Genomic DNA, 56,622 nt, shown 5'->3' on the forward strand with positions numbered 1-56,622 from the left:
TGCCCAGGACTCGCTGGTTGCGGACCTGGCCAAACTCGGCAACGAACTGCGCTTTGTACTGATCACGTCGACTGCCAGCGTCGCTCCGGTGCTTGATGCACCTGCCGATGCGGTGGTCACCGAGGTTACCGGCCTGAAGCTGAAAGTGGTCAAGTCCGGTCATCCGAAGTGTGCCCGTTGCTGGCATCACCGTGCTGACGTCGGCGTAGATCCGGAGCATCCTGAAATCTGCGGTCGTTGCGTCGACAATATCAGCGGTTCGGGTGAGGTTCGTCACTATGCCTAAGGCAGGTTTCGGCCGTCTGGCCTGGCTCTGGCTGAGTGTGCTGGTCCTGGTCATCGACCAGGCCAGCAAGTATTACTTCGAAAACACGCTGAGCCTGTATCAACAGATCATCGTGATTCCGGATTACTTCAGCTGGACCCTGGCCTACAACACGGGCGCGGCATTCAGCTTCCTCGCCGACAGTTCGGGCTGGCAGCGCTGGCTGTTCGCCTTGATCGCTGTTGTGGTCAGCGCGGTGCTGGTGGTCTGGCTCAAACGTCTGGGCCGGGATGAAACCTGGCTCGCCGTAGCACTGGCGCTGGTTTTGGGGGGCGCCTTGGGCAACCTCTATGACCGCATCGCGCTGGGTCATGTGATCGATTTCATCTTTGTGCACTGGCGCAACGAATACCGCTTCCCGGCGTTCAACGTTGCCGACAGTGCGATCACCGTCGGTGCAATCATGCTGGCGCTGGATATGTTCAAGAGCAAGAAAACCGGAGAGCCCGTTAATGACTGAACAGTTATTGGCCGATAATGCCGCGAAAGCGCAACGCATCGGTCAGAACACGGAAGTCACGCTGCATTTTGCTTTGCGCCTGGAGAACGGCGATACCGTGGACAGCACCTTCGAAAAGGCTCCGGCCACGTTCAAGGTCGGTGATGGCAACCTGTTGCCTGGCTTTGAAGCCGCGTTGTTCGGCTTCAAGGCCGGTGACAAGCGCACCGTGCAGGTCCTGCCGGAAAACGCCTTTGGTCAGCCAAACCCGCAAAACGTGCAGATCATCCCGCGTTCGCAGTTCAAGGACATGGAATTGTCCGAAGGCCTGCTGGTGATCTTCAACGATGCGGCCAATACTGAACTGCCAGGCGTGGTGAAGGTTTTCGATGATGAGCAGGTGACCATCGACTTCAATCACCCGTTGGCGGGCAAGACCCTGAACTTTGAAGTCGAGATTTTCGAGGTCAAGGCTCTCTGAGGCCTGACGCCAGGTTAGAAAGCCAGCCCGACTCCGGTCGGGCTGTTCCGCACGTAGACACGAGGCACGCTATGCAAATCAAACTCGCCAACCCCCGCGGCTTCTGCGCTGGAGTGGACCGTGCGATCGAAATCGTCAATCGTGCCCTGGAAGTGTTTGGTCCGCCGATCTATGTGCGCCATGAAGTGGTTCATAACAAATTTGTCGTCGAAGACCTGCGCGCACGTGGCGCGATCTTCGTCGAAGAGCTGGATCAGGTGCCGGATGACGTCATCGTGATTTTCAGCGCGCACGGTGTTTCTCAGGCAGTTCGCACTGAAGCCGCCGGGCGTGGCTTGAAAGTGTTCGACGCAACGTGCCCGCTGGTGACCAAGGTGCACATCGAAGTGGCGCGTTACAGTCGTGACGGTCGTGAGTGCATCCTCATCGGCCACCAGGGCCATCCCGAAGTCGAAGGCACCATGGGCCAGTACGACGCCAGCAACGGCGGCGCGATCTATCTGGTGGAAGACGAGCAGGACGTCGCCAACCTGCAAGTGCGCAACCCTGAATCCCTGGCGTTCGTGACCCAGACGACCTTGTCCATGGACGACACCAGCCGGGTCATCGACGCACTGCGCAGCCGTTTCCCGGCCATCGGCGGGCCGCGCAAGGACGACATCTGCTACGCCACGCAAAACCGCCAGGATGCGGTCAAGTTGCTGGCGGACGAATGCGATGTGGTGTTGGTGGTCGGTAGCCCGAACAGCTCCAACTCCAACCGTTTGCGGGAACTTGCCGAGCGCATGGCGACCCCGGCCTACCTGATCGACGGCGCTGAAGACATGCAGCGCAGCTGGTTCGACGGTGTCGAGCGCATCGGCATCACCGCCGGCGCCTCGGCTCCGGAAGTTCTGGTGCGCGGCGTGATCCAGCAACTCCATGCCTGGGGCGCCACCGGCGCAGACGAACTGGCCGGCCGCGCCGAGAACGTCATCTTCTCGATGCCCAAGGAATTGCGGGTCAAGTCGTTGTTGTGATGCCAGAGTGTTGGAGCGAGGCTTGGTGTAGGACCGGCTTTAGCCGGGAGGGCAATTGGCGCTCTCGCGACTAAAGTCGCTCCTACGTTCGCTCCTATGGCCGATTCTCGGGCAAGCCTCGCTCCAGGATCCCGGCCTCTGTATCACCCGCATAATTCCTCGGGTTTTTCCTGATTTTCAATCCTGACCCGTCCCGTTAACGCCAATACAACTTGATAACGGCTGACCGGCTGGTCTTTCAGGCAAACAAACAACCTTCCATTGCCTGCGCCCATGAGCACGCCCATACCGTTGAAACTGATGTGGCTTTCGACTTTCTGGTTTCCAACAACCCTGGCTTTCCCACTGGCCGCTCGCTCCACAAGCACCGGATCATCTTCGTCAGGCCCCTTGCCATCCTTATCTGCAATGATTCGCCAGCCATTGCTCCAGTCAGCGTCGATGCTGTGGATGGTCACGACTTGATTACGCAGGATCGCTTCGGTCCGCGCCGTGCGTATGCCGCTGGCTAACCGCTGCGCCGCATCCTGCCGCCGCTGTGCATCGACCATTTCCCCAAGCGCCGGCAGCGCCACTAGCGAAATCACTGACAGCAGCACCAGCGTCACCATCAATTCGACAAGCGTGAAACCTGCCTGCTTCATGAGCATTCCTCCCTGAAAATACTTCACCTGAACGCCATCCGGGCATTCGTCCTGACTAAACAACCGTATATCCTTCAGTCAACTTCAGGACGCAGCCGCTGCCCTATAGTTGTAACGTCTAGGAGACACTCAATGAGCCACCGCGCCAAGGGCTTCAGCCTGATCGAATTGTTAGTCACTGTGTCCTTGGTGGGTATTCTGGCGGCGATTGCGATTCCCAGCTTTACCAGTGTCATCCAGAACTCGAAAGCTGATACCGAAGTCAGCGATTTGCAGCGAGCGCTCAACTATGCGCGGCTGGAAGCGATAAACAGGGGGGTGAGCGTGCAGTTGTTGCCGGCAAGCGTTGGCGCAGCATGGAACACCGAGTTGAAAGTGGTCTTGTCCTCCAGCACGGGCGTAACGTTGCGGACCGTCCCGGCAATGAGCAGTGGTGCAACGGTGAGCGCGCCGAATGTCACGTATGTCGAGTTCAATAATCTGGGAGGTCTTCAGGCACCTGGCACTGCGGTGGCCATGGCCTATGCGCTGGGCACGATTAGTAAAACGATAAATGTTTGTCTGAATGGAAGAATAGTTTTAGGCGGAAGCTGCACATGATCAAAGGCAGTAGCAGTAAACAGTCAGGAATGACGCTTATCGAAGTACTGGTGTCAGTGCTGATCCTGGCCATTGGCTTGTTGGGCGCGGCGGCGATCCAGCTCAATGCGCTGAAATACACTGACAGCGCGGCCATGACCAGTCAGGCCAGTTTCATTGCCTATGACATGATGGATCGCATACGGGCGAACGTGGATGGCAATGCATCAAGCAATGGCGTGAACGATGTGCTGGGCAGCTATGCGCTGGCTTCCTTGAGTGCTGCGCCCGCTGCAAATCTGAACAACGCTCGCGATCAGGATCTGTACGATTTCAAGGCGAATATCACAGCCTTTGCAGGTGACAACGGTGCCAACAGCAAAATTGTCATCGCCAAACCGGTAGTGACCATCACTATCGAGTGGGATGATGCCCGGGCTGTTGGCTCCAGCGCTCAGGCAACCGGCGATACCAGCAATCCAGCCACAAAACGCACCTTCACCCTTAGCTCACGCATCGGCGCTGATGTGGTGACGCCATGAAGAAGCTCAGCAAAGGCTTCGGCCTGGTTGAAATCATGGTGGCGCTGGTTCTGGGTCTTGTCATCACGCTGGGCATTACTCAAATCTTCGTTTCGTCGCGTACCACTTTCATGTCGCAGAACTCCTCGGCGCGAATGCAGGAAGATGCGCGGTTTGTGTTGAGCAAGTTGATGCAGGAAATTCGCATGGCGGGCATGTTCGGCTGCATGAGCCTGGACAGTGCCACGCTTGTCACCGGCTCCATTGCCAAGCCCACTGCGTTCAACACTCCGATTCTCTGGGATAACACTACCAAGGCATTAACGCTGATTTCTGCTGACGTAGGCACTTCCGGCTCTACGTCCACCTGGACAGTGGCTTCCGATTGCCAGACCACCAATCAGATCTATTTAGGGAAAGTCACGCCTGCCGGACTTACGGCCTTTCCATTGCGGCAGCTGGCCTACACCCTGAGCGGAACCGACTTGAAATTTAAAGCCGGAATCGGCACCGATGCGCCGCAGACAATACTGAGCAACGTCGCGAGCCTGGAAGTTTCCTTTGGTATGGGGGCGGGGTATCCGATGTCCTACACCAGCGTTGTTACTACGGGTACATCAGCAAACATCCGCAGCGTTCGCATCAGGTTGACGTTGCAAGACCCTGATAACCGCGTGCGGACTCAGACTTACAGCGTAGTCGCTGCTCTGCGTAATCGATTTTGAACGGGCTGAATGCGATGACGATAACGACACGCCGCATGTCGATGAAAGCGCTTGGTCCGCAGCGGGGCATGGTGCTGTTGGTCAGCCTGGTCTTCCTGTTGTTACTGACACTGATCGGTATTTCTTCGATGCAGAGCGCTACGCTGCAGGAGAAAATGGCTGGCAGCGTGACGTTCCGTAATCAGTCGTTCCAGACTGCCGAGGCTGCGTTGCGGGTGGGAGAATCGTCGATTCAGGTGAGCGGGTATGTTCTGGATAAATGTACACCCGCTACCAGATGTGTTCCTCCTGCAGAATCCACCAGCGAAACGCTTGCTGCTGGCGTCAATAGCACTTCCGGTGTTCGTTGGTATGCAGTCGGGGCGAACGCGTTCTACGGTATTCAGAATCTTGGTACCACAGCAACACCAATCAGTCGCCCTCCAACCTGTACAGGCTCCGTCACGCTCTATCGCGTCACCGCTGTCGGCATCCAGGGTGTTGTAACGAGAACCGTGCTGGAGAGTCTTTATGCTTTTTGCTAAAACACTACACCGTGGCTTGAAGTATTTCTACGGCGCGCTGTTGGTGTTGTATGTGACGGCTCCGGTCTATGGGGCATTTACTCCTTCTTCGGTGCCGCTGTTGAGTGCGACGGCTATTCCACCTAACCTGATGTTATTGGTGGATAACTCAGGGAGTATGAATAATATTATCTGGGCGTCTGCGTTTGATCCAACAGTTGTTCGCTCGACGATCACTTATATTTACAGAGGGGTCTGCACTGATCGTAGAGGTAATGAGTATGCGTGTGATGGTTCTTCGGTTGATATAGTCGGTGATGCCACGCTGACGTTAAGTACAACCTCCTTCACCGGCTGTGATTCGACTTATAAATATATCAAGCGTGGAAAGCTGGAATACTGTCTTAAATTGCCAGATCCCGTCAGTGTCGCGAATGAAGGCTCTACGCGTTATACGGCAGATTATATTTCTTATCTCGTTGATTTGGCTGTTGCTAGTAAGGTGGCAACTAAAGATTTTACTAATATCATCCCAAACGATTTCCGTATGAATGTGGCGCGCACGGTATCCACAAACTTCGTGACGAACAGTGTGGCACTGGTGGCGAATAACGCGTCAGCCGGAACGAATTACACCCCAATACGCATAGGTCTTGCTAATTTCAATCCTCCTACCAATGATGATTCTGGACCGGGTGGCAAGATTACCAAAGACGTCAAGGACCTTTCTGAAGTCAAGAAAACGACGTATCAGGCCGCGGTCAGTGCAAATGATGCCGCTACGAATGTCACTGATTTGAAGGCGAAGATCGCTGCATTGAGGGCGGATTCAAATACGCCTCTTGCAGAAACCTATTATGAAATCACCCGTTATTTTCGAGGGATGAAGCCCTATTCCACTTACTCCGGTGCGCCCACTACCTATACCAGCCCGATACAGTACCGGTGTCAAAAAAATTTTGGCGTCGTCGTTACCGATGGGTTGCCGACTTATGACCTTACTTTTCCGGCAGATGACCCGGACGCTTTGCTAGGTAAGCCAAGGACCCTTCCAAACTGGGATTTGAATGCCGCTAACGATGGTACGAATCCGAAGGGGAACGGCGAGGGCGATGCTCTGTATCTGGATGACATGGCGAAGTTTGCCTACGACATCGATATGCGAAAAACCGTTAAAGGTGTGGGTACGGATCTGACGTCGAAAAGCTGGGACGATGCAGGCTTTCTTCAACAGAACATGAGCACCTATACCATCGGGTTCACCGCTGCCAACCAGATGCTGATAGATGCGGCGGATACCGATCATGGGCACGGCAAGTACTTTCAAACCAACGATAGTGCCGGGCTGACAACTGCGTTAAGCAGCGCATTGAGTGATATCTATGCCAAGGCCGGTTCCGGCGGTGGTGGTGCAGCAAACTCGGCCACGCTCACCTCTGGCACGCGTTTTTATCAAACCCTGTACGATCCCATCGATTGGCACGGCACAATCAACGCCTATGACCTGAACACCTCCACCGGCTCGCTTTCCAGCGCGGTGTGGACCACCGACGATAAGGTTGTTAACGGTGCGACACCTCTATTCGAGTCCTGGAACACGGGCACAACACCGGCGAAAATCGCGCTGGATTTCACCAAGTTTACCGCCGCGCAGCAAACAACCCTCAGCACTGGTCTGCCAACCGGTGTCACGGGTATCAACTTGATCGACTGGACCAAAGGCACCGCCAACACCAAGTTGCGCACTCGCACGAAGTTGCTTGGCGATATCATCAATTCGCCTCTCGTCGCTGCATTGCCTGCCGACAAGACCTCGGCAGATCTCATCGGAAACACGACCTACAGCACCTACCTGACGAAAAAAGCTGCCACCTCCGGAGGCATGAGCTACAGCCTGCTGGTCAATGCCAACGACGGTTTTTTCAATGTGCTCAACGCCGATGGCACCCGTCGTTATGCTTACATGCCTTCCACGGCGCTGGCTTCGCTGGCGACCATCGCGACGATAGGGTATGGCGCCAGCGCCCATAAATTCACTGTGGACGGCCAGATCTCGGTTTTTGATGCCCAGCTTGGTACGTCCTGGCGAACCATTGCGTTCGGCGGCACCGGTGCGGGTGGCAAGGCTTACTACGGGATCAAGTTGTATGAAAGCGATAATGTTCCAGTCGCGTTGTGGGAGGTCAGCCCCCCCGCTACCTCCGACACTAATAACAAATTCAATAACCTGGGTTATGCGTACTCCAAGCCTGATGTCGCGCGGATGGGCGACGCCGCTGGCACCAGCATCGTCGTGGTAGGTAATGGCTATGGCAGCTTCACCGGCCGGGCTTCGCTGTTTGTACTGGATGCCAATACCGGGGCGCTGATCCGGGAGATCCAGACGCCTATCATCAAAACCGGTGAAACAGACAATGGCCTTTCATCGGTCAAACTCAAGGTCAACTCACAGAACGTTGTTCAAGCTGCTTATGCAGGCGATCTGAAAGGCCGTCTGTGGAAGTTCGACATGAGTGGCGCAACCGCCGCGTCCTGGAAGGTCGCGTTCAACGGCTTGCCGCTATTCACGGCATCCGACGATGGAACCAAGCCCATTACCGTACAGCCCACACTTATCGACCACCCAACCAACGGCAAGATGGTTTACTTCGGTACCGGAAAATTCAACGAGATTGCTGACAAGACTACGACTGACCAGCAGGCGTTCTACGCCATTTGGGACGCGGACGCTGGAGCAGGGAGCATTACCCAGAGCAATCTACAGGTGCAAACTATCTCTGTGACCCCCATCGTCCTCAACAACAATACTTATTACACCTCCTCCAACAACGACGTGGACTGGACCGTCAAGAAAGGCTGGTACATGAACCTGGCAACCAGTAGCCCCTATCCGGGCGAGCGAATTATCTACCCAGCGCAAACCAGCCGCAGTCGAATCATTTTCACCACGGCATCGGTAAGCTCCACCGACCCCTGTGAAAGTACGGGTACAGGGCGTTTGTTCGAGCTGGATGCGGCGAAGGGCGGCATGCTGAACTATCAGGTGCTCGATACCAATGGCGATAACGACATCACCACGTCCGATACCATCGTCAGCGGGCTGGCAGTGTTCACGGGTATTCCTAACCTAGCGTCGATCGTAGCGGGCACCGGTGGGGCGAATGACAACAAGTACCTGATTGATTCCAGCGGTAATCTGGCCACGAAACTTCTTGAAAAAGGCGGCACCTCAAACGTCTACCAACGAATCATGTGGCGACAAATCCAGTAGGGAAGGCGATCCATGCGCAACATATCCAAAGGCTTTACCTTGATCGAGCTCATGATCGTCGTGGCGATTGTCGGTATTCTGGCTGCGATTGCGTACCCCAGTTACACAGAGTATGTGCGGCGTACCCATCGTGCTGAGATAGCCAGCCTGTTGTCGGAGCAGACTCAGTCGCTCGAGCGCTTCTATTCAAAAAACGGCAGCTATACCGATGCGACAGGGGTGAACACAGGCAACGATTACTACACCATCGCCAAGACCCTCAATGCTCAAGACTTCACGCTTGCAGCTACCGGCAAAGGTATGATGGCCAACGACAAGTGCGGTGTCTTCACGATTACGAATACCGGCGCGCGCACCAACCCAGGCGCAACCAACGGTACAACCAGCAAAGACTGCTGGAGCCGCTGACTTCTACTTTTGACATAGAGAGCAAGATGTCCAAGCAACACGTTGTGATTGTCGGCGGCGGGGTCATTGGGTTGTTGACTGCGCTCAACCTCGCTGCCGAGGTGGAAAGTGTCGTTCTGCTGGATCGTTCCAATGTCGGCCAGGAGTCCTCCTGGGCTGGCGGCGGGATTGTTTCGCCGCTTTATCCGTGGCGCTACAGTCCGGCGGTGACGGCGCTGGCGCATTGGTCGCAGGATTTCTATCCGCAGCTGGCCGAGCGGCTGTTTGTGCGGACCGGGATTGATCCTGAGGTGCATACCACGGGGTTGTACTGGCTGGATCTGGACGACGAGCAGCAGGCGCTGGATTGGGCTGCGCAAAACAATCGCCCGTTGAGCGCCGTTGAAGTCTCTGCTGTGCATGACGCTGTGCCGGTGCTCGGCGAAGGTTATTCGAGCGCGATTTACATGGCCAACGTCGCCAACGTGCGTAATCCGCGACTGGTGAAGTCGCTGACGGCGGCCTTGCTGGCGTTGCCGAATGTCACGATTCATGAGCAGTGTGAGGTCAGTGGTTTTGTTCGGGATGGCGATCGAATTCTGGGTGTGAGTACTGCGTCTGGCGATATTCTTGCCGATCAGGTCGTCCTGGCTGCCGGGGCCTGGAGCGGTGAGTTGCTCAAGACCCTTGGACTGGATTTGCCGGTGGAGCCGGTCAAAGGCCAGATGATCCTCTACAAGTGCGCATCGGATTTCCTGTCGAGCATGGTGCTGGCCAAAGGGCGTTACGCGATCCCGCGCCGCGACGGGCATATTCTGGTGGGCAGCACTCTGGAGCACGAAGGCTTCGACAAAACGCCCACCGATGCGGCGCTGGAAAGCCTCAAGGCGTCGGCCATCGAATTGATCCCGGCGCTGGCCGATGCGCAGCTTGTCGGCCATTGGGCCGGTTTGCGTCCCGGCTCGCCTGAGGGTATTCCCTATATCGGCCCGATGACCGGGTTTGAAGGGCTGTGGCTGAACTGCGGTCATTACCGCAATGGCCTGGTTCTGGCACCGGCGTCGTGTCAGCTATTGGCCGATTTGGTACTGGGACACGAGCCGGTGATCGATGCCGCGCCGTATGCGCCGCAGGGCAGGGTTGTCAGCAATTGAAACCTGTAGGAGCGAGGCTTGCCCGCGAATCGGTATTTCAGTCGGCATATCCATCGTCTGAAACGATGCCTTCGCGGGCAAGCCTCGCTCCTACAGTTTTAGGCTCTATTCCAGACCGAGTTTCTTGAGTCGATATCGCATCGACCGAAACGTCAGTTTCAGGCGCTGCGCCGCAGCCGTGCGGTTCCAGCGGGTTTCTTCCAGCGCCTGGAGGATGATCTTGCGTTCGATGTTTTCCAGGTAGTCCTCCAGGTTGTCGATATCGGCGAGGTTGTGTTCGTCCTGTTCAAGCGGGCCGGCGGTTTGCGCAAGGCGCAAGTCCCCAATGTCGATGCGATGGTTTTCGCAGAGGGTGTAGGCGCGCTCCAGAATATTCTCCAGTTCGCGCACGTTCCCCGGAAACCGATAGCTTTTCAGGGCCGACAACGCCTGGGGTTCAAGGCGTGCAGCCGCTTGCCCCGAACCGTTCGCCAGGCGCTGTAGAACATGTGCCGTCAGTTGATCAAGGTCTTCGCGACGTTCCCGCAACGGTGGCACAGCCAGTTCGATGACGTTGAGGCGGTAATACAAATCCTGCCGGAAACGTCCAGCCGCCACTTCCGCGCTCAAATCCTTGTGGGTTGCACACAGGATTCGCACATCCACCACCTGTTCCTGCTGATCGCCGATGCTGCGCACGGATTTTTCCTGAATCGAGCGCAGCAGTTTTACCTGCATCGCCAGCGGCAAATCAGCGACTTCATCGAGAAATAACGTACCGCCGTTGGCTGCCTGAAACAGTCCTGGCTTGTCCTCGTGGGCACCGCTGAAACTGCCTTTGCGATGGCCGAAGAACTCGCTCTCCATCAGCTCGGTAGGAATGGCCCCGCAGTTGACTGGAATAAATGGTCGTTCAATGCGCGGTCCCTGCTCATGAATCAGCCGCGCCACCAGCTCCTTGCCGCTGCCGGACTCGCCGCTGATATAGATCGGCGCCTGGCTGCGGGCCAGTTTGTCGATTTGCTGGCGCAGGGCGCGAATGGGCGGCGAATCGCCCAGCAGGCGGCGGTCTATGCTGCGTTCGCTCTGGCTGGGCGCTTGCAGGCGCAGGGCGCTGCTCACCAGTTCCCGGAGGCGGCCCAGATCCACGGGTTTGGTCAGAAAGTCGAACGCTCCGGCCTTGAGCGCGTGAATCGCGGTGTCGAGGTTGCCGTGAGCGGTGATCATCGCCACCGGTACTTGCGAGTGACGCTGCTGGATGTGCTGGACCAGCTCCAGGCCGTTGCCGTCCGGCAGGCGCATGTCGGTCAGGCACAAATCGAAGGCTTCGCGTGCCAGCCAGTCGTGGGCTTCCTTGACGTTGCGGGCGCTGCGGGTATCGAGCTTCATCCGGCCAAGGGTGATTTCCAGGAGTTCGCGAATGTCTGGTTCATCATCGACGATCAGAATTTTTTGTCGCTGGATCATGGTCAACTCAACTTCAACGGGTGAGCGAAGGTGATGCGCAGGCAACTGCCGCCACCTTCCCGAAATGTGTAGTCCAGCTGTGCCTGATTGCTCTCGCAAAGTTCTCTCGAAAGATAAAGGCCCAGGCCGGTGCCCTTGCTTTCGGTGGTGTAGAACGGTTCGAAAAGCTTGCTCAAATGTTCGTCAGCTACGCCGGGGCCGTCGTCGAGCACTTCCAGTACTGGCAATTCACTGCGTGGGTCCTGAAACAGCCGAAGCCAGACCTGCGCGCGTGCATGCTGCTTACCACTGTAGCGCAAACCGTTTTGCAGCAGATTGCTCAATACCTGAGTGAGCTGCTCCGGGTCCATGCGGGTGGTCAGCGGCGCGGCTTCAATCGCCAGATGAACGGTCTGGTTGGGTGCTGCGCGGCTGCGCGCCTCGGCGACGAACTGTTCGAGCCAGGCCTTGAGATCAAGCATCTGCGGTTCAGCTTGTCGGCGTCGCGACAGTTGCAGCACGTTTTCAATGACCCGGTTCATGCGTTGCGACTGGTCCTGAATGATCTGATTCAGGCGGCGGTCACCACCTTCCAGCGCTTCGGACTCATGCAGCAGTTGCGCCGCGTGGCTGATGGCGCCCAGCGGATTACGGATTTCATGGGCAATGCCAGCGGTCAGGCGACCCAGCGCGGCCAGCTTCAGTTGTTGTGCCTGTTGGGAAATCTGCGAAAGGTCTTCGAGAAAAATCAGTGTCTGGCGCTGCTCGCCCCGATTGAGCGCGACGAATGTCGGCAGCAGGATTGGCCCGATGGCCGAAGTGGAAATGCTCTGCGGCACCAGAACCGGATTGATCAACCATTGGCGAAAGCGCGTGACCAGTTGCGGTGAATAACTGTCGATGGTCTCGCCCAGCAAGTTTTCATGGCCCAGGAGGATCAGTGCGCTCTGGTTGGCCAGCACTACCTGGCGACGGGCGTCCAGAACCAGAATCCCGGTGCGCATGCGCTGCAGAATCAGCGCATTGAGTTCTTCCAGGTTGTGGACGTCAGTTGCGCGCTGTTCGGCCAGCACCTCGCTGATGTGCAGTCGGCGGGTCAGTGCTTGCACCATAAGGGCTGCCGCGAAGCACAAGGCACCCAGCGAACCGGCCTGCACGTAATGGCTGGCGGCGGAAGGGCTGCTGAAGCTGATGTAGAACGTCAGGTAAATAATGCCAATGGCCGAGACGGCCGCGATCACCACACCGGTGCGTCCGCGCAACAGAACGTTGCTGATTGCCACCGATGCAATCAACAGGTTGCCGATGCCGCTGGGTGGGCCGCCTGCGGCATAAAACAATCCGGAAAGCATGATGGCGTCGGCCATGGCCAGGGCGAAAAGCTGCGCCTTGTGGCCCGGCCGATCCAGCAGCACCACGACCAGGATGTTGAACACCAGATAAAGCCAGCAACCGGTCCGAAACAGATTCGGATTGACGAACTCCAGCAGCTCGGTGTCCATGCCGCTGGAGATCAACAGGACCAGCATGATGCCAATGGTCAGTCGATACAGGTGGTACAGCCGCAGAATCCGCTGGGCTTGGGGACTGCCGAGGGAAAGAGCCTCAGCGATCACGTGCGGCGGGGCCTTCTAGCCGATGCGCCTCGCTGCAATACCATTGCTGATCCTGACTCAAGGCGCGGTCGCGAGGCAGGTGAACACCGCATTGCGCGCAACGAACCATGGGTGCGGCGGCAATTTCGGGCGCTTGCGCCCTGGTTTTTTTGGCGGGAGGATTAAGCAGACGCTTGATGAACCATACGATTGCCGCGATCAGCGCAACCCACATAATTAAGCGAATCATGACTACCAGCTTGGTGATTGAGATTTCGCAGTGTAGCGAAGGAATGTCTGTTGCGCTCCTTGTATGTCAGCGGCGATCAGACGCCGCACCATTGTGCAGTAAACACCGGCCCGGTTGGAGCGAGGCTTGCCCGCGAATCAGGCGCCTCGGTGAACCAGACCCACCGAATTATCGTTCTTCGCGGGCAAGCCTCGCTCCAACAAGTCGAAAAAAAAGAGACCCGAAGGTCTCTTCTTTAATCCGCAAATGAATCAGTCAAAGACGCCCAGCGTCATGTAGCTGAACCATGAACGGTTGTTGTTATTGCCTTCCGCTTCGTGTTCCTGCTCGTCGATTTCGTCCTGGTTCTCAGGCAGAAGCTCGCGAGGGATCGCTTCCTTGGCATCTTGATACTGCTTGATCACGTCCTGGTTGGCACGAGTCTGACCCGGTGGCAACGGCGGGCTGCTTTCGATCAGGCCCAGTGTTGCCTTGGACAGCCACGAACGGTTGTCGGCTTCGGCTTCACGCGGCACAAACTGACCGTCCACCAGTTGCGGGTGGTTCGGGTAGTTGGTCTTGAGCACTTCAAGGCTGGTAGCCGCCAGGTCGTCCAGGTGCAGACGCTGATAGGATTCGACCATGACTGCAAGGCCGTCGCCCACCGATGGGGTTTCCTGGAAGTTTTCGATCACGTAACGGCCGCGGTTCGCCGAAGCGACATAGGCCTGACGCGTCAGGTAGTAGTCGGCTACGTGGATTTCGTAGGAGGCCAGCAGGTTGCGCAGATAAATCATGCGCTGCTTGGCGTCCGGCGAATAACGGCTGTTCGGGAAACGACTGGTCAGCTGGGCGAACTCGTTGAACGAGTCGCGTGCCGCGCCCGGGTCACGTTTGGTCTGGTCCAGCGGCAGGAAGCGCGCCAGCAGGCCGACATCCTGGTCGAAAGAGGTCAGGCCTTTCATGTAATAGGCGTAGTCCACGTTCGGATGCTGCGGATGCAGGCGAATGAAGCGCTCGGCAGCCGATTTCGCAGCCTCCGGTTCACCACTCTTGTAGTTCGAGTAGATGAGTTCGAGCTGAGCCTGATCGGCGTAGCGACCGAACGGATAGCGCGATTCCAGTGCCTTGAGCTTGTCAGTGGCAGTGCTATAGCTGTTATTACCCAGATCGGCCTGCGCCTGCTGGTACAGCTCGACTTCACTCAGGTTTTCGTCGATCACTTCCTTCGACGAACAGGCAGCGGTGAGTGCGAGGATGGCTATCAGCAGCAGGTGTTTCACTTGCATGGCGGCTTGCGTCCCTATAACGGTCGCTGTCTTGGGCGTGACCGTCCTGTTATGATGGGCGCCCCGCGGAACCCCCGGGGCAAAAGACGCCGTATTTAACCACAAGCGCGCTGCCGAAACCAAAGGCTAGCCGCCACCTAGTCTGGCCATGTCCGAAAATATAGAACTTCGCGCAGAGGTGCCGTCCGATTTGGGCGGTCAACGCCTCGATCAAGTCGCCGCACAATTATTCGCTGAGCACTCGCGCTCGCGCCTCTCCGCCTGGATCAAAGACGGTCGCCTGACAGTGGACGGGGACGTATTGCGTCCACGTGACATCGTGCATGGCGGCGCTGTTTTGCAGCTCATTGCCGAACAGGAAGCCCAAGGTGAATGGGTTGCGCAGGATATTGCGCTCGATATCGTCTACGAGGACGATCAAATCCTGGTGATCAACAAGCCTTCCGGGCTGGTTGTGCATCCTGCCGCCGGTCATGCCGATGGCACACTGCTTAACGCTTTGCTGCACCACGTTCCAGACATCATCAACGTCCCGCGTGCGGGTATCGTGCATCGTCTGGACAAAGACACCACTGGTCTGATGGTGGTCGCCAAGACCATTCAGGCCCAGACCCAGCTCGTGACCCAGTTGCAAAACCGCACGGTCAGCCGGGTTTATGAGTGCATCGTGATCGGTGTGGTCACGGCCGGCGGCAAGATCGACGCGCCGATTGGCCGTCACGGTCAGCAGCGTCAGCGCATGGCAGTCATGGAAGGCGGCAAACAAGCCGTCAGTCATTACCGCGTACTCGAACGTTTCCGCTCCCACACGCACGTGCGGGTCAAGCTGGAAACCGGTCGTACTCACCAGATCCGCGTACACATGGCGCACGTCAACTACCCGTTGGTCGGTGACCCTGCCTACGGTGGTCGTTTCCGTATTCCGCCAGCGGCGAGCGTGACCATGGTCGAGTCGCTGAAAAGCTTCCCGCGCCAGGCCTTGCACGCACGTTTCCTGGAGCTGGATCATCCGACCACCGGTAAGCGCATGAGCTGGGAATCGCCATTGCCTGACGATTTCGTCTGGCTGCTGTCGCTGCTCAAGCAAGATCGCGAGGCGTTCATCGGGTGAATGACTGGTTGATTCCCGACTGGCCCGCGCCTGCGGGAATCAAATCCTGTGTCACGACCCGAAAGGGCGGCGTCAGTCTGGCGCCGTTCGACAGCTTTAACCTGGGCGATCATGTCGATGACAGCCCGCAAGCTGTCGCCAGCAATCGCCTGCACCTCACGTCAACGTTGAATATTCATCCCGCGTGGTTGAAGCAGGTCCACGGCGTTGTAGTGGCTGAAGCGGATCCATCACGTGTCATGGAAGCCGACGCCAGCTGGACGGCGACTCCCGGCATCGCTTGCACCATCATGACCGCCGATTGCCTGCCGGCCCTGTTTTGTACACTGGATGGCAAGCGCGTCGCTGCGGCCCATGCCGGATGGCGTGGGTTGGCGGCTGGAGTTCTGGAAGCAACCGCTGACAGTCTGGATGTGCCGCCCGCGCAAATCATGGTCTGGCTCGGACCGGCTATCGGCCAGCCGTCATTCGAAGTCGGCGCGGAAGTCCGTGAAGCCTTTATAAGCAGTCATCGGCAAACAGACGAAGCTTTTATACCCAGCGAAAATCCTGGACGCTTCATGGCCGACATTTATGCCCTGGCGCGTTTGCGCCTTGCAGCCCACGGAATTACTGCCGTTTATGGCGGCGGTTTCGATACCTTTACCGATTCACGCTTCTATTCCTACCGTCGAAATTCCCGAATCGGTCGTTTCGCTTCTCTGATCTGGATTGATCACGCCTGATCGTCCTGCAGTCCGCCCGCGAGCCAGCTAGGCTTGTTTGGCAGAAACTCTGACCTGCATCAATCAAACGCTGCTTGAATCTCGCACAATCGCCCGCATCTATTTGGCATCCAGCAGGTTTTCGTCATAGGTGTGTGTTCATTGCTCCGGCCTGCTTATATAGGAAGGTGACAAATGCGTATCGATAGATTGACCAGCAAATTACAGTTAGCGTTATCTGATTCACAATCACTGGCGGTCGGCCTCGACCATCCGGCCATTGAGCCTGCACATTTGATGCAGGCGTTGCTTGAGCAACAAGGCGGCACCATCAAGCCGTTGCTGATGCAGGTCGGCTTTGACGTCAACAGCCTGCGCAAGGAATTGAGCAAAGAGCTCGACCAGCTGCCAAAAATCCAGAATCCCACCGGCGACGTCAACATGTCCCAGGATCTGGCGCGTCTGCTGAATCAGGCTGATCGCCTGGCGCAACAGAAAAGCGACCAGTTCATCTCCAGCGAGCTGGTGCTGCTCGCCGCCATGGACGAGAACAGCAAGCTGGGCAAATTGCTGCTCGGCCAAGGCGTCAGCAAGAAAGCCCTGGAAAATGCCATCACTAACTTGCGCGGCGGCGCGGCAGTCAACGACGCCAACGTCGAAGAGTCGCGTCAGGCGCTGGATAAATACACCGTCGACCTGACCAAGCGCGCCGAAGAGGGCAAGCTTGATCCGGTGATCGGTCGCGATGATGAAATTCGTCGCACGATCCAGGTGCTGCAACGCCGGACCAAGAACAACCCGGTGTTGATCGGCGAACCTGGCGTGGGTAAAACCGCCATCGCCGAAGGTCTGGCGCAACGCATCATTAATGGTGAAGTGCCGGACGGCCTCAAGGGCAAGCGCCTGTTGTCGCTGGACATGGGTTCGCTGATCGCGGGCGCCAAGTTCCGGGGGGAGTTCGAAGAGCGTCTGAAGTCGCTGCTGAACGAGCTGTCCAAGCAGGAAGGGCAGATCATTCTGTTCATTGACGAACTGCACACCATGGTCGGCGCCGGTAAAGGCGAAGGCTCAATGGATGCGGGCAATATGCTCAAGCCAGCCTTGGCCCGTGGCGAACTGCATTGCGTCGGTGCGACCACGCTCAACGAATACCGTCAATATATAGAGAAGGATGCGGCCCTCGAACGGCGCTTCCAGAAAGTGCTGGTGGAAGAGCCTAGCGAAGAAGACACCATCGCGATTCTGCGTGGCCTGAAAGAACGCTACGAAGTTCACCATAAAGTCGCCATTACTGACGGCGCGATCATCGCGGCGGCCAAGCTGAGCCATCGCTATATCACCGACCGCCAGTTGCCGGACAAGGCCATCGACCTGATCGACGAAGCGGCCAGCCGTATTCGTATGGAAATCGATTCCAAGCCTGAAGTGCTCGATCGCCTTGAGCGTCGCCTGATTCAGCTCAAGGTCGAATCCCAGGCGCTGAAGAAAGAAGACGATGAAGCAGCGATCAAGCGCCTGGAAAAACTTCAGGAAGAGATTGTCCGCCTGGAACGCGAGTACGCCGATCTCGAAGAGATCTGGACCTCGGAAAAAGCCGAAGTCACCGGTTCCGCGCAGATCCAGCAAAAAATCGAGCAATCGCGTCAGGAGCTGGAAGCCGCACGTCGGCGCGGCGATCTGAACCGCATGGCTGAATTGCAGTACGGCATCATTCCGGACCTGGAACGCAGCCTGCAAATGGTCGATCAGCACGGCAAGCCGGAGAATCAGTTGCTGCGCAGCAAAGTGACTGAAGAAGAAATCGCTGAAGTTGTGTCGAAGTGGACCGGCATTCCAGTGGCGAAGATGCTCGAAGGCGAGCGCGACAAGCTATTGAAGATGGAAAGCCTGTTGCACCAGCGCGTGATTGGCCAGGACGAAGCGGTAGTAGCCGTCTCCAACGCCGTGCGCCGTTCCCGTGCCGGGTTGTCTGATCCGAATCGCCCGAGCGGCTCGTTCATGTTCCTCGGCCCGACCGGCGTGGGTAAAACCGAGCTGTGCAAGGCATTGGCGGAATTCCTCTTCGACACCGAAGAGGCCATGGTGCGAATCGACATGTCCGAGTTCATGGAGAAACATTCCGTGGCGCGGCTGATCGGCGCGCCGCCTGGCTATGTCGGCTATGAAGAGGGCGGTTATCTGACCGAGGCGGTACGTCGCAAGCCTTATTCGGTGATCCTGCTGGATGAAGTCGAGAAGGCGCATCCGGATGTGTTCAACATCCTGCTGCAAGTGCTCGAAGACGGACGCCTGACCGACAGCCATGGCCGTACGGTGGATTTCCGTAATACGGTGATCGTCATGACCTCGAACTTGGGCTCCGCACAAATCCAGGAGCTGGTGGGCGATCGTGAGGCGCAACGCGCGGCGGTCATGGATGCGGTGAGCACCCACTTCCGGCCGGAGTTCGTCAACCGTATCGATGAAGTGGTGATCTTCGAGCCACTGGCTCGCGACCAGATCGCCGGCATCACCGATATTCAGCTGAGCCGTTTGCGTGCTCGTCTGACCGAACGCGAGCTGACGCTTGAACTGAGCCCTGAGGCGATGGACAAGCTGATCGCGGTTGGCTACGACCCTGTGTATGGCGCACGGCCACTGAAGCGTGCGATCCAGCGCTGGATCGAGAATCCGTTGGCGCAGTTGATCCTGTCGGGCGGCTTGCTGCCCGGTTCGAGCGTCACCGGTACCGTGGTAAACGACGAGATCGTGTTTGGTTGATAAATAGCCAGGCCGCTTGCCTGCAAAGATTTATCGCTGGCAAGCGGCTGCTGTTGATTGCTGCAAGGGTTGATTGGGCAGAATCCCCCGATTTGTCTTGTTCCAAAGGCGATCTGAAAAAAAATCGCAAATCATTGTCTTCAAAGCAATTTAGGGGGTTGACACCTGTTTTTAAAATTGTAGAATAGCGCGCCTCAGAGACGTGAACGCAGCGATGCAAACACAGCGAAGAGGACGAATTAACAAGTTAACAGCGCGTTAGTTCAAGGTTGTAAAGTTGTAGAAGTTACATCTGAAATCGATAAGTTCCGCGATAGCTCAGTTGGTAGAGCAAGTGACTGTTAATCACTGGGTCCCTGGTTCGAGTCCAGGTCGTGGAGCCAGATTTCAATATGTAGCTGTATCGGGGTATAGCGCAGTCCGGTAGCGCGCCTGCTTTGGGAGCAGGATGTCAGGAGTTCGAATCCCCTTACCCCGACCATTTTTGGGTCGTTAGCTCAGTTGGTAGAGCAGTTGGCTTTTAACCAATTGGTCGTAGGTTCGAATCCCACACGACCCACCATTTTTGGCCTCAACAGTAATGTTGGGGCCGGATCTTATAGATCTGATGCCATTAGCATCAAATCGCAGACGGCTGGTTGAGGCGTCTTTAAAAAGTTTAAAACGGGGTATAGCGCAGTCCGGTAGCGCGCCTGCTTTGGGAGCAGGATGTCAGGAGTTCGAATCCCCTTACCCCGACCATCTTCACAAAAAAGCCCGATTGAAGCCTTGCGCTTGAATTGGGCTTTTTTGCGTCTGTTCGTTGGAGCGAGGCTTGCCCGCGAATCAGGCGCCTCGGTGGCCCAGATCCAACGCGTTATCGTTCTTTCGCGGGCAAGCCTCGCTCCAACAATCACTCGTTTAGCCAGCCCTTTGCACAGCCCATTCCACCCGGTTACGTCCCTGCTGCTTGGCGCGGTACAGCGCGGTGTCGGCGGCTTTCAGGAAGTCGGTGATGCTCGATTGCCCATCGGGAGCGACTACCGCAACGCCCACGCTTACCGTCAGGCTCTTGAACGGCGACATATCGTGTGGCAGCTGCAGTTGCTCTATCTCCCGGCAAATCGTGTCGGCGAATGCCCGCGCGTGTTCTTCGCTGGTTGACTGCAAGATGATGGCGAATTCCTCTCCGCCGTAGCGCGCCACAAAGTCGCCGTTGCGACGTACATGCGCGGTCAGCTCTGCTGCCACCCTGCGCAGCACCTCATCCCCGGCCTGGTGGCCGTAGCGGTCGTTGTATTGCTTGAACAAGTCTACGTCGAGCATCGCCAGCATCAATTTCTGGCCGTTGCGGCTCGCGCGGTTCCACTCGGTGGTCAGGGTTTCGTCGAATTGACGACGATTGGGAATGCCGGTCAGACCATCCGTGGCGCTGATTGCGGCGAGTTGTCGGTTCGACACTTCCAGTTCATGAGTACGGCTGCGCACCCGCGTCTCCAGCTCAAGTTCCCGCATCTGCATTTCCTTGAGCAGAATGGAAAAGCCGATGCCGATCAGGCTCAGGGTGAAAATAAACTCCTGGGCGCGCAGCACTTCCAGCTGCATGGACAGACCGCCGAACGGCTTGAGCCCCATGGTCATCATCATCGTGATCGACAGCGACACCAGTGCGACGAATATGGTGGTCAGGCGGATGCCAAAACGAAAGGCGATGACGGCCGCACCCGGTAGCAGCAGTGTCGGCGTGACGGTTATTTCGTCCACGTTGCCGCCGTAGTGTTCGACGATGACTGAGGTCACCACGATGAGGGTCATGACCAACAAGGCCTGGTCGAACCGCGTCAGGCGAATTTTCTGCAGCGCAGGCTGAGTCAAGGCCAACAGCAGCGGGGTGTAGATCAGCAGGCCGAGTGCATCGCCGAACCACCATAAACGGACCAGCGTCAGATAGTGGCTGGTAACGCCGCCGACTTGCTGGAGCACGAAAGCTGCCATCAGGCTGGCGAGCAGCGCTCCGGTCAGCGGTCCGGCGAGGACGAACTTGACCAGGTCTTCCAGGCGCTGCAAGCGCGGGGAGGCACCGCTGCGTTTCATCAGCAGGTAAGTGACGACGACCTCGGTGAGATTGACGGCGCTGAGCAAGACGGCTTCGTACCAGCTGAACACGCCAAGATTACCCAGTACGTCGGAACTGAAGGTGATGGCAGCCAGCAGCGGCGCGCGCCGCCCTCGAACCCGCAACAACGCCGCGAGCAATACCGCGTTGGGGAGCCATACGACGACTACGTTGTCCGGTGTGACCGCGCAAAAAAAGGTCAGTTTGACGCTGGCGAAGTGAATCAACATGAGCAGCGCGCAGAACAGCAAACCGGGGCGCTGCCAAAATTTTTCAGGTGGAGCGATCATCACCGACATCCAAAAGCAGGTGACGCGAATGATTGTCTGCGCCACTTACCTTGTCAATTGGATGGCTCGCGCCTCACGAAGAACCAATAACCACCTACGTTGAAATGCAGCTCGCTCCAACGGAGCCTATGTACTCAAGCTGGCCGCCTCGCGAGCAAATTCGCTCCTGAGTACTTAACGACCGGTAGGAGGGGACTTGTCCCCGAATGCGATGGTCCTGACAACAAAAGTCCGCAAGGTTAACGCTGCCTGAGCTACCGTCTTTCGGGGACAAGTCCCCTCCTACCTAATGTTCTATAAGACGGTATTTACAGAGCAGAGTTATCGCATCAATGCAGCTTCATCCGCGGTTCGGTGCCTTTGCCGATGCGGCTGCCGAGCATCAGCATCAGTGTGCGGAAGGTGCCGTACAACGCCATTTGATGCATGCGGTACAGCGAGATGTAGAACATCCGCGCCAACCAGCCTTCGAGCATCACGCTGCCCATCAGGTTGCCCATCAAATTACCCACGGCGGAGAATTTCGACAGCGAGATCAGCGAGCCGTAATCGGTGTATTTATAGTCCGGCAACGGTTTGCCTTCGATCCGCAGGCGCAGGGATTTAACCAGCAGCGAGGCTTGTTGATGCGCCGCCTGGGCCCGAGGCGGGACGTTGCGGTCCGAGCCTTTTTGCGGGCAGGCGGCGCAGTCACCGAAGGCGAACACATTGTCGTCGCGGGTCGTTTGCAGGGTAGTGCGCACTTGCAGTTGGTTGATGCGATTGCTTTCCAGGCCGTCCAGCTCATGCAGGAAAACCGGCGCACGGATGCCAGCCGCCCAGACCTTCAGCGTGGCCGGGATAACCTGGCCGCTGGCGGTGATCAGGCTGTCGGCGGTGACTTCGCTGACCGCCGCATTGGTCAGGACCGTGACGCCGAGTTTCTCCAGCGTGGTGTGGACCGGGCCACCGATTCGCTCAGGCAGCGCCGGGAGTACCCGAGGGCCTGCCTCGATCAGCGTGATGCGCAGATTTTCCGGCTTGATGCGGCCCAGGCCGTAAGCCGCCAGTTCGTGTGCCGCGTTGTGCAATTCGGCCGCCAGCTCCACCCCGGTCGCACCGGCACCGACGATGGCCACAGTGATTTCTTCGGTGATGTCGGTTTGGCCAGCATGAGCGCGCAGGTATTGATTGAGCAGTTGCTGGTGAAACTTTTCCGCTTGCAGGCGGGTGTCGAGGAACAGGCAATGTTCCGCCGCGCCCTGGGTGTTGAAATCGTTGGTGGTGCTGCCGACCGAAATCACCAGCGAGTCGTAGTCCAGGCTGCGCGCGGGCACCAGTTCCTGGCCGTTTTCGTCCAGCGTCGCGGCCAGATGCAACTGGCGTTGCTCGCGGTCCAGCCCCGTCATGCGCCCGAGCTGAAACTGAAAGTGATTCCACTTGGCTTGCGCCACGTAGTTCAGCTCGTCTTCATAGGAATTGAGCGAGCCCGCTGCCACTTCGTGCAGCAATGGTTTCCAGATGTGGGTCAGATTGGCGTCCACCAACGTGACGATGGCCGTGCCTTTCTTGCCCAGGGTCTTACCCAGACGGGTAGCCAGCTCCAGACCGCCGGCGCCTCCGCCAACGATGACAATACGATGCGTCATAGAGATATCTCATAAGGTTTAAGGAATTCGGGGGGCGAGGGCGGATCTGCGGGAGCGCGACAAGCGGCTCATAGCGTCAGATAGCTCAACAAACGGCTCAACAGGCCCAGGCCAACCACAACAGCCACCACCACGATCAGGAGCAGCCATGGCCGAAAAGGCCGGCGCTCGACTTGATGTTGGGGAGCTTGCAGGTACTCTTCGACACGTTGTTGGTCTTCAGGGTTCAGACGGCTGGACATATATGCCTCTCTGGTAAAAAGCTGCCTCTTGGGTAAATAAGCAACCTCTTTGGATAGAACGGCTAGTCGGCGATGAAATCCAGCGGTTCGACGCGCAATGAGTCATCAAGGCGAATAATTCCGCTCTGGATCACTCGGGCGGTGATGCCGCCATGCCCACGTACGGCTTGAAACGTGCCATGCCCAAGCCGTTGCTCCAGGCGGGCACAGGGCTGGCACCAACCGGTGGTTTCCAGAATAGCCTGACCGACCTTGAAGCGTCGGCCTTTGAGACTGAACAGATTGATGCCGCTGATCACCAGGTTGCGCCGCAAATCCTGCGGCACGATGGGTTGCTCGGCAGCGCGACCGAGCAGCGAGCTGACCACCGCCAGATGCTCCCATTGGATCAAGGTGACCTGGCGCGCGTTACGTGGGCCTGGGCGCGAATGGTCGCCGGTCAGGCCCGCTTCACGCCGCGCTTCCACGGCCTCGAGTTCGATCATCTCGGCGCGGGATTCTGGACGCACGCCGATCCAGCGCACGCGGCCTTGCTGGGGCACATCCGCCAGCAGTTCTTGCAAGGGGCTCATAAGCTGATTCCAACATCGAAGACAACACTGCGACCCAGATTGGTCCGCAGAAAATCCGGTGCGCCGGGATGGGCAAACAGCACCCTGGCAAAGGTGGGGCCGACCAGCGACAGCGACCGCCAGCCTTGGCGCAGGTATTCGGTGGGCGGTGGGAAATGACTGTTCAGATCCAGCACCTCGCGCTTGAGACTGGCGAAAGCGATGATGTCCAGCTCACCCAGATCCAGGCCGCGTTCGCGATAATTGTGGGCTTTTTTACGCAAGGTTGGACCCAGGCGTTGCAGCAGTTCCGGCGCGGGAATGCGCTTGGGCTTGGCTTCACGCCGTACCAGCTGGCTCAGGGAAAACGCGCTGCGTCGGCGCGCCAGTTCTTCACGCCACTCATCGTTGAGGCGGCGGCCTTCATCGAGCACGAAGAACACCTCGAAACAGGCATCGCGAAACAGCACATCCGGCGGTTCCTGCCCGGCGGCGGCGAAGTCTTCATTGCGATGCGGTATGTTCAAACCCTGTAGCAGGCGCTGACAAACCCATCGCTCACGCTCCCACTTTCGCGCATTGGAGAGGAACGCGTTGGCTTGTTCGGCCTGGATCGTGAGCAGGCGAAGGTAGTCGGAGTCATCCATAGGCCCAAGCTTAGCGTTCAATTCGCGATAACTGAAAGGTTGTTTAGCGTTCGAGGGCTGATACGCAGAACTTGTTGACTCGAAACTGTAGGAGGGAATTCATTCCCGAATAGGCCATTGCAAGCACCAAAGTCCCAAGGTGCCTGCACCGACGCCTTCCCGGATGAATCCGGTCCTACAAAAGTATCGGCCGCCATGCGACGTTGCTACACAGCCATCTCCCGGCTCATCTCGGCTATCCTGTGGTTTTAACCGATCCGGGAGAACCCACGTTTGAAGCTCTGGCCAATCCTGTTATTGATTTTGCTGCCATTGACCGCGCAGGCCATTGAAATCGGCGACCCTGTGCCGTCATGGAGTCTGCTGGACCAGTTCGACCAGCCTTACGCGATGGACCAACACAAAACCCAGACGATTCTGGTCGCCAGCAGCATGAGCGCCGGCAAGACCATGGAAAAGGCCCTCAAGGACAAGCCCAAAGGCTTTCTCGAAGCGCGCCGCACGGTGTTCATCGCCGATATCAAGCCGATGCCTGCCTTGATCACCCAGTTTTTCGCCGTGCCAAAAATGCGCAAGGTGTATTCCTATCGCGTGGCGCTGGATCGCGAAGCGTTGATCGCGCCGGGTTACGGTGGTGATCCGAGCAAAGTGCAATGGCTGCAACTCAAGGACGGCAAGCTGGTGGAACGTCGCGAATTCAACGGTCCAGACGAATTACGGGAGGCGCTTGAACAACCATGATCGGCGCGCAGGTCCTGACCGCGGAAACCATGACCACAGCCTGGCTGTTGTACGTGCCGGTGTTGTGCTGGGCCATCTGGCGTTCGCCCTGGGTTGAACTGTTTACCGACAGCCGCCGTCAGCATCTGTTGTTCGGAACAGTGTTCGCGTTGTTTTTGCTCTGGCTGGTGCGGCGGGATTTCGACACCGGCGTGTCCTATCACTTCATCGGCATGACCGCCGTGACCCTGCTGCTGGATTGGCCTTTGGCGATTCTCGGTGGGCTGGTGGCACAGGTGGGATTGGTGGCGCTGGGTCGCCAGGATCTGGCGGCACTTGGCGTCAACGGCCTGCTGTTCATCGGGCTGCCGGTATTGGTCACCGAAGCCTGCGCGATGCTCGTCGAGCGGGCGCAACCGAAAAGCCCGTTCGTGTACATCTTCTGCTCGGGATTTCTCGCGGCGGCGTTGGCGGCGTTGTTGTGCCTGTTGCTGGCGTTGGGTCTGTTGTGGTTTGAAGGGCTGTTCGAAATGCCGATCTGGCTTGCCGACTTCATCGGCTACCTGTGGCTGATCATTTTCCCCGAAGCCTTCATCAACGGCATGATTGTCAGCGCTTTGGTGGTGTTCAGTCCTGAATGGCTGGAGACGTTCAATCGTACGCGCTACCTGTCAGCGCCCTGGAATGACGGGCGCTCAGGCGACGACACCTGAGCGGCGCTCGGTGCCGTTTTGATCAATGGCCGCGTTCGGGGAAATCACCGGAAAACAGTTCGTCTTCGGCATCCGGGCTGACCGGAATCGCGTGTTCTTCCGACGCCCATGCGCCCAGATCGATCAGCTTGCAGCGCTCGGAGCAAAACGGCCGGGAAGGGCTGGCGGCGCTCCATTCCACAGGTGCGCCGCAGGTTGGGCAATCGACGGTTTTTGCTTGGCTCATGACTGGCCTCCAGACAACGTTAAATAGAAATGATGCAGCCGCTCGACTTCGCTTTGCAGCCAGGCGTGATCGCGGTCGTTGACCAATACATCGTCGGCATGTTTCAGCCGCTCTTCACGACTGGCCTGCACCTTGAGAATCGCCTGGACCTGCTCCTCGCTGGAACTGTCGCGCAGCATGGTGCGCTGCACTTGCAGCTGCTGCGGTGCGTCGATTACCAGCACGCGCTGGGTCAGCTTGTATTGGCCTGACTCGATCAACAGCGGCGAAACCAGAATCGCGTAGGGCGAAGTTGCACTGGCCAGATCGCGCTGGATTTCCTCGGCAATCAGCGGATGCAGCAAGGCTTCCAGCCAGCGGCGTTGCTCGGCATCTTCGAAAATCAACCCGCGCAGGGCGCTGCGATTGAGGGTGCCGTCGGCTTGCAACACCGTGGGGCCGAAATGCTCGACGATTTTCGTCAGCGCAGGCCGACCCGGTTCGACCACCCAACGTGCGGCGTGATCGGCATCAACCACGTGAACGCCAAGGCCGATAAAACACTGCGCTGCCGCGCTTTTGCCGCTACCGATGCCGCCGGTAAGGCCGAGAATCCAGGGTTTGATCACGCTGTTGGTCATTTGAAACCGGCAAACTGCAAATAAGAGGCGGTTATTTGACCACCCCAGAGCAAAGCGATCCAGCCTGCAATGGCCAGATAAGGACCAAAGGGGATTGGCGTGCTGGTCGCCACGTTGCGCACACGCAGCATGATCAGCCCCAGAATCGCGCCCACCAGCGAGGACAACAGAATAGTCAGCGGCAAAATCTGCCAGCCGCCCCAGGCGCCGAGCATGGCGAGCAACTTGAAATCGCCCTGGCCCATGCCTTCCTTGCCGGTGACCAATTTGAACAGCCAGAACACCGACCACAGGGTCAGATAACCCGCCACCGCACCCCACAGCGCATCGCCAAGGCTGGTGAACAACCCGAACGAGTTGACGATCAGCCCCAGCCACAGCAACGGCAACACCAGCGCATCCGGCAGCAACTGATGATCGGCATCGATCAGACTCATCGCCAGCAAACCCCAGGTCAACACCAGCATCGCTCCGGCCTGCCAGCCGAAGCCGAAATGCCAGGCGATAAATGCCGACAATACGCCGCACGCCAACTCCGCCAGCGGGTAACGCTTGCTGATCGGCGCCTTGCAGCTCGAACATTTGCCGCCGAGCAGCAGATAACTCAGCACCGGCAGGTTTTCCCAAGGGCGAATCTGATGCGCGCAATGCGGGCAGCGCGAATGCGGCAGGATCAGGTTGAACGTTTCGCCCGCAGGCTCGGCCGGAAGACCCAGCATTTCCCGGGACTGGGTTTTCCAGTCGTTTTCCATCATTTTTGGCAGGCGGTAGATCAGGACGTTGAGGAAACTGCCGATTAAAAGGCCCAGTAAGAGTGCGGATAGGATGAAGGCGAGGGGGGAGGTGGCCAGGAAGTCGAAGAGGGACATTTTTAGACGACGTTTCCGAGTTGGAAGATAGGCAAGTACATTGCGATAACAAGGCCGCCGACTATGATCCCAAGCACCGCCATTATCATGGGCTCCATCAGGCTGGTCAGGCTGTCTACCATGTTATCCACCTCCTCTTCATAGTAAGTGGCAACCTTATCGAGCATGTTATCCAGCGCACCGGACTCCTCACCAATGGCGGTCATCTGAATCGCCAGACTTGGGAATACACCGACGGAACGCATTGAAAAGTTGAGCTGCATACCTGTCGAAACATCTTGGCGGACTTTCAATACAGCATTCCGGAATACAACGTTACCCGTAGCGCCCGCTACGGAGTCCAGTGCTTCTACCAGCGGCACGCCCGCAGCGAAGGTCGTCGCAAGGGTCCGCGCAAAACGGGCAACTGCAGACTTGAAGAGCAGAGGCCCGATTACTGGTACTTTCAGCAATCCACGATCAATGCTATCGCGTAATTTTAACGATTGTTTGTAGGCGCGTTTGAATAGAAAGAAAGCTGCAACCATCAAACCTAAAATTAAAAGCCACCATTCCTGAACAACATTGGAAAGGCTGACGACCATTTGAGTGAACGCTGGTAGCTCTGCTCCAAAGCTCGAGAATACAGACTGAAACTGGGGCACAACTTTAATCAGAAGGATGCCGGAAACAATGAATGCAACAACCAGTACGGCGGTCGGATAGGTCATTGCTTTCTTGATCTTAGCCTTGAGTGCTTCGGTCTTTTCTTTATAAGTAGCGACTCTATCCAGCAGGGTTTCCAGGGCTCCTGCCTGCTCACCTGCATCTACAAGGCTGCAATACAACTCATCGAAATATTGCGGCTTTTGCCTCAGCGCGGTAGCAAAGCTATTGCCCGCGGCAACTTCCTGTTTGACGTCATTGATCAACTTGCGCATGTTCGGGTTGTCGGCGCCTTCGATGATGATATCGAAGGACTGCAGCAGCGGTACACCGGCCTTCATCATCGTCGCCATCTGCCGTGAGAAGAAAGCGATGTCCAACGGTTTTATTTTTTTCCCCTCGCCAAAGATCGAGACGGATTTTTTGCGAACTTTAATCGGGGTTATACCCTGCTTGCGCAGCTGGGCCTTGATCAAGGCAACATTATGCCCGGTCAGTTCACCGGTCATTTTCGTGCCTTTCTTATCCGTGCCTTCCCATGTGTAGGTGCCGACTTTTACTGCTTTGCTGGCCATGGTCAGTCCTTGGTCACGCGGTTGACTTCTTCGAGGCTGGTAATACCTTGCATCGCTTTCCTGAGTCCTGATGTGCGCAGGTCATTGAAACCGTCTTTGCGCATCTGGATGGAAATATCCAATGAGTTACCTTCTTCCATAATGATCCGTTCCAGCGCCGGGGTTTTTTTTACCACCTCGTAAATACCGACGCGGCCCTTGTAACCGCCATTGCAAAGATCGCACCCAACTGCCGCGTAAATTTTGAATTTGCCGATCTGATCTTCCGGGAAGCCTTCCTGGATCAGGGTTTCCCGGGGTATATCCGCCTCTTTTTTGCAATGCGGGCACAACTTGCGCGCCAATCGCTGGGCAATGATCAGGTTAATGGCCGTGGCAATGTTAAATGCCGCAACGCCCATATGGTGTAAGCGAGTCAGCGTTTCCGCAGCACTGTTAGTGTGCAGGGTCGACAAGACCAAGTGGCCGGTCTGCGAAGCCTTGATGGCGATCTCGGCTGTTTCCAGGTCACGAATCTCGCCGACCATGATTACGTCAGGATCCTGACGCAGAAAGGCACGAAGTGCTTGGGAAAAGTCCATTCCTTGACGCGGATTGACGTTGACCTGGTTTATGCCTTCAAGGTTGATCTCCACCGGGTCTTCGGCAGTGGAAATATTGATATCCACGGTGTTCAGGATATTCAAGCCGGTATACAACGATACGGTTTTACCTGAACCCGTAGGCCCAGTGACCAGAATCATGCCCTGAGGCTGGCGCAACGCTTCCAGATACAGCTCTTTTTGTTCCGGTTCATAACCCAGTGCATCGATACCCATTTTGGCGCTGGTGGGGTCAAGAATCCGCATCACGATCTTTTCGCCCCAAAGCGTCGGCAAGGTGTTGACCCGGAAATCGATCGCTTTGGTTTTCGAGATGCGCAGCTTGATGCGTCCGTCCTGAGGCTTGCGGCGTTCGGAGATATCCAGGCTGGCCATGACTTTCAAGCGTGCAGCGATGCGGCTGGCGAGATGGATCGGCGGCTTGGCAACTTCGTGCAGGATACCGTCGGTACGCAAGCGCACCCGGAAGGTTTTTTCGTAGGGCTCAAAGTGCAAGTCGGAGGATCCGAGGCGGATGGCATCAAGCAACATTTTGTTGACGAAACGTACCACCGGCGCATCGTCTGCATCGCCCTTGGTGGAAAGAGTGCTTTCTTTGCTGTCATCGGTTGTTTCGATTTCCAGACCTAGATCAACATCCGTCAGATCACCCAACCCGCTATTGGAGTCAAAAAACTTTTCGATAGCATCGCTGAGCTTATCGTCCTCGACCAGAATGGCTTCAGTCGTAAGCCCGGTATTGAACTGAATGTCGGTAATGGCCTGATGATTGGAAGGGTCAGAAATCCCGACAAACAACTTGTTACCGCGCCGCCACAGGGGCAGCGCTTGATGCTGGCGAATGAGTTTCTCACTGACCAAACCTTTGGGCTGGCTATCCTTGTCCAGACTTCTCAGGTCAAAAAATGGGATGCCGAATTGATCGGAAGCCATTTCCGCCAGGACCAGTGCCTTGACCAATTTGTTTTGGACCAGATAGCTGACCAGCGAAACCTTGTCACGGCGCGCTTGCTGGAAAGCTTGCTGCGCAGCTTTTTCATTCAGAAGTTCGGTAACAACCAGTTGTTTGGCCAAACCGGTGAGGACGACATCACTCATAAAACCACCAGACACAGACAGTGCGAGGTTTATAGCGTAGTCGGGCGTTGCTGCCAATGATGTGAGGCAATGTGACGTAATTTGTCAGTTTGTGCTTGGAAGCTAACGCTGAAAACGTTGCTGTCGATGCGAAACAAGCAATAGCTTTAGCAAATATTGTGTTGGCACGGCCTATGCTTTTATCTCCGCAGGTTACATCTTATTGACGCACTGGAGCAGTACCCATGAAGGCACAGAAAGGTTTTACTCTTATCGAACTGATGATCGTTATTGCGATTATCGGTATTTTGGCGGCGGTGGCGCTGCCCGCTTATCAGGACTACACCGCTCGCGCGAAGGCTTCGGAATTGATACTGGCAGCGAGCAGTGCGCGCACGTGTGTTACAGAAACTGTTGCCTCCAAGGGCTCATTAACGGCGTTGGACGCCTGCGCAACGGGATTTGTGCCGACTACGTACGCGACAACTATGACGGTCGGAGCTACTACTGGCGTCATTACTGTTGGCGGTACGATCAGCGGTACTACGACATCTGTAGTAATGACTCCAACCAAATCAACATCGGGTACTGATATCACTGGTTGGACGTGTGCAGGCACACCGGCTAACTACATGCCCGGTTCTTGCAAAGCATCTTCTCCTACTGGTTCATAATTTTTGAGCGGCCAGGTGAGCGAGCCTACCTCGGACTATTATTCCGCAGCGGCTATGCTGCGGTGAAGCCGAAATAGCTCAGCCCGGTAGAGCAGCGCACTCGTAACGCGAAGGTCGCAGGTTCGATTCCTGTTTTCGGCACCGGCTTCACGATTTACACCGTTTTACGCTTCACCTACCTACACCGCCGCAAACGAAAAGCCCCGCACATGCGGGGCTTTTCGCGTTATGGCGGTCGTCAATAACACCTCACGTCCAATACAGCCCCCCTCTTTAAACATTCACCTGATAAAGCCCAAGATGCCGCCCATCGACGCAGCGGACGTCCGGTCCGTCGATAAAAGCCATGTCGTGGCCTTCATGGTCGACCAGTCGCCTGGGTGAGCAGAGGACGAGGATGCCGATGTCGCCGCTCCAGTCGCGGCGCGGGTCGTGTTCGAGGTAGGCGTAGACCCGCCGGCCCTGGATGCGCCAGACGGGGTTTTTCTGATCGGGGTCTTTTACGTCGTAGGTGGCGGTAGGGTCGAAGACGAAGTTGGCAGTCATGGCGGTGTCCGTTATCAGGCGTGGCCGACTGCATGTAAGACCAGGTCTGTTTAGTTGTTGGGGGATGACGTCTCGTTGGCGGGTAGCCAGATGCATTCGGCCAGCTGCAATGACAGGTCGGCCGATTCTCCATTGGCCAACGCTCTACAGGCATTGCTTGCCCATTCCTGGTATTCGGCGAAGGTGAATACGCCGGTACGCTGAAGCTCCAGCAACCGTCCGCAAAAGATGCCGATGCGGAAGATGCGGGTCGACACTTCGTCGGGTTGCCCCAACTCCTCCAATGCCATATGGAGTTCAAGTCGTCGTTGGGTTTTCAGCGATTCATCCAGGTTGTCGTTCATTGCCGCGACCCCAGTATGGCGTAATACATCCGCACGTCTCCGGTACAACTTAGTACAAATTCATGTAAGTACAGCACCGCTCGTCGTCGATGTCCGCTTCTCTCTCCCCGAAGCGAGAGCCACTTGTCAGCAGGGCCTTACATGGCCTGCAAAAAAATCATCTGTGGCTACACTGGCTTCAGGTCTTTTCACGCAGTCAGCGCGCCAGCGCTCTATGACAGGCCTCGCGGGTCGTTGTCTGAGTTCGAAGGTTTCTCTGTGTCGCTCCTGATCTCTTTGATGATGACGGGAACGATCCGGTAGGCATCCCTGACGTAACGCTTGCCCAGACGCCGTGGCTCATGAATGAAACGGTGCAGCCATTCAAGTGACAGGCGTTGCATCCATTCCGGTGCTCGCCTGACTTTTCCTGAGAGAAACAGCAGTGATGCGCCGACGCACAGGCCAATCCCTACAGCCTCGCGACCTTCGAACACCCGCATCGCGAGTATTTCCTGGCGCGGCGAGCCCACTGAAAACACCACCATCCGCGCCGGATGTTCATTGATGAAGGCAATGGTGCGTTCGATTTCCCGGGCATCGTCGATGAAACCCATCGGCGGGTTGTAATGGCGGAAGGTGATCGAGGGATTCATCTGCTGCAACGTGGCAATGACTTCCTGCTCACAGCCGATGACGGTCACCGTCCAGCCGCGCTCCTGCGCAATCTGGATCATGTCCCGAGTCAGCGTGCTGCCGGGAATCGCTTCGGCGATGTCGGCGTGCAGCCGATTCAACAGCGGGAACAGCACGCGGCTGTCGCATAGCCGATACGCAGCGTAGCTGTAAGCCCTGCGCAAATCCTTGTCGTGTTCCAGCATCACCACGTGGTCGACGTTTGGCGTCACGACGTAGCGAAACGACCTGCTGCTGAGCACGGTCAGTTCGCGGACGAGATCCTTTCGTTTCCGATTATAGAAATCGATGCCGAATACTTTCATAAGGTGATCCTTGCGCTTGATCGCCGTAGCTCACGCGATGTTCCGAAGGGACTTGCCTGACGCATCTGCTTGGATGCACCAAAACAAGGGGGTCAGCTCACATGCTCGATTCACTGGACTCAGCCGTGGTGGCGACGCTTGAAAGGCCACCGATGACAACGCCCGGCGGCATCGACTGGACGGGTAAAGTGCTGCTCGTCGTCGTGCTGTTGGTGCTGTCCTTCGGGGCCAATGCGCAAAAAGCCGCCAGGCAAGCGCCGATGGTCTTGATCAACGTCTCGGGTGCGGAGTTTTCCGAGGGCGTCTGGCCGGGGGAAAACGGCACGCATTATTTTTTTCCGGACGAGAATTACTTCGATAAATGGCAAGCCAGAGGCATCCGCGCGATTCGCTTCCCCATGCGCTGGGAGCGTTTGCAGCGCAAGCTGGGGGGCGAACTGGATGAAACCTATGCGTCGCTGATCGACAAGATGCTGATCCAGGCCGAACGGCGCGGGATCAAGGTCACGCTTGATGTGCATAACTTCGGGCGTTATGAAAATGAAGTGCTGGGCAGCAAGAACGTGCCGATCAAGGCTTATCGGGATCTGCTGCATCGGGTGTCGGCGCGCTGGCGGGATTATCGGGCGCTGTACGCCTACGACATCATGAACGAACCCCATGACGAGGCCGACGAGTATTGGCCCAAGGCGGCGCAGGCGGGGATTTTCGCCATACGCGCCAATGACTGGCACCGCCCGATCATCATCGAAGGGCGCTCCTGGTCCAGTGCGACACGCTGGCCACAGCACAACGATGCGTTACTGGACCTGAAAGACCCGTCCAACAATCTGATTTATTCCGCCCATCTGTATTTCGATGAAGACGCCAGCGGCCGCTATCAGAAAGTCCTCGGGCAGCGTTTCGATCCTGACATTGCCGTGAAGCGCGTCCGGCCGTTTGTCGAGTGGCTGGAGAAAAACGGCAAGCGTGGCCAGATTGGCGAAGCCGGATTCCCGGCGGACGACCCGCGCTGGGCGCAGGCCATGGATCGTTTGCTGGCCTATCTGCAAGAAAAATGCGTGCCGCTGGCGTACTGGTCGGCCGGTTCGGCGTGGGGCGATTACTCGCTGTCCATTGAACCGGTAAACGGTCGTGATCGTCCGCAATGGCCGGTGCTGGCGAAATATTTGGTGGCGCCGCACTGCACGGTGACCCGGCGTTAGGTTTTTGCCAGCTCAACGGTCCGGCTTCGCAGGGCATCTTCAGGCAGCCAGTTTTTCCTCGGCGTTGCCGCTGCCGGCGACTCTTGCGTCCGGGCGTAATAAACGAAAGCGGCGATGGACAGCCCAGTGATTTCCCCGCCGTACATGATGGTGTTGGAGAAGAAAAAATTGATCCCGTTGAACCAGAATGTCAGCTGCAAGGCGTTGAGCAGATCGCCTTTTTTCCGGCAATAGGCCATGAATCGAAAGAAGCCCAGGTAGTAGATCAGCGCGATAGCCGGAGTCAGGAAACCAAATCGGTAATAAACCCCGAGCAAACCCACATCCGACAGATAGAAGTAGCCGTTGTACAACCGCGAGAAACCTCCTTGCCACTGCAGGGACAGCGCACCCATGCCGATCAAACTGTTGCGCGCGACTTCCTCGACCACGATCTGGGTCGTGATATTGCGCACGCCCGGTTCCCGCGCCTCGAACAACAGCGCATCGAACCTGCCCAGTTGCGCGGCGAAAAAATCCGGTGCCAGAAAAAAAGCCGCCAGCAGCACTGCGCTGGCCAGGATGCCGAGTTTGACCAGCAAGCCGACCCGGCTGCGAAAAATCCAGACCCCCGCCAGCGCCCAGATCAGCATGGTGTTGCGCGTCTGAATCACCAGCCAAAGATACGAAGCGAATAACAGCAACAACGCGACGGCGAGCCAGGACATGGACCGTTGCAGGCGATACATCAGCATGAAGGCGCAGGCGCTGACATACGGTGCGCCAATGCTGAAGCGATTGGGCCGCAACGGGTTGATCCCGTAATCCTTTTCATCGACGGTAAAACTGACGTCGTTGTTTTCCGGCAACAGGCCCCAGTAATACAGATAACCCACCACCACGCAGGCCACGGCGCAGCAGAGCATGAATCTCTCCAGTTGTTCCTGGGTGGGGTGCGCTTTTATCAGTAAAAAAAGCATCGGGAAGAACAGCAAATAAAGAAAGCTGCGGCGCTCTTCGAGCAATCCAAAGCCAAAAGGCTGGCCGAAGTTCAGTGCCGCCAGCAGCGCCGACAGCAGCGGCAGGACCAGGCCAAAAAAAACAATCCACAGGCCTGCGCGCGACTGCTGGGCGCGGCTCCAGGTCAGCAACAAAACCAGAGCGCCGAGCACGATGGCGAGGATAAACAATTCGCGCAGATACGGGATGCCGGCCTTTTTATCGTCGGTCAGGAACAGGCACGCCGAGTTCATGAACAGCAGCAAGAACAGCAAGGCGCGATAGGCAAAGAGTTTGCGGATCATCGGCTGTTTCTCCTATCAAGCACCACTTGATTTCGTTGGCGCGAGCGGGCGGCGTTCCGACTTGCCCGCGAAGGCGTCAGGTCAGGTGACGGAAATGTCGACTGGAATACCGAATCGCGGGCAAGCCTCGCTCCAACGGGGCGGGTGTTCGTGGCGATAGCGTGGTGTTAATTGTTTTGCGAAATCCTTTTTTAATCACGCCAGACCATTCGAATCGGATTGGGATTCGTCGGAGCGAGCGGGCGGCGTTCCGACTTGCCCGCGAAGGCGTCAGGTCAGGTGACGGAAATGTCGACTGGAATACCGAATCGCGGGCAAGCCTCGCTCCAACGGGGCGGGTGTTCGTGGCGATAGCGTGGTGTTAATTGTTTTGCGAAATCCTTTTTTAATCACGCCAACCCATTCGAATTGGAACGAGATCCGTGGGAGCGAGGCTTGCCCGCGACGGCGTCAAATCAGGCGATAGATGCGTCGGCTGGAATATCTTTTCGGGAATGAATTCCCTCCTACAGGAAATCTGCAATCCCGTAGGACCGGATTCATCCGGGAGAGCGGCGTTACCAACCCAGAAAATCCGTTGGATGTACCGGCCTCATCGCGGGCAAGCGTCGCTCCAACGCACTGCTCAGCGCCACGAGAAAGCCAGGCCTTCAGTAATGCCCTTGATTCCGTAGCGGATGTTTTTCAGGTTGTGGCGGTTTTGCAGGGCGGTGATTGCCGTCAGAGCCAGGGCCGAAAACAGGTAGCAGGGCATTGAGTGGAATTTTTTGTTGTACATGATGGCGGCGCGGTTTCGATAGTAATGAAACATATGGCTGCGGTTCTGGGTGCTGGCGCTGTCGCCGTGGCGGGCGAAGCTGCCTGTCGCCACCTGACAGGTAAAGCCCAGGCTGGCGGCGCGGCGTTGCCAGTCCACTTCTTCGGAGTACATGAAATAGCGTTCATCCATCAAGCCGACGCGCTGGATGACTTCGCGCTTGATCAGCAGCGAGGCGCCCATCAGGTAATCAGGTTTCGGCAGTTTGGCAAGGTGATGACCCAGCTCGTCGCGGCCAAGGTTCTTACCGATCAACCTGGCCTTGCCCAGCCATGGATAAAGCTGCCCACCGCCGACACACTGGACGATCTCCGGATGGTCGGCATAGACCAGAATCGACGCGCAAAACCCGCAATTGGGGTCGCTGTTTTGGGTCGACAGCAGCGCCTGCAATGAGTCCGCTTCAACGGTGATGTCGTTATTCAGCAGCCAGATATAGTCGTAGCCGGCGCGGTACAAGTAATCGATGCCCACGTTGTTGCCGCCGGCATAGCCGTAATTGCCGGCATTTCTGATCAGGCAAGTGCGGTGTTTGTGTGAATGTTCGCGGATCTGCTCTTGCGTGCCGGTCCAGGTATCGCCATCGGTCCGCGTGCTGAAATAGTCGGTCAGGCGCTGGTAATCCGCTGCTTCGGAATGATTGTCGACCACCACGAGGGGAATCGCGCAGTAAGCGTCCACCGATCTCACGCATTTGATGGTCTGTTCAGCACCGTTCCAGTTGAGGATCAGCGCGCATACGTTAGCCGTGGTCATGTTCGGATTACTCCTGCGCAGACGAGAGATCGCGAGCCGGGCTGTGCTGGCGTTGATGCCAGCGCCGGGCCTCAAACAGAACCACGACGATCAGGCTCAGGTTGATTGCGGTGTTGGCCGCCGCGAAGGCCATCACCACCGCCAGGGCATTCTTGAACACCAGCGCGCCAGCCAAGATCGCCACGACCCGCAATGTGGTGCTGACAATCTCGAAGAACAGAAAGCGTTTTTGCAGGGCCAACGCCGGAATTGCCACCGCGCAGGGGCCCGCGATGAAACCGGCGAACTCCGCCAAAGCCAGCCAGCGGGCATATTCTCCAGCGGCCGCCCACTGCGCGCCGAACACCAGCCCGAACAGCCAGGGTCCGGCCAGCGCCAGTGTGGCGAACGGCAGGATCCCCACCAATGCCATACCGGCCACGCCGCGCACCAACAGCCCGGTAACCGGTTCGTCGGCGTGAATCGCCTGGGTGATGCGCGGGTAATAGACGCTGCCGACCGCCTTGCCGATAAAGTTGCTCGGCATGCTCAGCACTTGCAGGCACAGGGCGAAGAATCCCGCCGAGACTGCGCCAAAGGACGCCGCCAGAACCAGCGTCGGCATGTGCACGGAAAGGGCATTGATCAGCACCTGGGGCGCGCGAAATAGCGGGAAGTCCCGATACTGCGCAGCCAGTTTCGTCAGGCTGACGGAGGTTGTCGGGTTGGTCGGGGCGAGGTTGTTTGCGGCGGGTTTGAAGGTCATGCCCAGCAACAGCAATGCGCTGTGGATCACGTAATACAGCGCACTGGTCACCACCAGTACCGGGGCCGAGGCTTGCACGAGTCCGGCCAGGCTGCGCGTCGCGTTATAGACCAGCGCGTGCAAGGTTGCGCCGCGCGCGGTAAGGCTGAAGCGCTGGGTTCGGTACAACCATTGCTGGGTGATTTCCAGTACGGCGGCGCTGAACATCACGACGGGCAGCAGCATCAGGTAAGGCGTCAGAATGTCGATGCCCAACGCGCTGGCCATCTCTGGCCCCTGAAAATACAGGAGCAGCGCGGACAAGCTCGCGATGCTCAGCGCCACCCACAGCGAAAGTCTGATCAGGCCTCGGGCGTCGGCGTCGCTTTTGGGCAGGACAATCGCCATGGGCCAAGTCAGCGCACAAGCGGGAATGAGGATGATGGTCAGGCTCTGGAACGTGCCGACCACGCCGAACGCTTCCGGCCCGTAGATGCGCATGATCACTGGAATCAGCGCCAGGTTGATCGCCTGCGCCCCGGCGCTGCCGGACACCGCCGTAGCGATGTTGCGCAACAGGCGCGCGCGGGCCGCCTGCTGCCATCGCCCGCGCCAGCCGCTGACTCGGCCTGGCAATACGGCGCCTGATTCCTGATCAGCCATGTCCGTCTCCATCTCAATAGATGTTGCGCGAGAACAGCGTGAACGGCGTCTTGAGCAGGATTTTGATATCCAGCCAAAGCGACCAGTGATTAATGTAGTCCAGGTCCTTTTCCAGACGCTCTTGCATCTTTTCCAGGGTTTCGGTTTCGCCGCGAAAGCCGCTGACCTGCGCCAGGCCGGTGATACCCGGCTTGATGCGGTGGCGTGCGGTGTAAGCGAGGATTCGCGCGCCGTAATACTGGTTATGAGCAATCGCGTGCGGGCGCGGGCCGACCAGGGCCATTTCGCCACGCAGCACATTGATCAGTTGGGGCAGTTCGTCCAACGAGGTGCGGCGCAGGAAGGCGCCCACCGGCGTGACCCGTGGATCGTCGCGGGTCGCCTGTCGCACGTGGTTGTCCTGATGCACATACATCGAGCGAAATTTCCACACCTGGATGACCTCGCCGTTGCAGCCATGCCGGGGCTGGCGGAAAAACACCGGGCCTCGTGACGAGAGCTTCACCGCCAGGGCAATGACCGACATCACCGGCAGCAGCACCAGCAAGGCGAGCAGCGCCAGGCTGCGGTCGAACATTTCCTTGCCCAGGGTGGCGGCTGGATGGGAGCTGCGCGGCGTTTCGTTGAGGTAGATCGCCGGGAGCTGCTCGATCTGGGAAACCGATTGATTGAGCAGCAGCATGCTGCCGAAATCCGGCACCCAGACCACATCCACATTGAGGTCCAGCAGGCTCAGGTAAATGGCTTCGATCTGCGTGATCATGTTCAGCGCCAGGGCGATATACACCCGCCGCACGTGATCGCCGATGACCAGATCGCGCAGCTGCGACAGTTCGCCAAGAACCGGAGGCTGGCCGCCTAACGAGGAAACGCCGGATTCGGTCGCCACCAGGCCGAGCACCGGAACCCGCTGCCTCAGTTGTTCCGCCAGGGTGTAGGCCATGGGGCACGTGCCGATGATTACCGAGACACGCTCCTTGCGCAGCCAGCGCGAGTGCAGGCTGACCAGATACCGCAAGGGCAGGTACGTCGCGCATTGCGCGATATAACCCGCGACTGCGACCTCGAACAGCAAGCCGCTATCCAGATCGCCATGTTCGAGGCAAACCTGCGACAGCACTGCCAGCGCGGCGACCAGCAGCAGCCAGCCGCCGAGTACGCGCAGCAAACCCATCAGGTAGCCGAAGCGCTTGTGATAGACATGCAGCGCGCTATAGATCGGCACCGAACCGAGCACGCCAACGATCATCAGCACCCGGTAGGCGTAGGGAATCGCGCCGGTTTCCTGATAGACAATGGTGCAGGTCACGAGCGCAGTCAGGCCCATGGCGCAGACCCATTGCGCCCAGAACGTCAGGCCGCGTCGATTGACCGACGGATGTAGGCGTTGAGCAAGCATGGTGAATATCTCCCCGATGGGTGGCATCGCGCAGTTGCTCGCCCTCGGCATCGGCGAGTCATACAGCGCATGCAGCGGCCAGAATGTGCAGGCGATAACGTGCGCAGCCGCGTCAAGACGACAGCGGCCCATCGCGCGTAATTACGCCTTACTGGGTGGTTTCACGAGGCAGATAACGGTAATGCTGGCTGTATCCCTGGCGTCCTTTCAACGGGGTAATTTGATTGAGCACCACGCCGGTCAGCGGAGCGCCGTTTTGCAGAAGTTGGTCGATGCACTGATGAACCAGCGGAGCGGGCGTGCTGTCGGACTTGATCACGTAGATCGCCGCGTCGGCCATGGCGCACAGCACCGCTGCATCGCTGACAGCATCACTGGCCGGCGAGTCGAGAATGATCCGGTCGTAATGCTGCCGAGCCCATTCGATGAAGCGTCCGAAGTTCGCCGAGGCCAGCAGTTCAAGCGGGTTGGGCGGCACGTCGCCCGCAGTGAGAATGTCCACCTGGCCGACGCGGTGGATGCACGCGTCTATTTTCGCTCGGCCGGTAATCAGGCTGGCGAGGCCGGGCTGCGCGGCGTTCATGCCGAGACTGCGCGCCAGGTTGGGGCGGCGCAGGTCGGCTTCGATCAACAGCACCCGTTCCAGCTGGCCCAACGCAAACGCCAGATTGACCGCAATGGCGCTCTTGCCTTCGCCGGGTAAGGTCGACGTGATGACCAGCAGGCTGCGCCGCTTCTGGGTATCGCCGAGCATGATCCCGGTGCGCAAGGTGCGGATGGCTTCGGTAAAGCCTGCGTCGTCGTTGCGTTCGAACTGCCGGGAAATGCTGCTGCGACTTTTCTTCTGCAGCAGTGGCACCAGTCCAAGCACTGGCAGGTTGAGTCTCCTGGCAATGTCGTCGCCGGATTTGAAGCCATTGTGCAGCGTGTCGCGCAGCAGGAAAAACACGCAGCCGAGCACCAGCGCCAGCAGCGCAGTGATCGACGCGATCAGGGATTTCTTCGGTGCGCTGGGTTCGCTGGGCACGATCGCGGGGTCAACGATGCGCGCATTGCTGACGCCGATATCAGCGGTCGCCGTGGTCTCGCGCAAACGAGTCACGAAGGTGTCGTACAAGGTGCGATTACTGTCCACGTCCCGTTGCAGCTCACGCAGTTTGAATTCCTTGCGGGAGATGTCCTGAATCTGCGCGCGGCTGGTATCCACCGATGAACGCAGGGACTCTTCATTGGCGCGCGCCAGCTGGTAATTGCGCTCAAGGCCCGCCACTACCTGATCGACCTGGCCGCGCAGACTGGCCTGAGCGGCCGCGAGGTCCGAGCGCGCGGCGATCATTTTCGGATGGCGGTCCCCGTAACGACGCGACAGTTCGTCGACCTTGGCCCTGGCCTGCGCCTCGTTGGCCTGGAATTGCTGGATCACCGGATTGCCGATCACCGCTGGCACGCTCGACAGGTTGGCCAGGCTTTTCGAGCCGAGCATCGCCTTCACCTGCGCGTATTGGCTTTGCGCTTCGGCACGCTGGCGGCGCGCATCGATCATGCGGTCACTGGTTTTCGACAGCTCGTTGGCGCTGAGCGTGACCACGCCGTCCACGTCCACCAAGCCTTCGGCGTCGCGGTAGCGTTGCAGTTTGTTTTCCGACTCCTGCAGTTGCGTGCGCAACTCGACCATCCGGTTGTTCATCCATTTCGATGCGTTCAATGATTCGTTCATTTGCGCGTCGAGCCGGCTGTCCAGATAACCGTGAGCCAGCGCGTTGGCCGCCAGCGCAGCGGTTTCCCGATCGGCCAGGCTCACGCTGATATTGACCAGCTGACTTTTGCCCTGGGCGCCGACGCTGGTGCGTTCCATCAATTCCCGGACCGTGGCGTCGAACACTTCGGTCGGGGTCATGCTGTGACTGGCAAGCCAGCTGGCGGGAAACGCGCTCGGGTAAAGCCTGGCAATCTCTGCGCGCGCTTCTCGTAGCGGATGCAGGCGCTGGCGTGGATCGAACTCGGGATGTTCGGTCAGATTCAACTGGCGGACCACACGCTCGGCCACTGCTCGACTCTGGATCAGCGTGATCTGGGTTTGCAGATAATCCACGGCGGCATTTGGCGAATCGTAGGTCGGCTGCTGGAAAGTGATCAACGTTGCGCCCTTGGGCTCGATGACCAACGATGCCGTGGCGCGATATACCGGCGTGATGTTTTGCAGGATCAGCATGATGGCCAGGGTCGCGGCTGCCGCCAGTGCGGCGATGCGCCATTTGTGAGTCCAGAGGATCAGGCCGAGCTTGCGCGAGTCGATGAAGTCGCGGTCGTCGGCGATGGGTGCGTAGCGCTGCGGCAGCCCGAAGTTGCTCACAGGGCTGTTCACGTGGCTGCTTAAAGTCACCTCGTCCATGTCAGAAAAACCCCTGTTCGATGGTGATGGTGTCGCCGGGTTCGACCAGCGTGTTCAGGCTCGCCTTCTGGCTGCTGCGCCGCGTATCGGCACCGCGCACGATGTAGATACGCCGGTCCGAAGCGCGCTCGGTCAGGCCGCCGGCCAGGGCAATCGCCCGATCCAGGGTCAGGCCCGGTTCGAATGGGTAGCCGCCGGGCAACTTCACTTCGCCGCTGATATAGAACGGCCGATAAGCCAGCACGCTGACCGAGACGCGGGGCGCAACCAGATAGCCGTCCTTGAGTTTGTCCGTGAGCAAGGCCTCGACTTCACCCGGCGTTTTGCCTTTGGCGTTGACCTCGCCAATGAAGGGGTAGGAAAAGGTGCCGGCATCGTTAAGCCGCATTTCCGCAAAGCTGAGGTCCGTTTCACCAAAGACATTGATCCGCAGAATGTCGCCTGAGTTGAGTTTGTACTGGGGCGCAGCGAATACCGGGCCGCTGACGATGAGCAAAAGCGCAATACGGCAGAACTGACCTAAAGACATGGTATTTCCCTCCAGGTACACCGGTGCTCAAAGACTCAAATCGAAATTCAACAGGTAAACATTGCGCGTGTAGCGCTCGTCGATGACGTTGGAGTCGTTATGCCAGCGCCGATAACCGAGGCTGACTTCGGCCCAGCGGTTGACGGCGTAGATCAGCGACGCGCCATAGGCGTCCAGCGTGTCGTCGCGGCTCAGGCCCAGGTATTCGCGTTCGGCGTGACGGTAGTCGAGCTTCGAGGAAATCCAGCCCGACCATTTGTGGGTCCAGCTCAAGCGGGTGCTGGTGGTGTGGACCGTGCTGGCGCCATCGTCACCTTCATCGAAGGCCTTGCGCATGTTCAGCTCGAAGGTGGAGTAGGTGCGCGGCTTCCAGGCCAGGCCGACTTCCCAGGTTGGGCTGCTGCGGTCGCTGACCGCGCCGCTGTCGAAATCCTTGCGTTCATAGCCGACGCGCAGGCTGCCACTGGTCTTGGCCGTGACATCCCGGGTGAAGCCGATCAGTGCCGCGCTGCCGGTGCTGTTGCGCGGGCTGCCCGGCATTACGTAGTCGTAATCACTGCGGCGCAATTCGAACAATCCTCGGGTGCGTCCACCAAGCCGGTGATACCAGGTGGCGACATACGCGCGGGTGTCGTGTTCTTCGTCTTCGTTGAGATTGCCGCTGTTGCGATAACGCAATTCCTCATATTTGGCCGAAACATCAATCTGGTTCATGCCGCTCTGCGTGCCGAAGCTGTAACCGAGCAACGCGTTCTTCAGGGTGTACTTATCGTTTTCCAGCGGGTCGGCGGTATCGGCTGTTTCCTCGGCACGCTTATAACCCAGTTCCCATTTCAACCGGTTGCGCGAATCGAACTCCAGCACGCTTCTAAGTGCCACTTGCTGGTCCACATGGCTGGCGTCGGCGTGATCGTGAAAGGTCTCGCTGTCCACGGCGTATTCAAGTTGATAAGCACTTTTGCGTGTTTGCGCTTCCAGCAGGAAAGTGGGGCGCAGCGAAGTAATCCACGATGACAAGGTGCCGTTGTGGAGTGTGCGAAAGTTATCGTCATACCGTTCACCTACCTTCAGTGTCGGCGTGAACTCGAAACCACCAACTTCAATGCTCTGGGGTTTACCGGCCATGGCCGACATCGGAAAGGGCGAAAGGACAAGCAGGGCCAGCCAGTTTTGCCTGTTCATTTGCATGATCCGTTTGCGCCGCACGAGCACGCCCTGCGCATAGGCGATCGCCGGTTGCGCGGCAGTGTTCACCACGACGAGCTTGTCTGGGGGAGAGTCTGGAGTTGCCAAATAACGGGTAGGCTACCGCACGAGTTTTCACTTTACTCGGATAGATCTAAGGCCTAAAACTTTTGGCGATAACAATAACTTCGCTTTTATTAAATATTCGGAATTCAAGACAAGCGCAACCGTTCAGAGTCGTGCAGTGACAAACGGTATTGGCGGCTTTTTAATATTGAAACTGCAAGTCGATTTGTTGTAGGTGGGTAAGTAAACTTAATGAGCTGTCTTGCTGTTTCCAACTATGTAGACATTTTCTATGAATAGAGATTTTACAGTGTTAACTATCCTTAACCCGGAGTATGCGTTGGCGCGTGGCTTGCCCGCGAAGACAGATAACGCGGTGGGACTGAACCACCGCAGTGTCTGGTTCGCGGGCAAGTCGGAACGCCGCCCGCTCGCTCCAACGAATTTAAAGGCTCAAGCGCATCGACAGATCCACGGCTTTTACATCCTTGGTCAGTGCGCCGATGGAGATGTAATCCACGCCGGTTTCGGCGATCACTCGCAATGTCTGGTCATTGATACCGCCACTGGCTTCGAGTTTGGCGCGACCGGCATTGATCGTCACCGCTTCGCGCATATCGTCCAGGCTCAATTCATCGAGCATGACAATGTCCGCACCGGCATCCAGTGCCTGGCGCAATTCGCTGAGGCTTTCCACTTCGATTTCCACCGGTTTGCCGGGCGCAATCTTGTGCGCGGCGCTGATGGCTTGGGCAATACCGCCGCTGGCGGCGATATGGTTTTCCTTGATCAGGAACGCATCGAACAATCCGATGCGATGGTTATGACAGCCGCCGCAGGTGACCGCGTACTTCTGCGCCAATCGCAGGCCCGGCAGCGTCTTGCGGGTGTCCAATAGCTGGACTTGAGTGTCAGCGACCATGTCAGCGTAATGCTGCGCTTTGGTGGCCACGCCCGACAGCATCTGCAGGAAGTTCAGCGCGCTGCGTTCGCCCGTCAGCAATGAGCGCGCCGGACCTTCCAGATGAAACAGCACCTGGTCCGGTTTGACCCGATCACCGTCGACTACCTGCCAATGCACCGCGACACGCGGGTCCAGCTGGCGGAACACGGCATCGACCCACGCCGTACCAGCGATGACTGCCGCATCCCGGGAGATCACCGTGGCCTTGGCCAGACGCTCAGCCGGAATCAGCTGGGCGGTGATGTCGCCACTGCCGATGTCTTCCAGCAGCGCCCGGCGCACGTTGGCCTCGATTTCGGTGGTCAGGGCGGCGAGTTGTAAATTCGGCATATCGGACTCCACTAACAAAGTGGCGCGAGTATAAGGCAGGTTTTCCCTGCGACCCACCTACCGAGCGGCCCCGCTCAACGACCCACGGGTGCTGTTGGTCGGTTTTTTTAGAACGTTTGCGATGGAACGGCTTTTCTGCGGTCTATGGCTGTACCGGTCAATCTATCAATTGTTCAAAACGGTAAAACCAGTGCTGGCGCCGCTGACATGATTTGAAAGATAATCCGACTTGTATTTGACGTCATGACTTTGACGTTTCTTTAGCGCATACGTAATGCCCCGCAAAAACGGTGCTTTGAGCCCCGGATTGTGAAGAGGTCGCGGCTGTTTCCTGGTAGGGGGCTTGATGCAAAACGACGAGAAAGTTGTGCCGTTGAACAAAGCGACCCCTGAACTGGCCGCGAATTCGCCGCTTGCCCGTTTGCCCGTCGTGCTCCTGCAGGTCAGGGACAAGGCTGCGCAACAGCTCAAGGAAGCCTTGCAGGCGTTATTCGATAACGCTGACGACACGCTTTTCGAAATGGCGGATCGGGCGCAGAACAACACCGAACAGAACACCTTCTTTGAGGCCATGCGCGACCTGCGCCTCAAGCGCAAAAGCATCGAGCGGGCGTTTCTCGACAAATTCTACGAAGCGTTCCTGCGCCTTGGTCAGTATCAGATCACCGAGCCGGTGATCCCAGGGGCAATGACGTTTGACAAGTTGGCCCTGGTACACAATGACGACCTGGAAAAAACCGTCGCCGTGGATGCCATGGTGGCCAAGGTTCTGAGTCGCGATGGCGTTGCCCTTGGGCAGCTGACAACGCGTCTGAACCAGCTGATCACCCAGCCTTTGAGCGACAATTCGAACCCGATGGGTCCGGCAATGCTCTGCGATTTCTTCCTGCAGGCCGGTCGCAGCCTGGGCGTCGAGATCAAGGTCAAGCTGATCATTCTCAAACTCTTCGAAAAATACGTACTGGCCGATGCCGATCATTTATATGCCGAAGCCAATCAACTGTTGATTGCCACTGGCGTGCTGCCCGAACTCAAAGCCTTGCCGGCTCGTCGCGCGTCAGATCGCCTGACCCGCCAGGCCCGCACCAGCGATCTGGCCGATCCTGATCTGGCCCAGGCTGCCGATAAGCTCGACAAAGGTGTGCAGGAAGTTTTTTCTGCCTTGCAGGAATTACTGTTGCAGGTGCGCGGCAATCTCGCGCCGCGCCATGAACCCAATGCCGAAGCCCGTCCTATTTCCAGTCAGGATCTGCTGCGCCTGCTGTCGCACTTGCAGCAATACGTGCCGTCGCCGGACGCCCATGACGATTTCGATCTGCGCAATCAGCTTGAGCAATTGCTGACCCGCGTCAGCGTGAAAAGCGGCAAGTTTCGGGTAGTGGGTGGCGGCGACGAAGACGTGATCAACCTGATCGCCATGCTCTTCGAATTCATCCTCGATGACCGTAACCTGCCGTCATCGCTGCGAGCGTTGATCGGACGTCTGCAAATCCCGATGCTCAAAGTCGCGGTCATCGACAAAAGCTTTTTCAGTCGCGGCAGTCATCCTGCGCGCCGGCTGCTCAATGAAATCGCCTCCGCAGCCCTGGGCTGGGGCGGACGGGACGACTACCAGCGCGATTCCCTGTATGTGCGGGTTGAACAGATCGTGCAGCGCCTGCTCAATGATTTCGTCGACGACCCGGCGATTTTCTCCGAGCTGTTGGTGGATTTCCTGGCGTTTACCAGCGATGAGCGCCGCCGCAGTGAGCTGCTCGAACAGCGTACCCGTGACGCCGAGGAAGGCCGCGCCCGTGCCGAACTGGCGCGTCAGCGTGTGCAGCAGGAACTCAACCACCGTTTGATGGGCAAGACTTTGCCGGAAGTGGTGGTGCGCTTGCTGCAGGAAGCCTGGAGCAAAGTGCTGCTGCTGATGTGCCTCAAGCACGGCGACGAGTCCGCTGAATGGGAAGCGGGTCTGACGGCCATGGACGATCTGATCTGGAGCGTCGAGCTGCACGAAGAACCCGAAGCCCGCCAGCGCTTGCTGGATCTGGTGCCGGGTTTGCTCAAGGCGTTGCGTGAAGGCCTGGCCAGCGCGGCGTTCGATCCTTTCGCCACCAGCGAATTCTTCAGCCAGCTCGAAGTGCTGCATGTGCAGGCGTTTCAGCATTTCTCGAAGATGCAGGACGAGGCCGTCGAAGGCGGTCTTCCGGAAACGGAAGGCGAGGGCGTGCCAGGCCCGTCGATGATCGAAGTGGTTGAGGAAATCGTGCTGATCGCGCCCGGCGAGCAATTTCTCAATGAACCTGCTCTGCGCCTTCCGGACGATGACGCAGGCCTGCTGCAAGTCGACAAGTTGCGGCTGGGTTGCTGGGTCGAGATTCAGGAAGATGAAGAGCACCGCTTGCGCTGCAAACTGGCGGCTATCGTCGAGCCGAGCGGTCGCTATGTGTTCGTCAACCGCACCGGCATGAAAGTCCTGGAAAAAACCCGCATGGGTCTGGCCGTGGAATTCCGTCGCGGCGCCATCCGCATGCTCGATGACGCGCTGCTGTTCGACCGCGCTCTGGAATCAGTGATCGGCAACCTGCGCAAGCTCAAGGGCGTCTGACCGACGTCGCTTAACAACCGTAGGACCGGCTTTTAGCCGGGAGCACGCCCTCCCGGCTAAAGCCGGTCCTACAGGCTGCGATAGCGCGGCCAATTTACTCCCCCACACCATTCCCCACTGCGGGCATACTTGCGGCTATCGATTTGTCCGTTCAAGGAACACTCATGCATCTGGACCCTGCAAGCGGTTGGTGCCAAGGCGTGCAGCACTGCCCATCGCCCAATTTCAACGCGCGCCCGGCCAATGAAATCTCGTTGTTGGTGATCCACAACATCAGCCTGCCCCCAGCCCAGTTCAAGACCGGCAAGGTGCAGGCTTTTTTTCAGAATCAACTGGACGTCAGCGAGCACCCTTATTTCGCGGGCATTGCCGATTTGCGCGTATCGGCGCATTTTCTGATTGAGCGTGATGGCGACGTCTTTCAGTTCGTATCCTGTCTGGAACGGGCCTGGCATGCGGGTGTGTCGAGCTTCCAAGGGCGGGACACCTGCAACGATTTTTCCATCGGCATCGAGCTTGAAGGCACCGATGATCAACCGTTCACAGACGCGCAGTACGCTGCATTGATTGAATTGACCCGCCAGTTGCAGGCCGCATTCCCGGACATCACCGTCGAGCGAATCTGCGGGCACAGCGACATTGCACCCGGCCGCAAGACAGATCCGGGGCCGTTTTTTGATTGGTCGCGCTTGCAGTCGGCCCTGCTGGACGAAGTGAGGAGTAAAGAATGAGTTTCCTGGTGTTGCTGCTGGCTGTCTGGATAGAAAAGTTTTCCGCCCTGCGTCAGCGCGTGCAGCGAGACTGGCCATGGTTGAGCGAGCTGTCACGGTTTGAATCGAACCCGCGTTTCGCCTCGCGGCCCTGGCTGATCCTGAGCGTGCTGGTGTTACTGCCGGTCGTGCTGTTGGCGTTGATGCTGGTGGTGCTCGGTTCAGTCTTCAATGGCTGGCTGACTTTGCCGGTGCATCTGCTGGTGTTGATTTACAGCCTGGGTCGCGGCGATCTGATTGCGGCGCTCGGGCCGTTTCGCGATGCCTGTCGGCGCGGTGACGCAGAGGCCGCCGTGCTTGTGGCCGAACGTGACATGCAGGTTGAGGCCGACAATAGCGAGCAGCTGCTCGAAGGTGTTCAGGGTTATCTGTTGTGGCAGGCCTATCAAAGCTTCTTTGCGGTGATTTTCTGGTATTTCCTGCTCGGTCCGGTGGCTGCGCTGGCCTATCGCCTGTTGGCCCTGGCCGCTGAAAACGGTAAGACACCAGCCTTGCGTGACGCTGCCGGGCAACTGCGGCATGCCTTCGACTGGGTGCCGGTGCGCCTGTTGGCGGCCAGCTTCGCTCTGGTTGGCAACTTCGTGGCCGTCAGCCGGGTGATGCTGCACGAACTGCTCAACTGGAACATCAGCGCGGCTCAGCTGATCGCGAAAATCGGCTGCGTCGCCAGCGAAGTCCCCGCGCCAGTAATGGGCGCTGAAGGCGTGACCAGCCTGGACGTGCTCTGGGAATTGCTGATCCGCGCTGCGATCGTCTGGTATGCGGGTTTTGCGCTGTGGACGTTGTTTGTCTGAGGGGCAAACATAACCCCGCATCCGACCACCTGGTAGGAGGGGACTTGTCCCCGAAGACGTTGGCTGAAGCGGCGGTAATGTCTGGATAGTGCGTTGCTGCTTCAGTCGCCTTCGGGGACAAGTCCCCTCCTACAAATGGTCCACCCAACCAAACAACTCCCGCGCATTGCGCGTGCTGGCCTCCGCCAGTTGCTCGGCGGAAATAGTCATCAGCTCGGCCAATGCTGCACAAATCTGCGGCAGGTGTTCCGGGCTGTTGCGTTGGCCGGGGAACATCGCCGGCGCCATGTCGGGTGAATCGGTTTCAAGCACCACGCTGTCCAGTGGCAGTTCGGCGATCACCCGATGCATGCGCAAGGCTTGCGGCCAGGTCGCGGCGCCGCCCAGGCCGAGTTTGAAACCCAGCTTGATGTATTCCCGTGCCTCTTCGCGACTGCCGGCAAAGGCGTGAATGATCCCGCAGCGCTTGAGCTTGAAGCGCTTCAGACTCGCGATCACGTCAGCATGGCTGCGCCGCACATGAATCAGCGCGGGCAGATTGAAGTCCACAGCGAGTTGCAGTTGGGCGTCGAACAATTGCTGCTGAACCTGACGATCCAGCGTTTCAATGTAGTAATCCAGGCCGATTTCACCCACGGCGCAGAGCTGCGGATGGCCTTGCAGCCGAGACAGCCAATCACCCAGTTCAACCAGATGCTCTGGGCGATGCTCATCGATGTATACCGGGTGCAGGCCGAACGCCGCGTGCAGGGCCGGATCGCTCAGGGTCAACTCCCAGACTCGTTGCCAGTTACGCTGATAAACCCCCAGCACCACCAAACGCTCGACACCCAAACCCTGGCAGTTGGCGAGGATGGTCGCGCGATCTGCGTCGAAGTCCGAAAAATCCAGATGCGTGTGGGTGTCGATCAGCGTCACGATCAGCCCTCGTGAATGCGTTGCTTGAAGGTGCGCACGATGGCGTGAACCCCCGGTTCGTACTGATCCTTTTCAATCGCGGCCAAGGCCAGTTCCAGTGCCATGCTGGCAATGACCTGATGCTGTTGCGCCATGGCGTTGACCGGCAACGGCAGGAAATCCAGCAGTTGCGTGTCACCGAATGTCCCCAGGTGGAACTGCTGCGGATTCACCGCGTGGCTCTGCAAGACGTCGAAAATCCCCTGCAACAACACGTAAGACGTGGTGATCAGCGCATCCGGGAAATGTCCCAGTCGTTCCAGCACCTCATTCATCAGCCGTTGGCCGCACTGGCGACTGAACGCTTCGCCGTGCTCGATCATGACTTTCCCGGCGAACCCGTTCAGGGCGTGTTCGAAACCGTCGGCGCGGGCGCGGCTGATGATCAGCTCCGGGCGCGCACCGATCAGGGCGATATGGGCAGGATTTGTCGCGAGCAGGCTGTGGGTCAGGCGCAGGCTGGCGTCATGGTCGTCGCTGACCACCGAACAGAAGTGCGCCGCGTCCATTTCCCGGTCGATGGCAATGATCGGCAAGCCTTTGCTTTGCAGCTCGCGGTAACTGTCATCGCTGGCAGGCAGGCAACTGGCGACGAACAGCGCGTCGCAGCGACGCGCGCGAAACAATTGCAGCAATTGCAGCTCGCTGATGGGATCGTCGTCGGAGCTGGCGATCAGCAACTGGTAGCCCTGAGCCCTTGCGCCTTGCTCCAGGAACTTGGCGATGCGCGCAAAACTGGGATTTTCCAGGTCCGGCAGGATAAAACCCAAGGTGCGCGTGTGGCGGCTGCGCAGCCCGGCGGCTTGCGGGTTGGGCCGGAAACCATGCTCTTCGACCACGGCGCGTACCCGCTCGACGGTGGCGTTGCTGATGCGCTGCTGTTCGGCCTTGCCGTTGATCACGTAACTGGCGGTGGTCACGGAACACCCGGCCAGACGCGCAATATCACTGAGTTTCAACGCTGGAATTCCTTTTGTTATTGAGCGCTTGAAGGCGGCATTGTGGGATTTTCGCCCATTGCGGCCGATCTTGACAGCAGACCATTGGCAATAACCAAACGCTCAGATTTTTTTGCCTTCGGCACACAGCATCGGACCGAGTGGGCTTCAACCGGCGCGGATAATCAAGTAACGTGCCGGGCAATGTAGATTAAACGATTCAGCAAATTTTTTTGAGTTGCTGTCATTACGCTCAAAACGCTGTCAGATGGTTATCGTTTTCATCACCTAAGCTGTCGATCAACCTTTACTGATCGTTCTTAAAACAAGAATCCAGGCGCTATACCGCGCTGCACAGGAGTTAGGCATGCTCGAGCTTACCGTAGAGCAAATTTCCATGGCCCAGACGGCTGTGGATAAGTCCGCCGCATTGCAACTGCTTGCTGATCTGCTGGTCGCCGATGGCCTGGTTGCCGACGGCTATCTGACCGGTTTGCAGAACCGCGAACTGCAAGGCTCGACCTTTCTTGGTCAGGGCATCGCGATTCCCCACGGGACTCCCGAAACCCGCGATCAGGTATTCGCCACTGGCGTGCGCCTGATGCAGTTCCCCGAAGGGGTGGATTGGGGTGAAGGACACATTGTGTACCTGGCCATTGGTATCGCCGCCAAGTCCGACGAGCATCTGCGCTTATTGCAATTGCTGACCCGCGCGCTGGGCGAAACCGACCTGGGCGAAGCCCTGCGTCAGGCGCAAACCCCCGAAGCGCTGCTGCAACTGCTGCAAGGCGCGCCGCAAGAGCTGGCGCTGGATGCGCAGATGATCAGCCTGGGCGTTTCAGCGGACGATTTCGAAGAATTGGTCTGGCGTGGCGCCCGGCTGTTGCGCAAGGCCGAATGTGTCAGCAACGGCTTCGCTGCGGTACTGCAGCAAGTCGAAGCGCTGCCTTTGGGCGATGGCTTGTGGTGGCTGCACAGCGAGCAAACTGTCAAGCGTCCGGGCCTGGCGTTTGTCACGCCGGACAAGCCAATTCGTTATCTGGGTCAGCCGCTGAACGGTCTGTTCTGTCTGGCCAGCCTTGGCGAAGCTCACCAGGCCTTGCTCGAACGCCTGTGTTCGCTGCTGATTGAAGGTCGCGGCCATGAATTGGGCCAGGCCACCAGCAGTCGCGCGGTGCTTGAAGCGCTGGGCGGCGAGTTGCCGGCTGAATGGCCGACCCAGCGAGTCTCGCTGGCCAACGCTCACGGTTTGCACGCCCGCCCGGCGAAGATTCTTGCGCAGTTGGCGAAAAATTTCGAAGGCGAGATTCGCGTCCGTGTGGTTGATACCGGTGAAAGCGCGGTTTCGGTGAAGAGCTTGAGCAAGTTGCTCAGCCTCGGTGCGCGACGTGGTCAGGTGCTGGAATTCATCGCCGAGCCGAGCATCGCCGCTGACGTCCTGCCCGCGCTGCTGGCTGCCGTGCTGGAAGGGCTGGGCGAGGAAATCGAGCCGCTGCCATCGGCATCGTCTCCCGCGCCAGCTTCTCTTGAAGCAGTGATCAGCAAAGCAGTCGTCGCACCGCTGGACGGTAGCCAGTTGCAGGCCGTGCCTGCTTCGCCGGGCATTGCCATCGGTCCGGCGCATATCCAGGTGTTGCAAGAGTTTGATTACCCGCTGCTTGGCGAGTCGGTTGCCATCGAACAGCAGCGCTTGCAGAGCGCTCTGGCCGAAGTGCGTCAGGATATCGAAGGCCTGATCCAGCGCAGCAAGGCCAAGGCCATCCGCGAGATTTTCATTACCCATCAGGAAATGCTCGACGATCCTGAGTTGAGCAATGAAGTCGCCTTGCGCCTGAAACAGGGCGAAAGCGCGGCGGCGGCATGGGCCGGCGTGATCGATGCCGCCGCGCGTCAGCAGGAGCAGTTGCACGATGCGTTGTTGGCCGAGCGGGCGGCGGATCTGCGCGATGTGGGGCGTCGGGTGCTGGCGCAAATTTGCGGCATCGAAACCCTGGTCGCGCCGGACGAACCCTACATTCTGGTAATGGATGAAGTCGGGCCATCCGATGTTGCGCGTCTGGACCCGGTGCAAGTTGCGGGGATTCTCACTGCGCGCGGCGGTGCCACGGCGCACAGCGCAATCGTCGCCCGGGCCTTGGGCATTCCGGCATTAGTCGGCGCGGGGGATTCTGTGCTGCTGATCAAGCCGGGCACGGTGTTGTTGCTCGACGGCCAGAAAGGTCGCCTGAGCGTTGCGCCGGATGCTGCAACCCTGCAACGCGCCGCTCAGGATCGTGATACTCGCGAGCAGCGTCTGCAAGCCGCTGCCGAAAAGCGCATGGACCCGGCGGTGACCCGCGATGGTCATACGGTAGAAGTCTTCGCCAACATCGGCGACAGCGCCGGGACGCCAGCCGCTGTGGCTCAAGGCGCGGAAGGCATCGGCCTGCTGCGTACCGAATTGTTGTTCATGGCCCATTCCCAGGCGCCGGATGAAGCGACCCAGGAAGCCGAATATCGCCGCGTGCTCGACGATCTGCAAGGTCGGCCGCTGGTGGTGCGCACGCTGGACGTCGGCGGTGACAAGCCGCTGCCGTACTGGCCCATCGACAAGGAAGAAAACCCGTTCCTCGGCGTGCGCGGCATTCGTTTGACCCTGCAACGTCCGGACGTCATGGAAAGCCAGCTGCGCGCCTTGCTGCGCGCCGCCGACAACCGCCCGCTGCGCATCATGTTTCCCATGGTCGGCACCGTTGAAGAATGGCGTCAGGCGCGGGACATGACCTTGCGCCTGCTGGAAGAAATCCCGGTCGCTGACTTGCAGATCGGCATCATGATCGAAGTGCCATCGGCGGCTTTGCTGGCGCCGGTTCTGGCCAAGGAAGTGGATTTCTTCAGTGTCGGCACCAACGACCTGACGCAATACACCCTGGCCATCGACCGTGGGCACCCAACGCTGTCGGCTCAGGCTGACGGCCTGCACCCGGCCGTGCTGCAACTGATCGACATCACCGTGCGCGCGGCCCATGCCCATGGCAAATGGGTCGGCATCTGCGGCGAGCTGGCGGCTGATCCGTTGGCGGTTCCGGTGCTGGTGGGGCTCGGGGTCGACGAGTTGAGCGTTTCGGCGCGCAGCATTGGCGAAGTCAAAGCCTGTGTGCGTGAACTGAACCTGAGCACCGCGCAACAACTGGCGCAAACCGCGCTGACCTTAGGCAGCGCCAGCGAAGTTCGCGCGCTCGTGGAGGCTTTGTAATGGCGAAAATTCTTACCCTGACCATGAACCCGGCGCTGGACCTGACTGTGCAGCTCGGTCCTTTGCAGCTGGGGCAGGTCAATCGCAGTGAAGCCATGCTCAGCCACGCGGCGGGTAAGGGCTTGAACGTGGCGCAGGTGCTGGCCGATCTGGGCCATCAACTGACCGTTGCCGGATTTCTCGGCATTGATAATCAGCAGCCCTTCGAAGCGCTGTTTGCGCGTCGTGGTTTTGTCGATGAATTTGTCCGGGTGCCCGGCGAAACCCGCAGCAATATCAAGCTGGCCGAGCACAGCGGACGCATCACCGACCTGAACGGCCCTGGCCCGATGGTCAGCGAAGAGGCGCAGCAAGCGTTGTATGCGCGAGTCGAGCAGATCGCTTCCGGTTTCGACGCGGTAGTGGTCGCGGGCAGCCTGCCGCGCGGGGTCAGCCCGGAATGGCTGCATAAACTGCTGGTGCGTCTGAAGGATCTGGGCCTGAAAATCGCCCTGGACAGCAGCGGCCTGGCGTTGCGCGCCGGACTTGCGGCTGGCCCGTGGTTGATCAAGCCCAACACTGAGGAACTGGCCGACGCGCTGGATGCACCGATCATCTCCATCGCGGCGCAGGCCGAAGCCGCTGCCGGCCTGCGCGCCAAGGGCATCGAGCATGTGGTGATTTCCCAGGGATCAGAAGGTGTGCATTGGTTCAGCTCCAGTACTGCGCTGCAATCCTTGCCACCGAAAGTCACTGTTGCCAGCACTGTCGGCGCGGGCGATTCGCTGTTGGCGGGCATGGTTCACGGCCTGCTCAGCGGCCACTCGCCGCAACAAACCTTGCGCACCGCGACCGCGATTGCGGCCATGGCCGTGACCCAGATCGGCTTTGGCATCAACGATGCGGCGCAACTCAAACGGCTTGAAAGCGGCGTCAACGTGCGCACTCTGGCAGAACAATAAGAGAGGATTTGTGATGAAGTTAGCCATTGTGACGGCCTGCCCGAACGGCAAGGTCAGCAGCGTCCTCAGCGCCCGTTTGCTGGATGCGGCCGCGCAGCGCCAGGGTTGGAGCACCAGCGTCGAGGTCCATGACCCGCGCAACCCCGAGCAACACTTGTCTGCCGAGCAAATTGCCGCTGCCGATTGGGTGCTGGTGGTCAACACCGGCGCCATCGACCTCAATCGCTTCGTTGGCAAGCGTGTATTTCAGGACACACCGGCCCACGCGTTGCAGGATGTCGACGGCTTTCTGCGTCGCGCGTCCGAGCAGGCTGAGGTTCATGTTGCTGCCGACGTCAATTCGCCAGCCGCTGCGCCGGTGTCCAGCAGCGTGCCGCGCATCGTTGCGGTAACCGCCTGTCCAACCGGCGTCGCCCATACGTTCATGGCCGCCGAAGCCATTCAACAAGCGGCCAAGCGTCTGGGTTATGAGCTGCAGGTCGAAACCCAGGGCTCGGTGGGCGCACGCAATCCGCTTGGCGATCAGGTGATTGCCGATGCCGACGTGGTGTTGCTGGCCGCCGACATCGAGGTCAATACCGAGCGGTTTGCCGGCAAGCGGATTTATCGCTGCGGCACGGGTATCGCCCTCAAGCAAGCCGAAGCGACCCTGAAAAAGGCGTTGGCCGAAGGACAGGTCGAATCCACCGGCGGTTCTACCAAAGCTCCGGCCAAACAGGAAAAAACCGGCGTCTACAAGCATTTGCTGACCGGTGTTTCGTACATGCTGCCGATGGTGGTAGCGGGTGGTTTGTTGATTGCCCTGTCGTTCGTGTTTGGGATTACCGCGTTCAAGGAACAAGGCACCCTGGCGGCGGCCTTGATGCAGATTGGCGG

The 56,622-nt window shown here is 58.3% G+C and carries 52 protein-coding genes and 5 tRNA genes (2 of these 57 running past the window's edge); 29 read left to right on the plus strand and 28 right to left on the minus strand.

Annotated elements, in window-relative coordinates:
- From ileS to ispH, 4 genes are all read left to right on the plus strand, one after another.
- A protein-coding gene (ileS, locus tag AFK24_RS27100; protein ID WP_065836172.1) for an isoleucine--tRNA ligase crosses the window boundary here: on the plus strand, window positions 1-286 show its final stretch. Its footprint begins 2,546 nt before the window's first position; the window shows 286 of its 2,832 coding nt (coding positions 2,547-2,832); the start codon falls outside the window, past its left edge; the stop codon is at window positions 284-286.
- Window positions 279-785 (plus strand): signal peptidase II, encoded by a 507-nt coding sequence (lspA, locus tag AFK24_RS27105; RefSeq protein WP_065836173.1) that lies wholly within the window; start codon window positions 279-281, stop codon window positions 783-785. Before ileS ends, lspA begins: the two co-directional genes overlap by 8 nt.
- Complete coding sequence (gene fkpB, locus AFK24_RS27110) at window positions 778-1,245, plus strand: FKBP-type peptidyl-prolyl cis-trans isomerase (RefSeq protein ID WP_065836174.1); 468 nt, start codon at window positions 778-780, stop codon at window positions 1,243-1,245. The genes lspA and fkpB overlap by 8 nt, the downstream gene beginning before the upstream one ends.
- Window positions 1,246-1,316: 71 nt before the next feature.
- Window positions 1,317-2,264 (plus strand): 4-hydroxy-3-methylbut-2-enyl diphosphate reductase, encoded by a 948-nt coding sequence (ispH, locus tag AFK24_RS27115; RefSeq protein WP_065836175.1) that lies wholly within the window; start codon window positions 1,317-1,319, stop codon window positions 2,262-2,264.
- Window positions 2,265-2,407: 143 nt separating this feature from the next.
- Here the strand turns inward: ispH and AFK24_RS27120 are convergent, their stop codons facing one another.
- Window positions 2,408-2,908: a GspH/FimT family pseudopilin gene (locus tag AFK24_RS27120; protein ID WP_065836176.1), complete on the minus strand. Its 501-nt coding sequence runs from the start codon at window positions 2,906-2,908 to the stop codon at window positions 2,408-2,410.
- A gap of 132 nt (window positions 2,909-3,040) precedes the next feature.
- Here AFK24_RS27120 and AFK24_RS27125 point away from each other — a divergent pair, with 132 nt between their 5' ends.
- The 7 genes from AFK24_RS27125 to thiO are packed head-to-tail and all read left to right on the plus strand — an operon-like array spanning window position 3,041 to window position 10,048.
- Window positions 3,041-3,508 (plus strand): GspH/FimT family pseudopilin, encoded by a 468-nt coding sequence (locus tag AFK24_RS27125; RefSeq protein ID WP_065836177.1) that lies wholly within the window; start codon window positions 3,041-3,043, stop codon window positions 3,506-3,508.
- On the plus strand, window positions 3,505-4,029 hold the full coding sequence (pilV, locus tag AFK24_RS27130) for a type IV pilus modification protein PilV (protein ID WP_065836178.1): 525 nt from the start codon (window positions 3,505-3,507) through the stop codon (window positions 4,027-4,029). Before AFK24_RS27125 ends, pilV begins: the two co-directional genes overlap by 4 nt.
- Window positions 4,026-4,733, plus strand: coding sequence for a PilW family protein (locus AFK24_RS27135; RefSeq protein ID WP_065836179.1), 708 nt, complete (start codon window positions 4,026-4,028; stop codon window positions 4,731-4,733). Before pilV ends, AFK24_RS27135 begins: the two co-directional genes overlap by 4 nt.
- A 35-nt stretch (window positions 4,734-4,768) precedes the next feature.
- Window positions 4,769-5,257: a pilus assembly PilX family protein gene (locus tag AFK24_RS27140; RefSeq protein WP_240500466.1), complete on the plus strand. Its 489-nt coding sequence runs from the start codon at window positions 4,769-4,771 to the stop codon at window positions 5,255-5,257.
- Window positions 5,244-8,507, plus strand: coding sequence for a pilus assembly protein (locus AFK24_RS27145; protein WP_065836181.1), 3,264 nt, complete (start codon window positions 5,244-5,246; stop codon window positions 8,505-8,507). Before AFK24_RS27140 ends, AFK24_RS27145 begins: the two co-directional genes overlap by 14 nt.
- Before the next feature lie 12 nt (window positions 8,508-8,519).
- Window positions 8,520-8,915 (plus strand): type IV pilin protein, encoded by a 396-nt coding sequence (locus AFK24_RS27150; protein ID WP_065836182.1) that lies wholly within the window; start codon window positions 8,520-8,522, stop codon window positions 8,913-8,915.
- Window positions 8,916-8,941: 26 nt separating this feature from the next.
- Complete coding sequence (gene thiO / locus AFK24_RS27155; protein ID WP_065836183.1) at window positions 8,942-10,048, plus strand: glycine oxidase ThiO; 1,107 nt, start codon at window positions 8,942-8,944, stop codon at window positions 10,046-10,048.
- A 105-nt stretch (window positions 10,049-10,153) separates the two neighbouring features.
- On the opposite strand, the gene AFK24_RS27160 is transcribed toward thiO, so the two are convergent.
- The 4 genes from AFK24_RS27160 to AFK24_RS27175 all read right to left on the minus strand — a co-directional run bounded on the left by AFK24_RS27160 (window position 10,154) and on the right by AFK24_RS27175 (window position 14,586).
- Window positions 10,154-11,491, minus strand: coding sequence for a sigma-54-dependent transcriptional regulator (locus AFK24_RS27160; RefSeq protein ID WP_170826405.1), 1,338 nt, complete (start codon window positions 11,489-11,491; stop codon window positions 10,154-10,156).
- Between the two features lie 5 nt (window positions 11,492-11,496).
- On the minus strand, window positions 11,497-13,089 hold the full coding sequence (locus AFK24_RS27165; protein ID WP_065836185.1) for a sensor histidine kinase: 1,593 nt from the start codon (window positions 13,087-13,089) through the stop codon (window positions 11,497-11,499).
- On the minus strand, window positions 13,079-13,318 hold the full coding sequence (locus AFK24_RS27170) for a PP0621 family protein (RefSeq protein ID WP_080482337.1): 240 nt from the start codon (window positions 13,316-13,318) through the stop codon (window positions 13,079-13,081). Before AFK24_RS27170 ends, AFK24_RS27165 begins: the two co-directional genes overlap by 11 nt.
- Before the next feature lie 251 nt (window positions 13,319-13,569).
- A complete protein-coding gene (locus AFK24_RS27175) occupies window positions 13,570-14,586 on the minus strand; it encodes an outer membrane protein assembly factor BamD (RefSeq protein ID WP_065836187.1) in 1,017 nt (338 codons plus the stop codon).
- A gap of 148 nt (window positions 14,587-14,734) precedes the next feature.
- Between AFK24_RS27175 and rluD the strand changes: the two genes are divergently transcribed.
- The 7 genes from rluD to AFK24_RS27210 all read left to right on the plus strand — a co-directional run bounded on the left by rluD (window position 14,735) and on the right by AFK24_RS27210 (window position 19,902).
- A complete protein-coding gene (rluD, locus tag AFK24_RS27180; protein ID WP_065836188.1) occupies window positions 14,735-15,697 on the plus strand; it encodes a 23S rRNA pseudouridine(1911/1915/1917) synthase RluD in 963 nt (320 codons plus the stop codon).
- A complete protein-coding gene (pgeF, locus tag AFK24_RS27185) occupies window positions 15,694-16,422 on the plus strand; it encodes a peptidoglycan editing factor PgeF (RefSeq protein ID WP_065836189.1) in 729 nt (242 codons plus the stop codon). Before rluD ends, pgeF begins: the two co-directional genes overlap by 4 nt.
- Before the next feature lie 174 nt (window positions 16,423-16,596).
- On the plus strand, window positions 16,597-19,161 hold the full coding sequence (clpB, locus tag AFK24_RS27190; protein ID WP_065836190.1) for an ATP-dependent chaperone ClpB: 2,565 nt from the start codon (window positions 16,597-16,599) through the stop codon (window positions 19,159-19,161).
- A 307-nt stretch (window positions 19,162-19,468) separates the two neighbouring features.
- Window positions 19,469-19,544 (plus strand) — tRNA-Asn (locus AFK24_RS27195).
- A gap of 21 nt (window positions 19,545-19,565) precedes the next feature.
- A tRNA-Pro gene (locus AFK24_RS27200) sits at window positions 19,566-19,642 on the plus strand.
- 5 nt (window positions 19,643-19,647) lie between these two features.
- Window positions 19,648-19,723: transfer RNA gene (locus tag AFK24_RS27205), tRNA-Lys, on the plus strand.
- Between the two features lie 102 nt (window positions 19,724-19,825).
- A tRNA-Pro gene (locus AFK24_RS27210) sits at window positions 19,826-19,902 on the plus strand.
- A 159-nt stretch (window positions 19,903-20,061) separates the two neighbouring features.
- Here AFK24_RS27210 and AFK24_RS27215 read toward each other — a convergent pair.
- The 5 genes from AFK24_RS27215 to AFK24_RS27235 all read right to left on the minus strand — a co-directional run bounded on the left by AFK24_RS27215 (window position 20,062) and on the right by AFK24_RS27235 (window position 24,614).
- Window positions 20,062-21,546, minus strand: a complete 1,485-nt coding sequence (locus tag AFK24_RS27215) for a sensor domain-containing diguanylate cyclase (protein ID WP_065836191.1) — start codon at window positions 21,544-21,546, stop codon at window positions 20,062-20,064.
- 329 nt (window positions 21,547-21,875) lie between these two features.
- Window positions 21,876-23,174 carry an NAD(P)/FAD-dependent oxidoreductase gene (locus AFK24_RS27220; RefSeq protein ID WP_065836192.1) on the minus strand — a complete coding sequence of 433 codons (1,299 nt, stop codon included), beginning with the start codon at window positions 23,172-23,174 and terminating at the stop codon, window positions 21,876-21,878.
- Between the two features lie 68 nt (window positions 23,175-23,242).
- Window positions 23,243-23,416 carry a DUF3094 family protein gene (locus tag AFK24_RS27225; protein ID WP_065836193.1) on the minus strand — a complete coding sequence of 58 codons (174 nt, stop codon included), beginning with the start codon at window positions 23,414-23,416 and terminating at the stop codon, window positions 23,243-23,245.
- A gap of 62 nt (window positions 23,417-23,478) precedes the next feature.
- Window positions 23,479-23,988 carry an MOSC domain-containing protein gene (locus AFK24_RS27230; RefSeq protein ID WP_065836194.1) on the minus strand — a complete coding sequence of 170 codons (510 nt, stop codon included), beginning with the start codon at window positions 23,986-23,988 and terminating at the stop codon, window positions 23,479-23,481.
- The gene (locus tag AFK24_RS27235) at window positions 23,985-24,614 is read right to left on the minus strand and encodes a DUF1780 domain-containing protein (RefSeq protein ID WP_020291059.1); all 630 of its coding nucleotides are present in this window, start codon (window positions 24,612-24,614) and stop codon (window positions 23,985-23,987) included. Before AFK24_RS27235 ends, AFK24_RS27230 begins: the two co-directional genes overlap by 4 nt.
- A gap of 273 nt (window positions 24,615-24,887) precedes the next feature.
- Here AFK24_RS27235 and AFK24_RS27240 point away from each other — a divergent pair, with 273 nt between their 5' ends.
- Both AFK24_RS27240 and AFK24_RS27245 read left to right on the plus strand, forming a co-directional pair.
- The gene (locus AFK24_RS27240; protein WP_065836195.1) at window positions 24,888-25,355 is read left to right on the plus strand and encodes a hypothetical protein; all 468 of its coding nucleotides are present in this window, start codon (window positions 24,888-24,890) and stop codon (window positions 25,353-25,355) included.
- Complete coding sequence (locus AFK24_RS27245) at window positions 25,352-26,047, plus strand: energy-coupling factor ABC transporter permease (RefSeq protein WP_065836196.1); 696 nt, start codon at window positions 25,352-25,354, stop codon at window positions 26,045-26,047. Before AFK24_RS27240 ends, AFK24_RS27245 begins: the two co-directional genes overlap by 4 nt.
- Before the next feature lie 22 nt (window positions 26,048-26,069).
- On the opposite strand, the gene yacG is transcribed toward AFK24_RS27245, so the two are convergent.
- The 5 genes from yacG to pilB are packed head-to-tail and all read right to left on the minus strand — an operon-like array spanning window position 26,070 to window position 30,682.
- Window positions 26,070-26,273 (minus strand): DNA gyrase inhibitor YacG, encoded by a 204-nt coding sequence (gene yacG, locus AFK24_RS27250; protein WP_065836197.1) that lies wholly within the window; start codon window positions 26,271-26,273, stop codon window positions 26,070-26,072.
- Complete coding sequence (gene coaE, locus AFK24_RS27255) at window positions 26,270-26,893, minus strand: dephospho-CoA kinase (protein ID WP_065836198.1); 624 nt, start codon at window positions 26,891-26,893, stop codon at window positions 26,270-26,272. The genes yacG and coaE overlap by 4 nt, the downstream gene beginning before the upstream one ends.
- Window positions 26,890-27,762 (minus strand): prepilin peptidase, encoded by an 873-nt coding sequence (locus AFK24_RS27260; RefSeq protein ID WP_065836199.1) that lies wholly within the window; start codon window positions 27,760-27,762, stop codon window positions 26,890-26,892. Before AFK24_RS27260 ends, coaE begins: the two co-directional genes overlap by 4 nt.
- Window positions 27,763-27,764: 2 nt before the next feature.
- Window positions 27,765-28,982, minus strand: coding sequence for a type II secretion system F family protein (locus AFK24_RS27265; RefSeq protein ID WP_065836200.1), 1,218 nt, complete (start codon window positions 28,980-28,982; stop codon window positions 27,765-27,767).
- 2 nt (window positions 28,983-28,984) lie between these two features.
- A complete protein-coding gene (pilB, locus tag AFK24_RS27270) occupies window positions 28,985-30,682 on the minus strand; it encodes a type IV-A pilus assembly ATPase PilB (RefSeq protein WP_065836201.1) in 1,698 nt (565 codons plus the stop codon).
- Window positions 30,683-30,906: 224 nt separating this feature from the next.
- Here pilB and AFK24_RS31830 point away from each other — a divergent pair, with 224 nt between their 5' ends.
- Both AFK24_RS31830 and AFK24_RS27275 read left to right on the plus strand, forming a co-directional pair.
- The gene (locus tag AFK24_RS31830) at window positions 30,907-31,335 is read left to right on the plus strand and encodes a pilin (protein ID WP_080482338.1); all 429 of its coding nucleotides are present in this window, start codon (window positions 30,907-30,909) and stop codon (window positions 31,333-31,335) included.
- A gap of 67 nt (window positions 31,336-31,402) precedes the next feature.
- Window positions 31,403-31,476, plus strand: a tRNA-Thr gene (locus tag AFK24_RS27275).
- 132 nt (window positions 31,477-31,608) lie between these two features.
- On the opposite strand, the gene AFK24_RS27280 is transcribed toward AFK24_RS27275, so the two are convergent.
- The 3 genes from AFK24_RS27280 to AFK24_RS27290 all read right to left on the minus strand — a co-directional run bounded on the left by AFK24_RS27280 (window position 31,609) and on the right by AFK24_RS27290 (window position 33,205).
- Window positions 31,609-31,881, minus strand: coding sequence for a hypothetical protein (locus tag AFK24_RS27280; protein ID WP_065836202.1), 273 nt, complete (start codon window positions 31,879-31,881; stop codon window positions 31,609-31,611).
- Window positions 31,882-31,931: 50 nt separating this feature from the next.
- Entirely contained in the window at window positions 31,932-32,225 is a 294-nt protein-coding gene (locus AFK24_RS27285; protein WP_065836203.1) for a hypothetical protein, read from the minus strand.
- Between the two features lie 212 nt (window positions 32,226-32,437).
- Window positions 32,438-33,205, minus strand: coding sequence for a WecB/TagA/CpsF family glycosyltransferase (locus AFK24_RS27290; RefSeq protein ID WP_065836204.1), 768 nt, complete (start codon window positions 33,203-33,205; stop codon window positions 32,438-32,440).
- A gap of 101 nt (window positions 33,206-33,306) precedes the next feature.
- Here AFK24_RS27290 and AFK24_RS27295 point away from each other — a divergent pair, with 101 nt between their 5' ends.
- Window positions 33,307-34,410 (plus strand): glycoside hydrolase family 5 protein, encoded by a 1,104-nt coding sequence (locus tag AFK24_RS27295; protein ID WP_080482339.1) that lies wholly within the window; start codon window positions 33,307-33,309, stop codon window positions 34,408-34,410.
- On the opposite strand, the gene AFK24_RS27300 is transcribed toward AFK24_RS27295, so the two are convergent.
- From AFK24_RS27300 to nadC, 8 genes are all read right to left on the minus strand, one after another.
- The gene (locus AFK24_RS27300) at window positions 34,407-35,693 is read right to left on the minus strand and encodes a hypothetical protein (RefSeq protein ID WP_065836206.1); all 1,287 of its coding nucleotides are present in this window, start codon (window positions 35,691-35,693) and stop codon (window positions 34,407-34,409) included. The two genes, AFK24_RS27295 and AFK24_RS27300, sit on opposite strands and share 4 nt — an antisense overlap.
- Window positions 35,694-36,318: 625 nt before the next feature.
- Window positions 36,319-37,266: a glycosyltransferase family 2 protein gene (locus tag AFK24_RS27305; RefSeq protein WP_065836207.1), complete on the minus strand. Its 948-nt coding sequence runs from the start codon at window positions 37,264-37,266 to the stop codon at window positions 36,319-36,321.
- A 7-nt stretch (window positions 37,267-37,273) separates the two neighbouring features.
- The gene (locus AFK24_RS27310) at window positions 37,274-38,653 is read right to left on the minus strand and encodes a lipopolysaccharide biosynthesis protein (protein ID WP_065836208.1); all 1,380 of its coding nucleotides are present in this window, start codon (window positions 38,651-38,653) and stop codon (window positions 37,274-37,276) included.
- A gap of 13 nt (window positions 38,654-38,666) precedes the next feature.
- Window positions 38,667-40,052 (minus strand): undecaprenyl-phosphate glucose phosphotransferase, encoded by a 1,386-nt coding sequence (locus AFK24_RS27315; RefSeq protein ID WP_065836223.1) that lies wholly within the window; start codon window positions 40,050-40,052, stop codon window positions 38,667-38,669.
- Between the two features lie 148 nt (window positions 40,053-40,200).
- A complete protein-coding gene (locus tag AFK24_RS27320) occupies window positions 40,201-42,444 on the minus strand; it encodes a GumC family protein (RefSeq protein WP_065836209.1) in 2,244 nt (747 codons plus the stop codon).
- Between the two features lies 1 nt (window position 42,445).
- Window positions 42,446-42,973: a polysaccharide biosynthesis/export family protein gene (locus AFK24_RS27325; protein ID WP_065836210.1), complete on the minus strand. Its 528-nt coding sequence runs from the start codon at window positions 42,971-42,973 to the stop codon at window positions 42,446-42,448.
- A 27-nt stretch (window positions 42,974-43,000) separates the two neighbouring features.
- Window positions 43,001-44,155: an outer membrane beta-barrel protein gene (locus AFK24_RS27330; protein WP_080482342.1), complete on the minus strand. Its 1,155-nt coding sequence runs from the start codon at window positions 44,153-44,155 to the stop codon at window positions 43,001-43,003.
- Window positions 44,156-44,669: 514 nt separating this feature from the next.
- Complete coding sequence (gene nadC, locus AFK24_RS27335; protein ID WP_065836211.1) at window positions 44,670-45,518, minus strand: carboxylating nicotinate-nucleotide diphosphorylase; 849 nt, start codon at window positions 45,516-45,518, stop codon at window positions 44,670-44,672.
- Window positions 45,519-45,864: 346 nt separating this feature from the next.
- Here nadC and AFK24_RS27340 point away from each other — a divergent pair, with 346 nt between their 5' ends.
- The 3 genes from AFK24_RS27340 to ampE all read left to right on the plus strand — a co-directional run bounded on the left by AFK24_RS27340 (window position 45,865) and on the right by ampE (window position 49,675).
- Window positions 45,865-48,111, plus strand: a complete 2,247-nt coding sequence (locus AFK24_RS27340) for a DUF1631 domain-containing protein (RefSeq protein WP_065836212.1) — start codon at window positions 45,865-45,867, stop codon at window positions 48,109-48,111.
- A 164-nt stretch (window positions 48,112-48,275) separates the two neighbouring features.
- A complete protein-coding gene (gene ampD, locus AFK24_RS27345; protein WP_065836213.1) occupies window positions 48,276-48,842 on the plus strand; it encodes a 1,6-anhydro-N-acetylmuramyl-L-alanine amidase AmpD in 567 nt (188 codons plus the stop codon).
- Window positions 48,839-49,675: a regulatory signaling modulator protein AmpE gene (gene ampE / locus AFK24_RS27350; RefSeq protein WP_065836214.1), complete on the plus strand. Its 837-nt coding sequence runs from the start codon at window positions 48,839-48,841 to the stop codon at window positions 49,673-49,675. Before ampD ends, ampE begins: the two co-directional genes overlap by 4 nt.
- A gap of 129 nt (window positions 49,676-49,804) precedes the next feature.
- On the opposite strand, the gene AFK24_RS27355 is transcribed toward ampE, so the two are convergent.
- Both AFK24_RS27355 and cra read right to left on the minus strand, forming a co-directional pair.
- The gene (locus tag AFK24_RS27355; protein WP_080482340.1) at window positions 49,805-50,593 is read right to left on the minus strand and encodes a TatD family hydrolase; all 789 of its coding nucleotides are present in this window, start codon (window positions 50,591-50,593) and stop codon (window positions 49,805-49,807) included.
- A gap of 2 nt (window positions 50,594-50,595) precedes the next feature.
- On the minus strand, window positions 50,596-51,591 hold the full coding sequence (gene cra, locus AFK24_RS27360; protein WP_065836216.1) for a catabolite repressor/activator: 996 nt from the start codon (window positions 51,589-51,591) through the stop codon (window positions 50,596-50,598).
- A gap of 346 nt (window positions 51,592-51,937) precedes the next feature.
- Between cra and ptsP the strand changes: the two genes are divergently transcribed.
- The 3 genes in view from ptsP to AFK24_RS27375 are tightly spaced (at most 13 nt apart) and all read left to right on the plus strand, a layout consistent with a single transcriptional unit that may run on beyond the window.
- Complete coding sequence (gene ptsP / locus AFK24_RS27365; protein WP_065836217.1) at window positions 51,938-54,805, plus strand: phosphoenolpyruvate--protein phosphotransferase; 2,868 nt, start codon at window positions 51,938-51,940, stop codon at window positions 54,803-54,805.
- Complete coding sequence (pfkB, locus tag AFK24_RS27370; RefSeq protein WP_065836218.1) at window positions 54,805-55,746, plus strand: 1-phosphofructokinase; 942 nt, start codon at window positions 54,805-54,807, stop codon at window positions 55,744-55,746. Before ptsP ends, pfkB begins: the two co-directional genes overlap by 1 nt.
- 13 nt (window positions 55,747-55,759) lie before the next feature.
- Window positions 55,760-56,622, plus strand: the 5' portion of a protein-coding gene (locus tag AFK24_RS27375; RefSeq protein ID WP_065836219.1) for a PTS fructose-like transporter subunit IIB. The gene runs 880 nt beyond the window's last position; the window shows 863 of its 1,743 coding nt (coding positions 1-863); the start codon lies at window positions 55,760-55,762; the stop codon falls past the right edge of the window.

This window comes from Pseudomonas syringae (assembly GCF_001698815.1).
In the GTDB taxonomy this organism is placed as follows: domain Bacteria; phylum Pseudomonadota; class Gammaproteobacteria; order Pseudomonadales; family Pseudomonadaceae; genus Aquipseudomonas; species Aquipseudomonas syringae_A.

Coding starts and splice junctions, on each gene's coding strand:
- AFK24_RS27215 (WP_065836191.1), bottom strand. CDS start 21,546: ATGATCGCTCCACCTGAAAAATTTTGGCAGCGCCCCGGTTTGCTGTTC.
- AFK24_RS27175 (WP_065836187.1), bottom strand. CDS start 14,586: ATGCAAGTGAAACACCTGCTGCTGATAGCCATCCTCGCACTCACCGCT.
- AFK24_RS27340 (WP_065836212.1), top strand. CDS start 45,865: ATGCAAAACGACGAGAAAGTTGTGCCGTTGAACAAAGCGACCCCTGAA.
- ampE (WP_065836214.1), top strand. CDS start 48,839: ATGAGTTTCCTGGTGTTGCTGCTGGCTGTCTGGATAGAAAAGTTTTCC.
- AFK24_RS27305 (WP_065836207.1), bottom strand. CDS start 37,266: ATGACCACGGCTAACGTATGCGCGCTGATCCTCAACTGGAACGGTGCT.
- AFK24_RS27230 (WP_065836194.1), bottom strand. CDS start 23,988: ATGAGCCCCTTGCAAGAACTGCTGGCGGATGTGCCCCAGCAAGGCCGC.
- AFK24_RS27290 (WP_065836204.1), bottom strand. CDS start 33,205: ATGAAAGTATTCGGCATCGATTTCTATAATCGGAAACGAAAGGATCTC.
- AFK24_RS27280 (WP_065836202.1), bottom strand. CDS start 31,881: ATGACTGCCAACTTCGTCTTCGACCCTACCGCCACCTACGACGTAAAA.
- pfkB (WP_065836218.1), top strand. CDS start 54,805: ATGGCGAAAATTCTTACCCTGACCATGAACCCGGCGCTGGACCTGACT.
- AFK24_RS27235 (WP_020291059.1), bottom strand. CDS start 24,614: ATGGATGACTCCGACTACCTTCGCCTGCTCACGATCCAGGCCGAACAA.
- AFK24_RS31830 (WP_080482338.1), top strand. CDS start 30,907: ATGAAGGCACAGAAAGGTTTTACTCTTATCGAACTGATGATCGTTATT.
- clpB (WP_065836190.1), top strand. CDS start 16,597: ATGCGTATCGATAGATTGACCAGCAAATTACAGTTAGCGTTATCTGAT.
- rluD (WP_065836188.1), top strand. CDS start 14,735: ATGTCCGAAAATATAGAACTTCGCGCAGAGGTGCCGTCCGATTTGGGC.
- AFK24_RS27225 (WP_065836193.1), bottom strand. CDS start 23,416: ATGTCCAGCCGTCTGAACCCTGAAGACCAACAACGTGTCGAAGAGTAC.
- AFK24_RS27150 (WP_065836182.1), top strand. CDS start 8,520: ATGCGCAACATATCCAAAGGCTTTACCTTGATCGAGCTCATGATCGTC.
- AFK24_RS27310 (WP_065836208.1), bottom strand. CDS start 38,653: ATGGCTGATCAGGAATCAGGCGCCGTATTGCCAGGCCGAGTCAGCGGC.
- AFK24_RS27295 (WP_080482339.1), top strand. CDS start 33,307: ATGCTCGATTCACTGGACTCAGCCGTGGTGGCGACGCTTGAAAGGCCA.
- fkpB (WP_065836174.1), top strand. CDS start 778: ATGACTGAACAGTTATTGGCCGATAATGCCGCGAAAGCGCAACGCATC.
- AFK24_RS27325 (WP_065836210.1), bottom strand. CDS start 42,973: ATGTCTTTAGGTCAGTTCTGCCGTATTGCGCTTTTGCTCATCGTCAGC.
- pilV (WP_065836178.1), top strand. CDS start 3,505: ATGATCAAAGGCAGTAGCAGTAAACAGTCAGGAATGACGCTTATCGAA.
- lspA (WP_065836173.1), top strand. CDS start 279: ATGCCTAAGGCAGGTTTCGGCCGTCTGGCCTGGCTCTGGCTGAGTGTG.
- AFK24_RS27315 (WP_065836223.1), bottom strand. CDS start 40,052: ATGCTTGCTCAACGCCTACATCCGTCGGTCAATCGACGCGGCCTGACG.
- AFK24_RS27125 (WP_065836177.1), top strand. CDS start 3,041: ATGAGCCACCGCGCCAAGGGCTTCAGCCTGATCGAATTGTTAGTCACT.
- AFK24_RS27260 (WP_065836199.1), bottom strand. CDS start 27,762: ATGTCCCTCTTCGACTTCCTGGCCACCTCCCCCCTCGCCTTCATCCTA.
- AFK24_RS27300 (WP_065836206.1), bottom strand. CDS start 35,693: ATGATCCGCAAACTCTTTGCCTATCGCGCCTTGCTGTTCTTGCTGCTG.
- coaE (WP_065836198.1), bottom strand. CDS start 26,893: ATGACCAACAGCGTGATCAAACCCTGGATTCTCGGCCTTACCGGCGGC.
- AFK24_RS27120 (WP_065836176.1), bottom strand. CDS start 2,908: ATGAAGCAGGCAGGTTTCACGCTTGTCGAATTGATGGTGACGCTGGTG.
- nadC (WP_065836211.1), bottom strand. CDS start 45,518: ATGCCGAATTTACAACTCGCCGCCCTGACCACCGAAATCGAGGCCAAC.
- thiO (WP_065836183.1), top strand. CDS start 8,942: ATGTCCAAGCAACACGTTGTGATTGTCGGCGGCGGGGTCATTGGGTTG.
- yacG (WP_065836197.1), bottom strand. CDS start 26,273: ATGAGCCAAGCAAAAACCGTCGATTGCCCAACCTGCGGCGCACCTGTG.
- AFK24_RS27245 (WP_065836196.1), top strand. CDS start 25,352: ATGATCGGCGCGCAGGTCCTGACCGCGGAAACCATGACCACAGCCTGG.
- AFK24_RS27145 (WP_065836181.1), top strand. CDS start 5,244: ATGCTTTTTGCTAAAACACTACACCGTGGCTTGAAGTATTTCTACGGC.
- AFK24_RS27285 (WP_065836203.1), bottom strand. CDS start 32,225: ATGAACGACAACCTGGATGAATCGCTGAAAACCCAACGACGACTTGAA.
- AFK24_RS27135 (WP_065836179.1), top strand. CDS start 4,026: ATGAAGAAGCTCAGCAAAGGCTTCGGCCTGGTTGAAATCATGGTGGCG.
- AFK24_RS27140 (WP_240500466.1), top strand. CDS start 4,769: ATGTCGATGAAAGCGCTTGGTCCGCAGCGGGGCATGGTGCTGTTGGTC.
- ptsP (WP_065836217.1), top strand. CDS start 51,938: ATGCTCGAGCTTACCGTAGAGCAAATTTCCATGGCCCAGACGGCTGTG.
- AFK24_RS27265 (WP_065836200.1), bottom strand. CDS start 28,982: ATGGCCAGCAAAGCAGTAAAAGTCGGCACCTACACATGGGAAGGCACG.
- AFK24_RS27330 (WP_080482342.1), bottom strand. CDS start 44,155: ATGAACAGGCAAAACTGGCTGGCCCTGCTTGTCCTTTCGCCCTTTCCG.
- ispH (WP_065836175.1), top strand. CDS start 1,317: ATGCAAATCAAACTCGCCAACCCCCGCGGCTTCTGCGCTGGAGTGGAC.
- AFK24_RS27220 (WP_065836192.1), bottom strand. CDS start 23,174: ATGACGCATCGTATTGTCATCGTTGGCGGAGGCGCCGGCGGTCTGGAG.
- pilB (WP_065836201.1), bottom strand. CDS start 30,682: ATGAGTGATGTCGTCCTCACCGGTTTGGCCAAACAACTGGTTGTTACC.
- ampD (WP_065836213.1), top strand. CDS start 48,276: ATGCATCTGGACCCTGCAAGCGGTTGGTGCCAAGGCGTGCAGCACTGC.
- AFK24_RS27320 (WP_065836209.1), bottom strand. CDS start 42,444: ATGGACGAGGTGACTTTAAGCAGCCACGTGAACAGCCCTGTGAGCAAC.
- AFK24_RS27170 (WP_080482337.1), bottom strand. CDS start 13,318: ATGATTCGCTTAATTATGTGGGTTGCGCTGATCGCGGCAATCGTATGG.